Origin of the sequence: Tangfeifania diversioriginum, assembly GCF_900141875.1 — a bacterium.
GTDB classification, from domain to species: domain Bacteria; phylum Bacteroidota; class Bacteroidia; order Bacteroidales; family Prolixibacteraceae; genus Tangfeifania; species Tangfeifania diversioriginum.
Window position 1 is genome coordinate 57,672 of the sequence record NZ_FQZE01000013.1, and the last position, 57,671, is coordinate 115,342.

Annotated in this window: 44 protein-coding genes and 3 tRNA genes (2 of these 47 cut by a window edge); 22 read left to right on the forward strand and 25 right to left on the reverse strand. The window is 42.7% G+C overall.

The window, feature by feature from the left end; all coding sequences use genetic code 11:
- Nucleotides 1-129 carry the 3' portion of a hypothetical protein gene (locus BUC07_RS09860; protein WP_073168921.1) on the forward strand. 54 nt of this gene lie to the left of the window's left edge, so only the last 129 of its 183 coding nucleotides appear in the window; its start codon lies beyond the left edge, outside the window; it ends in the stop codon at nt 127-129.
- A gap of 197 nt (nt 130-326) precedes the next feature.
- Here the strand turns inward: BUC07_RS09860 and BUC07_RS09865 are convergent, their stop codons facing one another.
- Genes BUC07_RS09865 through BUC07_RS09875 form a run of 3 tightly spaced genes read right to left on the reverse strand, consistent with a single transcriptional unit; the run spans nt 327 to nt 4,083 of the window.
- Nucleotides 327-1,244 carry a TIM barrel protein gene (locus BUC07_RS09865; protein ID WP_073168922.1) on the reverse strand — a complete coding sequence of 306 codons (918 nt, stop codon included), beginning with the start codon at nt 1,242-1,244 and terminating at the stop codon, nt 327-329.
- Nucleotides 1,245-1,281: 37 nt separating this feature from the next.
- On the reverse strand, nt 1,282-2,406 hold the full coding sequence (locus BUC07_RS09870) for an acyltransferase family protein (RefSeq protein WP_073168924.1): 1,125 nt from the start codon (nt 2,404-2,406) through the stop codon (nt 1,282-1,284).
- A 33-nt stretch (nt 2,407-2,439) separates the two neighbouring features.
- Nucleotides 2,440-4,083, reverse strand: a complete 1,644-nt coding sequence (locus BUC07_RS09875; RefSeq protein ID WP_245792687.1) for an AMP-binding protein — start codon at nt 4,081-4,083, stop codon at nt 2,440-2,442.
- 282 nt (nt 4,084-4,365) lie between these two features.
- Here BUC07_RS09875 and BUC07_RS09880 point away from each other — a divergent pair, with 282 nt between their 5' ends.
- Both BUC07_RS09880 and BUC07_RS09885 read left to right on the forward strand, forming a co-directional pair.
- Nucleotides 4,366-4,950 (forward strand): hypothetical protein, encoded by a 585-nt coding sequence (locus BUC07_RS09880; protein WP_139279533.1) that lies wholly within the window; start codon nt 4,366-4,368, stop codon nt 4,948-4,950.
- A 174-nt stretch (nt 4,951-5,124) separates the two neighbouring features.
- On the forward strand, nt 5,125-5,442 hold the full coding sequence (locus BUC07_RS09885; RefSeq protein WP_073168929.1) for a hypothetical protein: 318 nt from the start codon (nt 5,125-5,127) through the stop codon (nt 5,440-5,442).
- Between the two features lie 71 nt (nt 5,443-5,513).
- On the opposite strand, the gene BUC07_RS09890 is transcribed toward BUC07_RS09885, so the two are convergent.
- The 3 genes from BUC07_RS09890 to BUC07_RS09900 all read right to left on the reverse strand — a co-directional run bounded on the left by BUC07_RS09890 (nt 5,514) and on the right by BUC07_RS09900 (nt 7,289).
- Nucleotides 5,514-5,586: transfer RNA gene (locus BUC07_RS09890), tRNA-Met, on the reverse strand.
- Nucleotides 5,587-5,793: 207 nt separating this feature from the next.
- Nucleotides 5,794-6,552, reverse strand: coding sequence for an ABC transporter ATP-binding protein (locus BUC07_RS09895; protein ID WP_073168931.1), 759 nt, complete (start codon nt 6,550-6,552; stop codon nt 5,794-5,796).
- The gene (locus BUC07_RS09900) at nt 6,549-7,289 is read right to left on the reverse strand and encodes an MlaE family ABC transporter permease (RefSeq protein ID WP_073168933.1); all 741 of its coding nucleotides are present in this window, start codon (nt 7,287-7,289) and stop codon (nt 6,549-6,551) included. Before BUC07_RS09900 ends, BUC07_RS09895 begins: the two co-directional genes overlap by 4 nt.
- Nucleotides 7,290-7,469: 180 nt before the next feature.
- Between BUC07_RS09900 and BUC07_RS09905 the strand changes: the two genes are divergently transcribed.
- Nucleotides 7,470-8,558, forward strand: coding sequence for a mannose-1-phosphate guanylyltransferase (locus BUC07_RS09905; protein ID WP_073168934.1), 1,089 nt, complete (start codon nt 7,470-7,472; stop codon nt 8,556-8,558).
- Between the two features lie 41 nt (nt 8,559-8,599).
- Here BUC07_RS09905 and BUC07_RS09910 read toward each other — a convergent pair whose 3' ends face one another.
- Nucleotides 8,600-9,265, reverse strand: coding sequence for a 2-C-methyl-D-erythritol 4-phosphate cytidylyltransferase (locus BUC07_RS09910; RefSeq protein ID WP_073168993.1), 666 nt, complete (start codon nt 9,263-9,265; stop codon nt 8,600-8,602).
- A gap of 63 nt (nt 9,266-9,328) precedes the next feature.
- Here BUC07_RS09910 and BUC07_RS09915 point away from each other — a divergent pair, with 63 nt between their 5' ends.
- From BUC07_RS09915 to BUC07_RS09925, 3 genes are all read left to right on the forward strand, one after another.
- Nucleotides 9,329-9,991 carry a DUF2461 domain-containing protein gene (locus tag BUC07_RS09915; RefSeq protein WP_073168935.1) on the forward strand — a complete coding sequence of 221 codons (663 nt, stop codon included), beginning with the start codon at nt 9,329-9,331 and terminating at the stop codon, nt 9,989-9,991.
- 270 nt (nt 9,992-10,261) lie between these two features.
- Nucleotides 10,262-10,621, forward strand: a complete 360-nt coding sequence (locus tag BUC07_RS09920; protein WP_073168937.1) for a BlaI/MecI/CopY family transcriptional regulator — start codon at nt 10,262-10,264, stop codon at nt 10,619-10,621.
- Entirely contained in the window at nt 10,621-13,104 is a 2,484-nt protein-coding gene (locus tag BUC07_RS09925) for a M56 family metallopeptidase (RefSeq protein ID WP_073168939.1), read from the forward strand. The genes BUC07_RS09920 and BUC07_RS09925 overlap by 1 nt, the downstream gene beginning before the upstream one ends.
- A gap of 104 nt (nt 13,105-13,208) precedes the next feature.
- Here the strand turns inward: BUC07_RS09925 and BUC07_RS09930 are convergent, their stop codons facing one another.
- The 7 genes from BUC07_RS09930 to BUC07_RS09960 form a co-directional block, all read right to left on the reverse strand.
- Nucleotides 13,209-14,156 carry a pyridoxal-phosphate dependent enzyme gene (locus BUC07_RS09930; protein ID WP_073168941.1) on the reverse strand — a complete coding sequence of 316 codons (948 nt, stop codon included), beginning with the start codon at nt 14,154-14,156 and terminating at the stop codon, nt 13,209-13,211.
- Nucleotides 14,157-14,161: 5 nt separating this feature from the next.
- Nucleotides 14,162-14,494, reverse strand: a complete 333-nt coding sequence (locus BUC07_RS09935; RefSeq protein ID WP_073168942.1) for a HepT-like ribonuclease domain-containing protein — start codon at nt 14,492-14,494, stop codon at nt 14,162-14,164.
- Complete coding sequence (locus tag BUC07_RS09940) at nt 14,478-14,795, reverse strand: nucleotidyltransferase family protein (protein WP_073168944.1); 318 nt, start codon at nt 14,793-14,795, stop codon at nt 14,478-14,480. Before BUC07_RS09940 ends, BUC07_RS09935 begins: the two co-directional genes overlap by 17 nt.
- A gap of 120 nt (nt 14,796-14,915) precedes the next feature.
- Nucleotides 14,916-15,860 (reverse strand): SMP-30/gluconolactonase/LRE family protein, encoded by a 945-nt coding sequence (locus BUC07_RS09945; protein WP_083578195.1) that lies wholly within the window; start codon nt 15,858-15,860, stop codon nt 14,916-14,918.
- 93 nt (nt 15,861-15,953) lie between these two features.
- A complete protein-coding gene (locus BUC07_RS09950) occupies nt 15,954-16,766 on the reverse strand; it encodes a purine-nucleoside phosphorylase (protein ID WP_073168946.1) in 813 nt (270 codons plus the stop codon).
- The gene (gene lpxK, locus BUC07_RS09955; RefSeq protein WP_073168948.1) at nt 16,705-17,811 is read right to left on the reverse strand and encodes a tetraacyldisaccharide 4'-kinase; all 1,107 of its coding nucleotides are present in this window, start codon (nt 17,809-17,811) and stop codon (nt 16,705-16,707) included. Before lpxK ends, BUC07_RS09950 begins: the two co-directional genes overlap by 62 nt.
- 72 nt (nt 17,812-17,883) lie before the next feature.
- Nucleotides 17,884-19,350 carry a M48 family metalloprotease gene (locus BUC07_RS09960; RefSeq protein ID WP_073168950.1) on the reverse strand — a complete coding sequence of 489 codons (1,467 nt, stop codon included), beginning with the start codon at nt 19,348-19,350 and terminating at the stop codon, nt 17,884-17,886.
- Between the two features lie 121 nt (nt 19,351-19,471).
- On the opposite strand from BUC07_RS09960, the gene BUC07_RS09965 reads away from it, so the two are divergent.
- The 4 genes from BUC07_RS09965 to BUC07_RS09980 all read left to right on the forward strand — a co-directional run bounded on the left by BUC07_RS09965 (nt 19,472) and on the right by BUC07_RS09980 (nt 24,418).
- Nucleotides 19,472-20,530 carry a M20/M25/M40 family metallo-hydrolase gene (locus BUC07_RS09965; protein ID WP_073168951.1) on the forward strand — a complete coding sequence of 353 codons (1,059 nt, stop codon included), beginning with the start codon at nt 19,472-19,474 and terminating at the stop codon, nt 20,528-20,530.
- A gap of 155 nt (nt 20,531-20,685) precedes the next feature.
- On the forward strand, nt 20,686-21,786 hold the full coding sequence (locus BUC07_RS09970; RefSeq protein WP_073168952.1) for an AccI family restriction endonuclease: 1,101 nt from the start codon (nt 20,686-20,688) through the stop codon (nt 21,784-21,786).
- Complete coding sequence (locus BUC07_RS09975) at nt 21,786-23,405, forward strand: HsdM family class I SAM-dependent methyltransferase (protein ID WP_073168953.1); 1,620 nt, start codon at nt 21,786-21,788, stop codon at nt 23,403-23,405. Before BUC07_RS09970 ends, BUC07_RS09975 begins: the two co-directional genes overlap by 1 nt.
- A gap of 62 nt (nt 23,406-23,467) precedes the next feature.
- A complete protein-coding gene (locus tag BUC07_RS09980) occupies nt 23,468-24,418 on the forward strand; it encodes a D-2-hydroxyacid dehydrogenase (protein ID WP_073168954.1) in 951 nt (316 codons plus the stop codon).
- Nucleotides 24,419-24,519: 101 nt separating this feature from the next.
- Here BUC07_RS09980 and BUC07_RS09985 read toward each other — a convergent pair whose 3' ends face one another.
- Nucleotides 24,520-24,930: an NUDIX domain-containing protein gene (locus tag BUC07_RS09985; protein WP_073168956.1), complete on the reverse strand. Its 411-nt coding sequence runs from the start codon at nt 24,928-24,930 to the stop codon at nt 24,520-24,522.
- A 50-nt stretch (nt 24,931-24,980) separates the two neighbouring features.
- Between BUC07_RS09985 and BUC07_RS09990 the strand changes: the two genes are divergently transcribed.
- Entirely contained in the window at nt 24,981-25,511 is a 531-nt protein-coding gene (locus BUC07_RS09990; protein ID WP_073168958.1) for a hypothetical protein, read from the forward strand.
- On the opposite strand, the gene BUC07_RS09995 is transcribed toward BUC07_RS09990, so the two are convergent.
- Nucleotides 25,506-28,574 carry a glycosyltransferase family 117 protein gene (locus BUC07_RS09995; RefSeq protein WP_073168960.1) on the reverse strand — a complete coding sequence of 1,023 codons (3,069 nt, stop codon included), beginning with the start codon at nt 28,572-28,574 and terminating at the stop codon, nt 25,506-25,508. The genes BUC07_RS09990 and BUC07_RS09995 overlap by 6 nt on opposite strands.
- Before the next feature lie 134 nt (nt 28,575-28,708).
- Here BUC07_RS09995 and BUC07_RS10000 point away from each other — a divergent pair.
- Nucleotides 28,709-28,784: transfer RNA gene (locus BUC07_RS10000), tRNA-Gln, on the forward strand.
- 852 nt (nt 28,785-29,636) lie between these two features.
- The gene (locus BUC07_RS10005) at nt 29,637-30,233 is read left to right on the forward strand and encodes a uracil-DNA glycosylase family protein (RefSeq protein ID WP_073168962.1); all 597 of its coding nucleotides are present in this window, start codon (nt 29,637-29,639) and stop codon (nt 30,231-30,233) included.
- 41 nt (nt 30,234-30,274) lie between these two features.
- Here the strand turns inward: BUC07_RS10005 and BUC07_RS10010 are convergent, their stop codons facing one another.
- Together BUC07_RS10010 and BUC07_RS10015 are read right to left on the reverse strand one after the other, a co-directional pair.
- Nucleotides 30,275-31,156 carry an endonuclease NucS domain-containing protein gene (locus BUC07_RS10010; protein WP_073168964.1) on the reverse strand — a complete coding sequence of 294 codons (882 nt, stop codon included), beginning with the start codon at nt 31,154-31,156 and terminating at the stop codon, nt 30,275-30,277.
- Nucleotides 31,157-31,329: 173 nt separating this feature from the next.
- On the reverse strand, nt 31,330-32,238 hold the full coding sequence (locus BUC07_RS10015) for a sugar phosphate isomerase/epimerase family protein (protein ID WP_073168966.1): 909 nt from the start codon (nt 32,236-32,238) through the stop codon (nt 31,330-31,332).
- 179 nt (nt 32,239-32,417) lie between these two features.
- On the opposite strand from BUC07_RS10015, the gene BUC07_RS10020 reads away from it, so the two are divergent.
- Nucleotides 32,418-32,490 (forward strand) — tRNA-Gln (locus tag BUC07_RS10020).
- 115 nt (nt 32,491-32,605) lie between these two features.
- Here BUC07_RS10020 and BUC07_RS21625 read toward each other — a convergent pair.
- The 6 genes from BUC07_RS21625 to BUC07_RS10050 form a co-directional block, all read right to left on the reverse strand.
- Complete coding sequence (locus BUC07_RS21625) at nt 32,606-32,815, reverse strand: type II toxin-antitoxin system YafQ family toxin (RefSeq protein WP_175552508.1); 210 nt, start codon at nt 32,813-32,815, stop codon at nt 32,606-32,608.
- Nucleotides 32,816-32,893: 78 nt separating this feature from the next.
- Nucleotides 32,894-33,097, reverse strand: coding sequence for a hypothetical protein (locus BUC07_RS10030; RefSeq protein WP_073168968.1), 204 nt, complete (start codon nt 33,095-33,097; stop codon nt 32,894-32,896).
- 71 nt (nt 33,098-33,168) lie between these two features.
- A complete protein-coding gene (locus BUC07_RS10035) occupies nt 33,169-34,953 on the reverse strand; it encodes an ABC transporter ATP-binding protein (protein WP_083578193.1) in 1,785 nt (594 codons plus the stop codon).
- Entirely contained in the window at nt 34,953-36,716 is a 1,764-nt protein-coding gene (locus BUC07_RS10040; RefSeq protein WP_073168970.1) for an ABC transporter ATP-binding protein, read from the reverse strand. The genes BUC07_RS10035 and BUC07_RS10040 overlap by 1 nt, the downstream gene beginning before the upstream one ends.
- 21 nt (nt 36,717-36,737) lie before the next feature.
- On the reverse strand, nt 36,738-38,114 hold the full coding sequence (locus BUC07_RS10045) for a glutamate--cysteine ligase (RefSeq protein WP_073168972.1): 1,377 nt from the start codon (nt 38,112-38,114) through the stop codon (nt 36,738-36,740).
- Between the two features lie 197 nt (nt 38,115-38,311).
- Complete coding sequence (locus BUC07_RS10050; protein ID WP_073168974.1) at nt 38,312-39,361, reverse strand: glutamate ligase; 1,050 nt, start codon at nt 39,359-39,361, stop codon at nt 38,312-38,314.
- Nucleotides 39,362-40,052: 691 nt separating this feature from the next.
- Here BUC07_RS10050 and BUC07_RS10055 point away from each other — a divergent pair.
- Both BUC07_RS10055 and BUC07_RS10060 read left to right on the forward strand, forming a co-directional pair.
- The gene (locus tag BUC07_RS10055; protein ID WP_073168975.1) at nt 40,053-40,997 is read left to right on the forward strand and encodes a PorP/SprF family type IX secretion system membrane protein; all 945 of its coding nucleotides are present in this window, start codon (nt 40,053-40,055) and stop codon (nt 40,995-40,997) included.
- 1,512 nt (nt 40,998-42,509) lie between these two features.
- Entirely contained in the window at nt 42,510-51,551 is a 9,042-nt protein-coding gene (locus BUC07_RS10060; protein WP_083578194.1) for an HYR domain-containing protein, read from the forward strand.
- A 478-nt stretch (nt 51,552-52,029) separates the two neighbouring features.
- Here BUC07_RS10060 and BUC07_RS20915 read toward each other — a convergent pair whose 3' ends face one another.
- Nucleotides 52,030-52,197, reverse strand: a complete 168-nt coding sequence (locus BUC07_RS20915) for a hypothetical protein (protein WP_175552509.1) — start codon at nt 52,195-52,197, stop codon at nt 52,030-52,032.
- 925 nt (nt 52,198-53,122) lie between these two features.
- Here BUC07_RS20915 and BUC07_RS10070 point away from each other — a divergent pair.
- The 5 genes from BUC07_RS10070 to BUC07_RS10090 form a co-directional block, all read left to right on the forward strand.
- Nucleotides 53,123-54,406: a hypothetical protein gene (locus BUC07_RS10070; protein ID WP_073168978.1), complete on the forward strand. Its 1,284-nt coding sequence runs from the start codon at nt 53,123-53,125 to the stop codon at nt 54,404-54,406.
- A gap of 610 nt (nt 54,407-55,016) precedes the next feature.
- Complete coding sequence (locus tag BUC07_RS10075; RefSeq protein WP_073168979.1) at nt 55,017-56,369, forward strand: hypothetical protein; 1,353 nt, start codon at nt 55,017-55,019, stop codon at nt 56,367-56,369.
- A 75-nt stretch (nt 56,370-56,444) separates the two neighbouring features.
- Complete coding sequence (locus BUC07_RS10080; RefSeq protein ID WP_073168981.1) at nt 56,445-57,161, forward strand: hypothetical protein; 717 nt, start codon at nt 56,445-56,447, stop codon at nt 57,159-57,161.
- 66 nt (nt 57,162-57,227) lie between these two features.
- On the forward strand, nt 57,228-57,449 hold the full coding sequence (locus tag BUC07_RS10085; protein WP_073168983.1) for a hypothetical protein: 222 nt from the start codon (nt 57,228-57,230) through the stop codon (nt 57,447-57,449).
- 50 nt (nt 57,450-57,499) lie between these two features.
- A protein-coding gene (locus BUC07_RS10090; RefSeq protein ID WP_073168986.1) for an Ig-like domain-containing protein crosses the window boundary here: on the forward strand, nt 57,500-57,671 show its beginning. The gene runs 7,832 nt beyond the window's last position; only the first 172 of its 8,004 coding nucleotides appear in the window; the start codon lies at nt 57,500-57,502; its stop codon lies off the right edge, out of view.

A 57,671-nucleotide genomic window follows, 5' to 3' on the forward strand; every position in this document is an offset into this window, starting at 1 on the left:
AAACAACTAATAACCATGTTTGCTGGCTTTGATCCACTTACAACCAATCAAAACCCGGTAAGTCCACTTAAAAGCAATTCGGACAAAGCCACGATTTTATTACGAACCAACCTCTCCATTGTTTCATAAAGAATGGTTTTTAACATATTTTAACCTGCTGGTTATCAGAAAAAATAATCTAAAGCGTCATTCTGAATTCATGTCACAGTTTTAACTTTCTGAAGAAGAAACCCTTAAATGCTTTTCTGCGGCAGGCAGAAATTCAGGTTGACGCTCTTTCCGCAGATTAGAAACATTTTGGACACCCTCATCAAATGCTGATACTCCTATGCAAGAGAGTCAAACACTTTTTCAAGCAGACGTTTTGTAGCAAGAATACCCTCTTTTTCTGAGAGCTCGCTTCCTTCATATTCAATTCCAACCCAACCTTTATAACCGGCGTCTTTCACAATTTTCATTATGCGGTAATAATCGGAATGGATTTCATTTCCATCTTCATCGAATTCGTGCGACTTGGCACTTACTCCCTTTGCATAAGGCATAAGCAGTTCAATTCCCTTGTAGCGATCAAACTCCTCACCGGTTTGCCTGTCAATTATAAAATTACCAAAATCGGGAAGGGTGCCAACGCGTTTATGATCGACCAGTTCCATAACACCGGCCAGCCAGTTGCCGTTACTCGACAGGCCGCCATGGTTTTCGACCAAAACATTAATCTTTTGTGTGTCGCCATATTCACACAACATGCGCAATCCATCAGCTGCCAGTTTTTGCTGTTCTTCGTAAGAACCCTGACTTCCTGCATTTACACGAATAGAATGGCACCCAAGGAATTTTGCCGCATCAATCCATTTTTTGTGGTTTTCCAGCGTTTTAACACGTTCCGACTTGCTGGGATGCCCCACCATGCCTTCGCCATCGCACATTATCAGCACACTATCCACACCTTCGTTTTTGCAAATCTTTTTCAGTTCGCCAAGGTAATTTTCATCTTTGGCTTTGTCTTTAAAAAACTGATTTACATACTCGAGCCCTTTAATGCCATGCTCACTGGCAAACTTCGGAAAGTCCAGATTAGTCATTTCATTGGCAAATAACGCTTTGTGCAACGACCATTCGGCCAGTGAAATTTTAAACGGTGATTTTTTTGCAGCATAGCCGGCAAGTGCCGGGGACACCAGCAGTGAGCCTGCCGTTGCTGCCATTGCTGTCCTCAAAAAATTTCTACGTGAAGTATTTTTCATTTTTAACAGGTTTTAATTTAAAGTGAAATTACTGATTTTATATTTTAAAGAAAATTCTTTTCAGGTATAAATAGTAACACAAAAGCCATTCGAGCGCCAAAATGGTTAACGAATTTACCAGTGCCATAACAAATTCAGGGGTGTTGAACCACGCTAAAAAGCCATGGGTGAAAATGGCCACGAACCCATTCAGCCACTGGCCGCCCACTGTATTAAAAAACAAGTAAATGAAAATCGGGTTCATCCCCACAATTACAAACGGGAATATCCAGCCACTGATTTTTTTGACATCGATAAACCAGTAGCTGAAAGACAGCACTAAAAGGGCCCAGCCTCCTGAGGCCAGTACAAATGAGGATGTGCTGATTCTTTTTATGATGGGTGTAACGGAAGTCCAGTCGAGCAGGTACCCCACCGCCAGAATGGCGAGGCCGGAAAAGGCAATGACTTTTATTTTTTTGGTGGCTGTTTTTCCCGACATCAAAATCTGCCCGGCTACCACTCCCCAGATGGTATGGGCTGCAGTAGGGATAAAATTAATGGCTACCCAACCGCCACCGGGATTAATTTTACCCATTAAAATAAGGTCCATCCACGTTCCGAAATTGTGATCTTTCACAAAAGGCTGGTTGAAACCTTCGAGCGGAAAAGTGCGGTATAAAATTTCGGTGAGCAGCAGCAACCCCAACGCGGCTATTATTTGCACGGCATATTTGTAGTGCATTAAAAAATAGGCAATTAATATGGTTGCCGAAAGCTGGGAAAGCACATTCCACAGTTCCCACACCAGTTCGCGGCGATAGCCGCAATGCAGGCCAACACCAAAAGCAAGTAAAAGAATACACCGCTGAATGATGTGCCGTGTAATTTTCTGTTTCGTGTCGCCGCGTTTTCTTCGTTTTGCATACGAAAAAGGCATGGCCACCCCCACAATAAACATAAAAAAAGGCTGCACCAAATCCCAGAACCGCAGTCCGTTCCACGGATGGTGATGAAATTGCTGAAAAAACGGTTCGAGGAAGGTACCGGCAACGGGTTCACGTACCAAAACACTCCACAGTGCTGTACCTTCTGCTACCAAAAGGAACATGGTTATTCCGCGAAAAAAATCGAGCGATAATAATCTTGTCCCTGAAGGATCCAGGTTACTGGTTTTGTTCATATCAAGTTTAGTTGAAAATTATTTTATTAGCGGCTATACATATTTAAACCGTTTGATATTCTTTTTAGGTGTTTTTTCAAATTCTTCGTCAACCATCTCAAATGCGGTAACCTGTTCATAACGCGGCAAATCGGCATTCAGTTTTTTACGGTTTTCTTCCATTATGTCGGCAAAACGTTCCATCTCAATGTGGTGTTCTTTCATGGCTTCGTGGTCAGGATAAACTTTGGCCACAAGTTTTCCATCACGTTCAACAACAACACATTCCGAAATATAATGGAGGTTCATAATTTTTGCTTCAATTTCTTCCGGATAAATATTCTGACCGGAAGGCCCCAGAATCATATTCTTCGTACGTCCTTTAATAAATATGAAATTGTTTTCGTCAATTATCCCCAGGTCGCCTGTTTTCAGCCAGCCATCGTCGCTAAAAACAGTTTTTGTAAACTCTTCGTTTTTATAATAACCGGTCATTACATTTTCTCCGCGCACCTGAATTTCTCCAACCGTATTGTATGGATCGTCTGAGTCGATACGCACTTCCATGCGGTCAACAAGGCGACCTGCCGAACCGGGCACCGTTTTATCCCAGGCTTCGTAACTAATTAGCGGGCCGCACTCTGTCATTCCGTAGCCAACGGTAATCGGGAAATTTAACTTGCTGAAAAATTTCTCAACGTCAGTACTTAACGGAGCCCCGCCAATAACAATTTCGAAAAACCGGCCGCCAAATGTTTCAATAAGTTTTTCCTTGATTTTTTTCAGAATGATATTCGAGATAAAGGGGAGTTTCAATAAAACGCGCATCAGTGGTTTTTCTATATTAGGCAAAATGCGTTTTTTATAAATTTTTTCGATAACCAGTGGCACTGATAAAATGAGGTGCGGTTTTACTGCACCAAACACCTTGGTAATTATTGCCGGCGATGGGATTTTACTGAGGAAAGTAATGTGGCAACCCCGAGTTACCGGGAATAAAAATTCGAACAGCAGGCCATAAACATGGGCCATGGGCAAAAATGAAACGATTTTGTGCCCCGGTTGCAACGGCATGTGCTCCCGGGCAAAAACAATGTTCGACGCAAGGCTTCTTTCAGGTATCATCACCCCTTTTGTAAAACCTGTGGTTCCTGATGTATAAGAAATTATACAGGTTTCTTCCCGGTCCCATTTTTCAAACTGAAACTGATTTTTTTCAAGCTTGTTTTTCTTGTAGTACTGAAACGCATCATCCAGCTTGTATTTAAGGTTTTTATCTTTTGCCGCATGCAGTGAAAAATCTTCCAGCACGATAATCGCATTCAGTTTTTCGGCATTATCGAAATCAATTTTCTCGAGCAATGATTGGGCACCGATTACCAACTTCGATTCCGAATGGTTGATAATATGATTGGTATTGCTCTCATTAAAATCAGGCAGAATGGGAACAATTATTATCCCGGCCGAAAGCGCTGAAAGAAATACAGCTCCCCAGTGCGCAGAGTTCCGGCCCAGAACAGCAATACGGTCGCCCCGCTGAACACCGGTTAGCTGATAAAACAAATGGAGCGACTTAATTATTTTGGCCACATCGCTGTAACTGTAATCATCTCCTTCGTAATTAGAAAAGGCCAATTGATCCCAACTGGCATGAAACGACTTTGTATAAAGTTCTGATAATGTATTATTTGTCATCATTTTTTAATTTTACTTAAAGCTCAAAATTAGAAAAAATCGGGCTCATTCTCTTCTGTTTTACCAATAACACCCGGCAAAAGTTATAATGATGTTCGAATAATATTTATTTTAACATTCATTAACATAAGCACTAAATTACTGTTTACCAATTTTTTATGATGTTAATTCTTGTTAAAGTTTATTCTGTGCAATAAAAAGGTAAACAAATCTTCTATTTATTCCTTTTAGGGAGTAAGAAAGTTTGAAAACAGTAAAAACAAAAGATTAAAAGTTATGAAAACAATGAAAACAACATTATTAGTTACAATTTTTGCATTTATAGCAAGTGCAGTGTTTGCCTCCGGAAATTTAAAAGTAAACATTGAGCAATCATCCCCGGAAGAAGCCATTGTTGAGGCAAGCAACGTTGAAGCAAAATTTTTTGAGGTTGAAATCATGGATGAATACGGCGACCGTTTTTACAGCAAAAAAACAGACGACAAATCGTTTACTTATAAAAGGAAGTATGACCTTTCAACCCTTGAAGACGGCACTTATTTCATGACTGTAGAGCACGGTGATGAAAAATACCTGAAGGAGTTTACAGTGCATTCAGGAGACATTCAGGTTGTAAATCAACGGAAAGTAGTTGACCCACATTTTAAAGTTGAGGGTGACATGGTTAAATTGTCATATCTGAATTTTCCGAACGACAACATGAGCATTGCCGTTTACGATGAAGGCAAACTGTTGCACGAAGAAGAAATTGAAACCCAATTTACCGTGCACAAGGCCCTGGACCTTTCCGAATTAAGACCCGGCAACTACAAAGTTGTTTTTGCTTCAGGGTTCGACATTTTTGAATACGACGTAGCATTGAAACAATAACAGATCAGTTATAAACTGAACAAGAATTCTTTAAGCGTGGAAATCCGGAGCTAAAACCTCCGGATTTTTTATTTCTGCATTTCACTCATTTTTTCAAATTGTTTCCCGATCTGCTTTCTGCTATGTGACCTTTTTTTCTTATTTTTATTTACTTATAAACTTTAACGTAGCTCAATGGGCACTTCATCGCAGAAAAACAAAAAAGAAAAACTCTTCGACGAACTCATTTCCGTGAAAATCCTCCTCCGGAAAAAGGAAAAAGAGTTGAAACAGTCAGGAGCTGATGCTCCGGGTTTTGAAACCCTGAAAAAAGAATTGTCAGACCTAAAGAAGAAAATCGCTGCCATTGAAAAAGCCATTTCAAAATACGGCGAGAGCTTTCTTGACGTTTACGATTCGGAACTGATAAATCCACTCACCGAATCGGACATTATTGTATTACGCGACGAAATCACCGAAATCAGAAATTCACTGGAGGCGTTCAGCAGGTAAGGAGAGTGGCTAAAAATTATTTTTTTTATACTAAAAAAGGAGGGCTGATTTCTCAACTCTCCTTTGCCTTGTAGCGGGGGCAGGACTTGAACCTACGACCTTTGGGTTATGAGCCCAACGAGCTACCAACTGCTCCACCCCGCAATATATTTTTAATATTTTTATTTTAAAAGAACTTTGTAGCGGAAGCAGCACTTGAACCTTCGTCCGGCAGCTGCCGGATATGAGCCCAACGAGCTACTCCCGAGTACTCGGGACTCCACCCCGCAATATATTTTTAATATTTTTTTCTAAGAACCTCCGTTTGTAACGGGCTGCAAATATAGTTACTTTTATTAAAAAAACAAAAAATCAGTTTTTTTCTTCGCGCAATTGTGCATATAACTTATTGGCAAAAATAAAATCGTTCAACTTTTTGTTCCTGGTTTCCAGTATTTCTTTGTTCGAGCCTGTCCAGGCCACCTCGCCTTTGGCAATAAAAAGAACCGACTCGCCAATTTCAATAACCGAATTCATATCGTGTGTATTGATAATGGTTGTCATTTCAAATTCACGGGTAAGGTGTTGTATCAGTTGGTCAATAATGGTTGCGGTTTCCGGGTCGAGGCCTGAGTTGGGCTCATCGCAAAACAGGTATTTCGGATTAAGCGCAATGGCACGTGCAATGGCCACGCGTTTTTGCATTCCGCCGCTTATTTCGCTGGGAAAGAGCTTAAACGCACTTTTTTCAATATTCACATGTTCGAGGCAGAATTCAACCCGTTTCTTTTTTTCTACCGGCGATTGGTGGGTAAACATATCGAGCGGAAACCTGATATTGGCTTCAACCGAAAGGCTGTCGAAAAGTGCACCTCCCTGAAAAACCATCCCGATTTCGCGACGCAATTTTTTACGTTCCTTGTGGTGCATTTTCACAAATTCTCTGTTGTCGTACCATATTTCACCCTGATCAATATCGTACAATCCCAGAATTGACTTCAGCAAAACCGTTTTTCCTGAACCACTTCGCCCGATTATCAGGTTTGTTTTTCCCTGCTCAAAACGGTTCGAAATATCTTTCAGTACATTAGCTCCGTCAAATGATTTATAAATATTTTTAACTTCAATCATGTCAGTAAAAGCCGCGTTAAAATTAAATCGAAAAACAGAATCAGAATATTCGTATTAACTACCGCAGTAGTACTTGCTTTGCCCACTTCCAGTGAACCGCCTTTCACGTAATAGCCAAAATACGCAGGCACCGAAGCTACCAGAAAACCGAAAACAACTGATTTAATAAGCGAAAAAGTAATGTAGTACGGGTAAAAAAGCCATTGAATACCTTCAATATAATCAGGAATAGAAATTACACCCGCAATGGGCCCGGTAACCAGTCCGCCGAGTAAACCAAAAAAAACACTGATGATAAACAGAAATGGGAAAATAAACACCACAGCCACTATCTTGGGCAGAATCAAATAGCTGGCCGAGTTCACTCCCATTATTTCGAGGGAATCAATTTGTTCGGTCACCCGCATGGTTCCAATCTCGGAAGTAATATTCGACCCTATTTTCCCGGCCATTATAAGTGCAAGCATGGTGGAAGAAAATTCCAGGATAAGCGTATCACGTGTCCCCAGCCCAACAAGGGTTGTCGGGTAAATGGGATTCGACATGCTGTAAGCAAACTGGATGGTCATAATCCCACCGATAAAGATTGAAATAATAATTACAATCCACACCGAATTTACCCCGAGCGTGTCAATTTCATGAAAAAGCTGCCGGACATACAACCTCAGTTTTTCGGGACGGCCGAAAACTTTTTTCAGAAGTGTAAAATACTGTCCGACATGAAAAAAAAACTTCATTTGCATAAAAATTTCAAGCTAGCTGAATCCGTTTCAGATTGCGGATAAAATTACAATATTAATGGCTGAATCAAAATAACAAGAACCAAAATAGTTGGGTAACTTCTTTTAAAATCCACCGTATTTCTTAAAGATTCTTTTTAAATTCATATTTTTACGCACAAAAGAATAAAATAATTGATGGAAAATAATTTTTGTATAATAATGGCTGGCGGTGTTGGTAGCCGGTTCTGGCCTCTTAGCAGAAGTTCTAGACCAAAACAGTTTTTAGATATTTTAGGAACCGGACGAACACTTATCCAGCAAACCTATGATCGCTATTCTTCGATTATCCCGCCCGAAAATTTCCTGGTTGTGACCAGCGTAAGCTACAAAGATTTGGTTTTGGAACAGCTCCCCGAGCTGAATGAGAAACAGGTTTTGCTTGAACCCCTGCGCAGGAATACAGCGCCATGCGTTGCCTACGCTGCCTATAAAGTAAAAACCAGCAACCCACAGGCCAATTTAATAGTTGCCCCGTCGGACCACCTGATATTGAAAGAAGAAGAATTTATCAGGCAGGTGCAGAACGGGCTGGAATTTGTAAAAGATCGTGACGCGTTGGTTACTCTTGGCATAAAACCGAGCAGGCCCGAAACCGGATACGGTTACATCCAGGTAAAAAAGAAAGTGAAATTCAATAACCTGGATAACCTCCACAAGGTGAAAACATTTACTGAAAAACCTGACAGTGAAATGGCCCGTATTTTTCTGGAAAGTGGCGAATTTTTCTGGAATTCAGGTATTTTTATTTGGTCGCTGCCCTCTATACTGGCTGCCTTCGACACTTATCTGTCCGATATTTCCAAACTTTTTGCCAAAGGACTGAAACTTTACAACACCGAAGACGAAGTGCATTTTATCAATAAAACCTACTCGGAATGCCAGGGCATTTCCATCGACTACGGAATTATGGAAAAAGCCGCCAACGTTTTTGTGCTTACGGCCGACTTCGGATGGAGCGACCTGGGGACCTGGAGCTCGCTCTACGATAATAAGGAAAAGGACAAAGAGAAAAATGTGATTAACGGAGAAAACATTTTAACATACGACACCAGCAATTGCATTATTAATCTGAGCGACGAAAAGGTAGCTGTTTTACAGGGATTGGACGGGTACATTGTTGCCGAATCGAACGACACGCTGATGATTTGCAGAAAAGAAGACGAGCAGCAAATTAAACAGTTTGTTACCGATGTGCGCATACAAAAAGGCGATTCGCTGGTTTAACCAATTTTTCAATGCCGGGGAAACACGCAGCTGGTAAACGCTCATGAATTCATCAATGCACGGGCAATTTTTAAATCTGCCGGCCAGGTAATTTTTATGTTTTCACGGTTTCCCTCCACCAGGTTAATCGCCTCGCCGCTGCTTTCCAAAACTGAGGCATCGTCGGTAAATTTCTCAGAATAGTTCTGATTATAGGCATTTTTTATGGCCGAAACCCTGAAGGTTTGCGGCGTTTGCACCATAAAAAAATTATTGCGGTTCACGGCCCGGGTTCCCCCGTTCAAAACTTCCCTCACCGACTCGGAAACCGGAATAACCGGAAGTGCATTCCCTTTTTCAGCGGTCATCTTAAAACAATTCTCAATGGTTTGCACCGATACAAAAGGGCGCACTCCGTCGTGGATAAAAACTATTCCCTCGTCCCCGATCGCGGCCAGCCCGTTTTTTACCGAATGAAACCTTGTTTCACCGCCTGCCACCAGGGAGTGTTGCAGGTTAAAATCGTGTTTCTTGCACAATTTTTTCCACACCGGGATCTCAGTTTCAGGTAAAACAAGAAAAAAGTCCATCTCCTCACCATACTTGAGAAAAGCTTCGAAAGTGTGCATCAAAATGGGCTTGCCTTCAATTTCGGCAAACTGTTTGGGTACAGCCTGTTTCATCCGGCTTCCCCGCCCCCCGGCAACAATAAGGACAAACTTTTTCATCTGCAACACTGTTTCTTTAAAATTGGTTACTTTGCCATAAAAGTAATTTAAATAAGAAAAAGTATGGAACAAGTACTGCAATTTCTTCAGGAGCTTGCTGAGAACAATAACCGCGATTGGTTTGAAGCCAACCGCACCCGATATACCGAAAGCCGCGAAAAAATGCTCTTTTTAACTGATGTACTGATAAATGAAATCAGAAAGTTTGATCCGGAAATTACGCCCATGAATCCGAAAGACTGCCTGTTCCGGATTTTCCGCGATGTCCGGTTTTCAAAAGACAAGCGGCCTTATAAAACCAATTTTGGCAGTTTTATAGCCCCGGGAGGCCGAAAAAGTGGTCATGCTGGCTACTATTTTCATGTTGAACCTTCAGTAAGTTTTGTGGGAGGTGGAATTTACATGCCACCTGCCGGGCCTTTAAAAGCCATCCGGAAACACATTGAACGCCACCCGGAGGAATTTTTGGGAACAATAAACCACCCGGATTTTAAAGCCATTTTCCCAGGAATGATGGACCACCAACTGAAAACAGCCCCGAAAGGTTTTGCCAAAGATCACCCGCTTATTCATCTGCTGCGCTATAAATCATTTGCCTTTTCAGCCCGTTTAAACAATGAAATTTTAATCAACGGTGACTTTATTGGTGAAGCAGTAAAAGCTTATCGCGAACTGCATAAAGCAAATTCCTTTTTAAACGAGGCTATCGATTCAGAAAAAAATTAATGCTACCAACCTGCACATAATTAACACTTTGATCGCAATCAACTGAAAAACCAGTTTACAAACTGGAAAAATAGTTGCAAAACTGAAAAATCAGTTGTATGTTTGTTGTGTCATTTTAGAAACTGTCATTTCCCGCGAAGCGATCCCTTCGGGAGACGAGTTTGCGAGGAGAAATCTGCTTATATTGATGAGATTCCTCCTCATTCTTCATCGGAATGACAAACTAACGAGTCTTAATATTTGTGTCTAAAAGTCTAAATATCTGAAAGAATGAAAAAACTAACACGAAAAGAAGAAGAGGTTATGAAAATCCTCTGGCGACTGAAAAAAGCGTTCGTAAAAGACATTATTGAAGAATACGACGATCCGAAACCGCATTACAATACTATCTCGTCGCTGGTGCGGTTGTTGCAGGACAAAGGAATTGTGGGTTACAACCAATACGGAAATACCTACCAGTACTACCCGCTGCTTTCGAAAGAAGAGTACCGGCGTTCGTTTATGAACCAGGTGGTGAGCGATTATTTCGACAATTCATATAAAAATGCCGTGGCGTTTTTTGTGAAAGAAAAAGGCCTTTCGGACGAAGAGCTCGAAGAACTGGTAAAAATGATTAAAGACGAAAAATAATGGAAAATTACCTCATCTATATCGGGAAAGCGGCCCTGGCAGCCGGGGCGTTTTACCTTGCCTACCTGGTGCTGTTTCAAAACCGGAAACAGTTTGTGTTCAACCGCATTTACCTGCCGGTTTCGCTGGCGCTGAGTTTTATCATTCCGCTCATCACGTTTACTACCGTAAAATACATCGAAGCTCCGGCAACCGATACAAACAGTTTTGCCTTTCTGAGTCAGGCTGCTGTTGCAACCGAAACGTATTCTGAATCACCTTCGTTGTGGCCACACTATTTGTTCGGAATGTATTTGCTGGGAATCTTCGGCTTCCTGTTTCACTTGCTGGCCGGGCATTTCAATGCCATCCGAATGGTGCAAAAAAGCCGTGCAAAAAATCTTTTTGGCCACCATGTGCACATCACAAAAAAAGACGTTCATCCATTTTCTTTTTTCAGCAAAATTGTGCTTTCAGAGAAAACATTGAACAGCCCCAACCTTGAAATGATTGTGGCCCACGAAAACATTCATGTGAAAGAAAAACACACGCTGGATATTCTGATTGCCGAAATTCTTTTCCTGCTGCAATGGTTCAATCCGTTTGCCTGGCTGCTGAAAGACGCCGTAAAAAACAACCTGGAATACAAAACCGATGATGAAATTGTAAAAACCAACGATCCGCAAACCTATCAACTGGCGATGGTGGCTTTGGCCGACAAAAGAGGCGTGGCACCGTTTTTAACCGCGTTAAACGGATCGCAACTAAAAAACCGTATAATCATGATGAAAAAGAAAACCGAAAACAAATTTGCCCCGCTAAAACAATTGATTATTCTTCCTTTGCTGGCTGTGCTCGTTATGGGACTTTCGAACCGCGAGGTTAAAACCGAAATCGTTCAGCACCAGGCTACAGATTCTGAAAACATTTTGCCTGAAAATAATCTGATGGATCCTGTTCCTTCTTCAACAAAAAACCAAACTGGTTCTGATACTGAAAAAGAAATTAAAAAGTTCCTGCTGTCAATAGAATTCAAGGATAACCAGTTTATTCTTCACGGGTTGAAAGGATGCGCTTTTACAGAACTGACATTCTCTGCCAACACCAAAATGCCGGTGGCAATTAACGAGTTTGGAATGACTTCCGCAGAAACCGGCAATTCGGCTGATGACTCCAGGTTTTTATTTGAAATTGAAAAAGTGGATGACCTGATTAAACTGACGGGGAAATCCGGCACGGCATGGAAAGAACTGACTTTCAGCCCTGCCAGTAAAAAACACTTGGTAAGTGAAGCCGGAGTTTCGATGGCAAATAAACCCCAGGCAGCTAAAAATGAAACAAAAACAGACTCCCACGGAAGAAGAACAGGACTTCCTCCCAGCTCAACTCTCATCGATACCTCCACCGAACCACTTTATATAATTGACGGAAAACCTACTGAAAACATCAGCCAGCTCCCACCCGACGACATTGAAAGCATTAGCGTGCTGAAAAATGCTTCGTCCACTGCGCTTTATGGGAGCAAAGGCAAAAACGGGGTGATTTTGATTACTACAAAATCAAAATCTTACGATTATTTGAATGACAACGCCCAAAATGTCCGGCCTATACCAGGGGAAGAGCTCAAAAATCCCGATGAGATGCCTCAATTTCCGGGAGGGGAAATCGGTTTGAAAGAATTCATCGACAACAGCATTGTTTATCCTGAAAGAGCACGCAAAAATGGGATTAACGGGACGGTTTATGTAGATTTTGTTATTTCAAAATCGGGAAAAGTTACCGATGCCAGAATTTCCCGCGGTGTTGATCCTGATTTAGACAAAGAAGCTCTGCGGATAGTAAATACACTGCCTCCCTGGAGGCCCGGAAGAAAAGACGGAAAGCTTGTGGATGTGTCTTACACGGTTCCGGTTGATTTTGTTTTGAAAGATGCCCCTGCAAAAGCGAGCCTGGCAACTTCGACTATTCTATCTACAAAACCACTTTATATTCTCGACGGAAAAGAAACAGAATCAATAGATGATATTTTGCCGAAGGACATTGAAAGTATTGATGTACTGAAAGGTGAATCAGCCACCAACCTCTATGGCGAAAAAGGCAAAGACGGGGTGATTATTATAACATCCAAAAAATACGCAGAGCAAAATAAAATCACGACCGAAATGGAACTCCGAAAATTTATTGCAGAAAAAATCAAATACCCGGTTGTTGCGCGCAATGCCAATAAAGAAGGCACTGTTCAGTTTTTTATAGAATTAAGCAACAGCGGTCGGGTGATGAAAATTTCGGAAAAAACCTCCGGAGACGAACAGTTTCTGGACGAAGTAGTGGTAGTAGGTTACAAAAATAAAGATGACGTTATTATCAAGAATGATTTTATCGATACAGAAAATTCTGTATTGAAAAATGAAGTTAAACGAACCATTCGTCAGCTTCCGAAAATTGAAATGCCTGAATACGAAGGAAAAACCGTTGGTATTACCGTAAAATTTATGCTGCAATAATTGTTTGGCTCAACTGAAGTATTTCCCGCTGATTTCGCTGATTTTCGCAGATAATTTTTTTAAAAATCAGCGTTTATCTGCGCAATCTGCGGGAACTATCTTTCTCAAAACGGCAACTTTCCCAAATCCAAATTTCCACCCGAGAGAATGATTCCCACCTTTTTATTTTGCACATTGATTTTGTTTTCGAGGATGGCGGCCAGCGGCACGGCCGAAGAAGGTTCGATGATGATTTTCATCCGCTCCCAAATCAGGCGCATGGCTTCCACAATTTTTTCTTCGGAAACGGTCACGATATCATCCACTTTTTCAGAAATGATAGCAAAATTACGCTCGCCCAATGAAGTGAGCAGTCCGTCGGCAATGGTTTTGGGATTGACCGAAGGAATCAGTTTCCCGGCCCGGAACGACCGGAATGCATCGTCGGCACCTGCCGGTTCAGCCGCAATTACTTTGCATTCGGGCAGTAGTTTTTTAGTAGAGATGGCAGTTCCGCTGAGCAAACCACCGCCGCCCACCGGGGCAATAATTATGTCGAATTTCCTTTTTCCTTCAATCAATTCTTTGGCGGCGGTACCCTGTCCGGCAATCACGTGAAAATTGTTGTACGGATGAATTTCGGTGGCCCTGGTTTCTTCCACCACTTTTGCCAGCGTGGATTCGCGGGCTTCGAGGGTCGGTTCGCAAAAAGTGATGTGTGCGCCGTAACCGGCCACTGCTTTCTTTTTAATCTCGGGCGAAGTGCGCGGCATCACAATGTGTGCGGCAATTCCGCGCATTTTTGCGGCCAGTGCCAGCGCCGCCGCATGGTTTCCGGAAGAATGCGTGGCCACACCTTTTTTAGCGTCTTCTTCGGAAAGTGAAAAAACGGCATTGCATGCACCCCGGAATTTAAAAGCGCCCACTTTCTGAAAATTTTCGCATTTAAAAAACAGGCTGTTCCCCACAATTTTGTTGATGCTTGTCGAAGTCAAAACCGGGGTTCGGTGCGCATATTTTTGAATGGTTTGGTGGGCCGTATAAATATCGTTGTAAACTGGTAGAAAAGACATTAATTCTATTTTAATAAACTCTGCACTTCATTTTTCAAAAGAGGGAGATCTTTTTTGATGATGGCCCATATAGCATTATCATCAATACTATCGTATGCATGAATAAGTCGGTTGCGTAATGCAATAATTTGACTTTTATTATTCAGCGACCCTTTTATTGATAACTTTTCGTAATAATTAACTGCTTCACCAATAATAGCCAGTTGGCGCTCAACAGCGCTACTTGTTTTTCTATCTTTAAGATAATCAGAAAAAGAATAATCGGATGGAATGAAATCTTCAATAAATTCTATTGCCATTAATATATCCAGTAAATATTTATCAGCCTTCTTGTTCATAGATTAATACCTTTGTAGAATCAATACTTTCCCTTAAAATTTTATTTCGGATCGATAAATTTGTCAGCAAATCAACTTTTCTATTAAAAAAATCCTCCAACTTATCCCATAATGAAAGTAGTTTTTCTCCTTTTGAAATGGGATCCGGTTCATCGATTTCAACCAGCAAGTCGATATCGCTTTTTTCGGGATCAAACTCATCAGAGACAGAAGAACCAAAAGCATAAATTTGCTTCACCTGATGATTTTTACACAAGGTTATAAAATCATCTTTGTTTCCTATCAAATCATTTATGACCATGAATCAAAGATAGTTCAAATTTTCGTTGCGTTCAATTTCAGCATTTATTTAATACTCACGCAAAGGCCCAAAAAGGTAAAAATAAATTCTCTTCGCGACTTTGCGTGCAATCCTCCTCTTTTAAAATTCTCCTTTAAAGAAAAATGCCTCCACACCTTTTACGCCAGGACGCGTTTTAAACAGGCCGCCGGCATGTGGAAATTTTTCCAGTTCCTCGTCGCTGGTTCCCTGCCGGGCAGTAGTAATGTAGAGCGTACCCAAATCCTCATCGCCGAAGGCGCAGGACGTTACATTTTTTGCCGGCACGTCGATGGTACGCAGTAGTTCTCCGGTTTCGGGATTCCAGCAGCCCACTGCCGAACCGCCCCACAATGCGACCCAGATATTCCCGTCGGCATCGATGGTCATTCCGTCGGGCGCGCCCATTTCAGAAGGCACTTCAACCGCAGTTTGCGGATTTGAAATTTCGCCGGTTGCATTGTCGTAATCCCACGCCATCACTTTTTGCGTTGGTGTGTCAATGTAGTACATTTTTGTGGCATCGGCTGACCACACAATTCCGTTGGAAATGCTGACATTTTCAATCATCGGGTGAATCGTGCTGTCCGGGTCGAGGCGATATAGCGTGCCGGCTTCTTTTTTCCCGTTCATATTCATGGTTCCTGCCCAGAAACGCCCGGCCGGGTCGCATTTGCCGTCGTTAAACCGGTTGCCTTCGATTCCTTCTTCCGGGTTGGCAATCAGGTTTTTGGATCCTGTTTCCGGGTCGAACTGGTAAAACCCGTTTTCCAGCGCCACCATTACCATGCCCGATTCGGCAGGAACAACCGTTCCAATCATTTGCCCGGTAAACATTTCCTTGTTGTTTTTCAATTCAGGATTATAAAAATTCAGGATTTTACCGGTGATATTCACCCAGAGCAGTTCTCCGGTTTTATGGTTCCAGATGGCTCCTTCGCCCAAATCCGATTGCGTATCGAGTAAAAGTTCCACTTCATTCTTTTTTTGAGTTGAACAGCCTGCCAGAAAAATAGCGGCAAAAAATATCAGTAACGTTTTTTTCATTTTCACTGCATTATTTTTAAAGATTCCGGCTTTCGCCGGAATGACAATTCCCATCATGAAAAGACGCTGCTTTCAGAAGTTAACTACTCACACTCAAATACTTTCAATCAACTCTTTCATGATTCGGGTCATTTTGGGTTCGGCTTTCATTGCTACCTGCTGTACTTCTTCGTGCGAAATTTCCACAATCTCGCCCGGCACACCACTGTCGGTAATAATGGAAATACCAAAAATACGGATTCCCATGTGGCGGGCCACAATTACCTCGGGCACTGTTGACATGCCAATTACATCGCCACCCAGCACGCGGAACATTTTATATTCGGCCGGCGTTTCGAATGTTGGCCCCTGCACACCAATATACACTCCTTCTTTCACCTGGATATTGTATTCCAGTGCAATCAGTTTGGCTTTATTGCGCAGCCGCTCGTCGTACACTTTACTCATGTCCGGGAAACGTGGCCCCAGTTCATTGTCATTTTTCCCGTGCAGCGGATGTTCCGGGAAAAAATTGATATGGTCATTAATCAGCACAATATCACCCACATGCCAGCCAGGATTAAGGCCTCCCGATGCGTTGGAGACAAACAGGTGAGACACACCAACAAATTTCATCACCCTTACCGGAAAAGTAACTTCCTGCATAGTGTACCCTTCGTAATAATGAAACCGGCCCTGCATGGCCAGCACTTCTTTGTTTCCCAGCTTGCCGTAAATTAACCTGCCGGCGTGACCATCTACTGTGGAAACGGGAAAATTGGGAATTTCGTCATAGGGAATGGAATCCAGTATTTCAATATCGTTTACCAAACCACCCAGGCCGGTCCCCAGAATAATGCCAACTTCAGGCCGGGCGTTTATTCTTTCTTTTATGTAGTTCGCGGTTGCTTTTATTTTCTCCAACATAATTTAAAATCTTTTTATTAAACATTTTACCTTCGTTTTCCAGGAATCTGACTTTCACCGGTAAATAGTAAAGCACTTCTTTTAACTGTTCATCCAGGTCAGTCATTCCGCTAAAACGCACGGCATCTTTTTCGGTTGTAATAATTATCTTTTTGTCTCCCGGCAGCGATTCAAATTTACGCATAATTGTATCAATGTCATTCTTCGAGTAATTATGATGATCGGGAAAAGAAATAATTTCGGTGGTATCAGAAAATTGTTTGAGGTATTCGGGAATTAACCTTGGAAAAGCAATTCCGGTAACAATAAGAATTGAGTAAGATTTTTGATCGTAAAAATCGGTTTTTAGTTCAGTTCCTGAAAATACCGGTTTGATTTTATCATACTCAAAAGTGGTAAAAAACAGTTCCTGATAAGGTTTCAACCCAATAGTTTTTGTAAGAATACGGCGCATAATAGGCGTGATTTCTCCGGGGCACTTGGTGAAAATAATAATGTTGGCCCGGCGCATTTGCCTGGCGCTTTCGCGCAACCGGCCGGCGGGTAAAAGCATATCTTCATTTATCTGCCGGTTATAATCGATGAGCAATATATTTAACCCGGGAGTTATGCGCCTGTGCTGATAGGCATCGTCGAGCAGAATGACATCGGGTGAGGTTTCATCGTCATCCTGAAGTAATTTTTCAACTCCTGCCACCCTGTTTTCGCATACCGAAACTGAAATGTCCGGAAACTTTTTCTTCACCTGCAAAGGTTCATCGCCAACATCAGAAAAAGGAGTTTCAGCCTCAACCTGCATAAACCCTTTGGTTTTCCGTTTGTATCCACGACTTAAAGTAGCTACTGTAAAGTTATCTTTTAACAGTCCAATCAAATATTCAACATGAGGTGTTTTGCCTGTTCCGCCAACGGTAATATTCCCGATTGAAATTACGGAAATATCAAATTCCTTCGATTTTAAAATATTCAAATCGTATAAACGGTTGCGGATGTAAACAGCAACTCCGTAGAGAAAAGAAAAAGGATATAGCAGTAGTTTAACCATCTGTTCAATTTTAAGAAAGCGAAGATAAAAATTTTAACCCCGGGAGAAAATCGCACCAGGCAACAACTACATTTATTCCACGATGGTTTTTAACAGTTTCCCGGCCTGTACGCGGTCTGTTAATTCCATATTATTAAGCAATGCCAGGTCATCCATTTGCGATTGTGGCACACCGAATGAATCCAGAGCCTGAGCCAGGGTGGAAGCACGCTGCACGCGCCTGACATCAATACGTTTAGGCTGCACGCTAAGTTTCGCAGGATCAGTGAGCCGGTTGAAATTCATCATCGTCGATTCGAAAGTGCGGAACCACGAGTTAAAATCAGGCCCGGTTGACACACCGTGGAACACGTAAATGGCATCGTTGTAATCGATGAAATACGACACCACCTTAATTGTTTGCTGCTCGCCGGTTTGCTGGCTTTGCGATGCCTGATCCGAAACAGCAGAAATAGCCGGCATCCCGTTCACCGTGGTTCTTTCTGAATCAAGAACATTCAACTCCAAATCGCTGAGAGTGGTTTCAGCAGCTTCGTCGAGATTATCTTGCCGGGCCATTGAAAAAATCATCATAGCGTTTCCCTCTTTCGGTGCCATCTGTACTTGAAGCGGGGAGTTTTCGAGCTGCCAGCCGGCAGGAACCGGGAATTGAAACTTCATTTCGGGATGGTAAAATGCATTTCCGTCAACATATCCCTGTCGCGGGTCTTCGCCATATACCATCCCGTCAATCATTTGCAGATAGTTGTCTTCATTAACCTGCCAGTCATTGTATCCGAGGCTGTCTTTCCATTGCCCGGCCAGTTGCGTTACTGTGGTGTAACGATCGCCCGGATCGGGGTGAGTCGATAAAAAAGTAGGAATTCCTCCCTGACTGCTTTCCATCTGCATTTTGTTCAACACATTAAAAAAGTCGGCCATTTTCTGCCCGTCGTAACTGATGCGCGATGTATATTCAACCCCCAGACGGTCGGCTTCCCGTTCATTGTCGCGGCTGAATTTCAGGAACAACAGTTGCATGCCCTGCATGGCATACCCTGCAAACTCACGAAAATCCTCGGAAGCAATCATTCCGCCGATTAAAAGCAGCTGCCCCAACTGCTGCTTGCTTTGCTGACTAACAGTGTGCCGGGCGGTAATGTGCCCCATTTCGTGCCCCAAAACGCCCATCAGTTCTGCTTCGTTGTTAAACTGCGCCAGAATTCCCCGTGTAAAATAGATGTATCCGCCGGGAACTGCAAAAGCATTGACCACAGGAGTATCCAAAATTCGGAAGTGGTATTGCAGGTTGGGCCGGTGCGAAATTTTACCCATTTCGTCGCCTTTGGCCTGAATCAGCCTCATGAGCTGCTCGTCTTCATACTGACCAAAAGTGGAAATTACCTGCGGATCGTATTGTTCTCCCATTGCAATCTCCTGGGCCTCCGACATGAGCATCAGCTGCCTTTTCCCGGTTACCGGGTTAACGGCACACGACGGTACCATCAGCAAAATTGAAATGATTAGCGTTAACCTGGTCAAAATATTTATTTTCTTCATATTCAGTTTTTTTCAAGTAAAAACACCGTTAAAATTCCATATGTCTTTTCGATGATTCCACTTAATTGCTATTTTTACTTTTTGGTATCATAAATATCGCAATTTATTTTTCGGAAACAGAATGATTTTAAATAAATATATACTCCTGATTTTCCTGATACCCGCTCTTGCTGCCTTTTCAACAGCCCAGGAAAAAGCGCTGGAAACCATAACCGAAAACGTTTTAAAGCGCCACATTATTTTTTTGGCATCCGACAGTTTGCAGGGGCGCGCACTAAATACGAAAAATAACGGGCTTGAAACTGCTGCCAATTACCTGCGGGAAAATGCAAAAAATATAGGATTAAAACCCTTTGAAAATGACTACTTTCAAGCTTTTGAAGTACAGGCATCAAAACTGGACTGCAAAGGTACCTCACGGGAAAAATCAAGAATTACCTATTCTGTTCATTCTAAAAACCAATCGCCACATGAAAAAACAGCTCAAAATACGGAACTAATTTCAACCCAAAATGTGGTGGGAATACTGGAAGGAAGCGATACTCGCCTGAAGGACGAATGCATTGTCTTTATGGCGCATTATGATCACCTGGGAACAGATGAAGAAGGAAATATTTTCAATGGGGCTGACGACAATGCCACGGGATGCGCTATACTCCTTGAGCTGGCAGAAGCATTTTCGCAACTCACAATGATGCCGCGCCGCAGCATACTGTTTTTATGGACAACCGCCGAGGAGACAGGAATGCTGGGGTCGCAGCACTATGCCCAAAACCCGGTTTTCCCACTGGAAAAAACCAAAGCGGTTATTAATATCGACATGGCCGGCCGGGTGTATGAACCGCGAGATTCGGTTTGGAAAAAATCGCCCAAACTGGTTAAGGATTTCAACGGCATTTACACGCTGATAAGCGATTTCAGCCCGGAGCTGGACGAGATTACGGATTCTGCCTGCAACCAACTGGATCTGGTACCCGACAAATCGTTGCCGGAATCCTTTTTCAGAAGCAGTGACCACCACCACTTTCACAGCCGGGAAATACCTGTTTTGAATTTGTCAACTGGTTATCATGCCGATTACCACAAAGTTACCGATAAAATTTCACGCATCCGGTTCGATAAAGTAAAACGCGTGGCCGATTTGTGCATTTTGGTGGGGTTTGAAATGGCCAACCAATGAAAGCAAAAAAAAATTACTATCTTGAAATATTTTGCATTTTCATACAGCCGATATTAGCTGAGAATATTAATGATTTAGTTTTCAGACAAACGCCTTATTAGTCCTAAAATGGGTATTAATTGTAACTTTGTATTGTATTGTTAATTATTTTGTGTATGACCTATTTTAATGACTTAAGAAAAATTACAAAGGGTATTCCTGATACTATTGTTGATTTCAATATCCCAAGAGACAAGACAACACCACCAACTCAGGCTTCCAGCAACTTTATCACAAATAAAGAACAAGGTGATTGGGCTGAAGATTTAATTTTTAGAGCAATAAATGAAACTTCAAATAATTTCGTAGCAGTGAGATATGGAAAATCTGATGACTTAGTAGCTGGAGAAAAAGGTTTTGAAAAATTTTATAATGAATTTCAGGATGAATTAGATAATATCGGAAAAAGACCTGATTTGTTAATATTCAAAAAATCAGATTTTAACGAAGAACTTGGGTTAGATATTAGTGGCTTAAAGCATACGAAAATAACTGACTACGTAAAAAAAGCATTTGCCGGTTTAGAGATTAGATCAAGCGCATTTTTGATAGAAAAATATGAAAATGAAATGCAAAGCAGAACAAAATTTCATCTGAGTGAAACCCTAAGAATAAAAGACATAATATTAAATGAATATTCAGACTTTTTAAATCATCCAAAGAAAAAACCCTATTTAGATCTTTTAAAAACCATCAATAAGAATACAGTTTATGCCATAAGTTTTAGAAGACCAAGCTGGAACTCTACTGAAAAGTTGCAAGAGTTAACAGGCCTTTTTAAAGAACTAAAGAGTCATATCAATATCATTCAAAAAAGAGATTATTTAAGCATTACCCCCAAAGTAGAAGACATTAAAGTCGTGTATCGCTGGGCAGAAACATTTGATGTCCCTCACTATTATATTCAGGTATTTTTTGATAAATCATATGGTATTTCATTTAAGCAAATTCTTAAACTTTTAACTGATTCGGATAAAGAAGGTGAGTATTACGAAATCAGTAAGGACATTAAAAATCAAAATAAGACCACTATCAAAATCAATACACGAAAAACAAAACAGATTGCTTACAAAATAATAGAACCTGAACATAGCAGTGTTAAAAGAGAAATGGGAAGGGGAAGGTTGTTGTTTTATGTAACTTTTAAAGGTGGCACAGCATACCTTAATATAGATAATTTGAGAAACCTTCTGAATATAAGCGAAAAAGATTTCTAATGGAAGAAATGAAAGAAATATTAATGAAAGATAATTCTATTGAGAAAGACTATTCTAAATTAACGTCTTTAGAACATAGAAAAAAATTTGCTCAATACTTTACCCCATACCCTCTTGCTTCACTTATGGCAAGCTGGATTTTAAATAATTCAAACCTAAAAACGGTTCTTGAACCTGCAATTGGATTAGGAGTTTTTTCCAGAGCTTTGTTGGAAAGAAACGACATTAAAATTAAGGGATTTGAAATTGATAATACCATTCTTACTAAGTCAAAAGAAATTTTTGCAGATTACGATAATATTGATTTCATTCTAAAAGATTATATGTTTAATGATTGGGATAACAAATATGATGGAATCATTTGTAATCCCCCTTATTTTAAATTTCACAACTACGACAATAAAACTATTATTAAAGAAATTGGAACAAGATTAAGTATTAAACTAAATGGTTTTACAAACCTCTATTCATTATTCTTACTCAAATCAATTCACCAACTCAATAAAAATGGCAGGTTAGCTTATATTGTTCCCTCTGAATTTTTAAATTCCGACTATGGCAAGCTTGTCAAAACCGAATTAATTAAGAAAAAAATCCTTAGGCATTTAATTATTATAGATTTTAAGGAAAAGGTTTTTGATGATGCCTTGACCACGGCTTCTATTTTACTTTGTTCAAATGATACATACTCCAATCGTGTTAAATTTACTTACGTTAATAAGCTCACAGAACTAAATAAAGTTGAAGAATTAATAGCCAACTACCCAGTAATTAATGATGAAGCAAACACCTACTTTCTACATGAACTTTCTCCGGATGTTAAATGGAGAAAATATTATCAGAAACAAAAATCGACAGCCTTTAAAAACTTAATTCCTTTTGCCAGAGTGGGAAAAGTGGTCAGAGGAATAGCAACCGGCGCAAATGATTATTTTACTTTTTCTAAATCCAAGGCAGTGGAAAATGGAATCAATGACAAATATCTTCTACCCTGCATCTGCAAAGCTTTGGACGTAAAGAATAAATTTTTCACTAAAAATGACTTTGTTAAACTTGTAAATAATAATCGAAAGGTTTTTTTATTTGATGCCATTGGTTCTAATGAAGATAAAGTTAAAGACTACATCAAAAAAGGTGAAAAGTTAGGAATTCATCAAAAATACTTAACATCTTGCCGCACCCCTTGGTATTCAATAGAAAACAGACCACCAGCACCTATTTGGGTCTCTGTTTTTAACAGAACCGGACTCAAATTTATTAGAAATGAAGCCAATATTTCAAACCTGACCACTTTTCATTGCATTTATCCTGTGCAATCTAATCTTTTTGACAATATTAAAATTGACCTATTATTTGCCTATTTAATCACAGATGTAGCAAAAGAAATATTCGAAGATAATAGCAGAGAGTATGGCAACGGATTACAAAAATTTGAACCGAATGACTTAAATAAAGCTCAAATGCTTGATCTTACAATGTTAGATAAAAAAAATGAACAGGATATTTTGAACTTATATTATCAATACAGAGAAACTGTTCTCAACTCATCACCAGACGAAACGTTAGTAGAAAAAATAAATGAAATATTTATATCTATATATTCACATTCCAATTTATAGGATCTTACGCTAAATAAACAGATTTTCTTTTTTTTAATATTCAGAAACAAACAACCATAATAATGAAGATTGTAGTTCTCGACGGATACACACTGAACCCAGGCGACCTGAGCTGGGATGGAATAAAAGAACTTGGTGATTGCACCATTTACGACCGCACTCCACCCGAAAAAACTGTGGAGCGGGCAACCGGTGCCCGGGCCGTTTTCACCAACAAAGTGATGTTCGACAAAAACACCATCGGGCAACTCCCCGATCTTGAATTTATTGGCGTGCTGGCTACCGGCTACAACGTAGTTGATATTGAAGCAACCCGCGAAGCTGGAATAACAGTTTCCAACATACCCGCCTACAGCACAGCCTCGGTGGCGCAGATGGTTTTTTCGCACATCCTGCATTTTGCACAAAATATTTCTATCCATGCAGCATCCGTAAGAGCCGGTGAGTGGGCCGACAGTATTGACTTCAGCTACCACAAAACACCCCAAACCGAACTGGCCGGCAAAACGCTCGGAATTATCGGATTTGGCCAGATTGGCCAGGCAGTGACCCGGATAGGACTGGCGTTTGGCATGAAAATCATTTTTAACAACCGCAGCCCAAAAGAAACTGATTTGGATGCCCGTCAGGTTGATTTGGATACGCTGCTGACCCAAAGCGATTTCGTAAGTATTAATTGCCCGCTAACCGATGAAAATGAGGGATTTTTCAATAAAAGTATCATTGAAAAAATGAAACCCACTGCTTTTTTGGTGAACACCGGTCGCGGCCCGCTGATAAATGAAGATGACCTTGCTGAAGCTCTCATCAACGGCAGAATTGCCGGTGCCGGCCTCGATGTGTTATCAACCGAACCGCCGCGACCCGGCAATCCGCTTACCACAGCAACAAATTGTTCCATTACCCCGCACATTGCCTGGGCAACCACCGAAGCCCGGGAACGATTAATGCAAATTGCAAAGGAAAACCTGAAAGCGTTTCTGGAAGGAAAACCACAGAACAAAGTGAATTAAAGGCTGTTGCAAAAGCTTTTTTTGCAAGCAAAATTTTTCCTGTTTTTTTTGAAACAAAGGAGCCAGCCTTTCGTTTTAATGGTGGTTTTTGGGGGAATTATTCATCTTTCTCCCAGGTGTTTTTTGATTAGCCGCCAATTGGATTCATCTGCCAGCAAGAGCCTGTCGGCTTCCGAGATGTCCAGAGCACTCACCTTTCCCCAGTCCAACCAGTCGTAGGCGATGTGTTCAGTCAGTTTTAACTTCCCACCACGAATATAACAGAGAAACGGTATCAGTTGAATTTGTTTAAATCCGTAGTCGAAAACAGCTGGTTGCAGTTTTTCTCTAACTTCTACCTGGAGCTCGAGTTCTTCTTCAATCTCACGCTGAATGCACTGTTGTTCTGTTTCGCCCGGTTTTAATTTTCCGCCAGGAAATTCCCACTGGTAAGGGTGATGCGGATGTTTGCCGCGCTGGGCAAGCAGGATTTTTCCATTCTGAACAATTAAGGCACATGTAACTTTTATCATCTTTCAAAAATAATTAATCGGAAGCTGATATCTTTGTAAAAAAGGCATAAATGACCCGAAAAGAATTACTCGATTTAATTGTTTCGTGGGAAAACCTCCCGCTGTTAGTACAGGAGATTCAAACGAATCCTGAAAAATTGAAGCTTCTTTTTGAATTGACTTTTAAAAGCAACCACCCCAAAAGCTGGCGCGCTGCGTATATTGTCGATAAAATAAACGACAACCACCCGGAACTGATTGACCCGTTCATTCCACAAATAATTTTCAGTTTAAAAACAGAAACCAGCAGCAGCAAAAAACGGCATTACCTGAAACTTATCAGCCAACATAAATTTTCCCCGAAACACCACGCATTTTTAATGGATTATAGCCTGAACTGTTTTACTTCGGCCGGCGAACCGGTTGCCATCAGGGTGCATGCCTTGCAAATCCTTTTTAACATTTCAGAACAAGAGCCCGATTTAAAGCCAGAGCTGCTTTCGGTTATCGAGCATGAACTGGAACTGCATGCCACAGCCGGCATTACTTCAAGAGGGAAAAAACTGGCCCGCATGCTGGCAAAACAGATTGCCCGGTCATGAGCCAACCTCCTCCGACAAGCGGTTAATCAACTCCTCCAGCCGGTTGTCGATTTCCCCGGCAAGCTCAGTTTGGTTGTGCTGTCGTGCGAGCACCAGCAAGTTTCTGATATGCGAAATTTCGCGGTTTTGTTCGTTCTCCACCACTCTGGCAAAGCGTTCAGGAAGCGAAAAGTAATAGTTGAGCATGGCAAAGCTGTTGTCCACCATTTTTCGCACTTTGTCGTTTCCTTTTTCAATGGCCCCGGCCCGGTAATATTGTTCGGTGGCCGGAAAGGAGTCGAACGTAAGCGGAATTATTTCGTCGGGAAACAGCTCAAACATTTTATCGATCACCTGCTCGGCTTTTTCCAACTGTCCTTCATCTGTCAGCTCTTCTGCCAGACGGGCAAACATGTAGCGGGCCTGAATAATTTTGATCTCGCGTTTGTTGTATTCATCCAGAAAAATGTCCGGGTCATTCACGTTTCCCCACACAAATTTTTTCATCACATTTTCGTAAAGAATATCGGAATCCACATGCCCAAAACGCATCCCTTCTCCCGGGGTTTTCACGGGCACAAACCGGTAGGCCAGCCCTTCAAACTGCAGCCAGTCGGTAAAAAATATACTGCCCGTGTGCAGCAGGCTGTGATCGATGTAGATTGGTCGTTCCCATTCATTTGCAGCAATAATGTTCAACACGGCCCATTCGCTTTTCGAAAGATAGCTTGTTTCGATGCTGAACTCCACCCGATCGGCAATTAGAGCTGAATCTTCGGGCTGAACAGTGCCGTTTTCGAGCACTTTCTCTTTATCCACTTCAAGGTAAAAATCCCTCGACGGAAAATAATTCAACGAACTGCCACTTTCCATTTTTAGCTGAGTACGGGCATCGTCGCTGCCAATAAAATTTATGGCATCTTTCAAATGAATTGCGCCATCTATTCTTTCCTGAAACAAAACGGCATCGCGGTGGCCGGTGTAATATTTTTCTTTGTCGAAAGAAAACGGAATGGGATCAGCCTCGTATGAAGTCATCCGGTGCTGGTTGATGTACCACTCCATGCCAAGGTAACTCAGGTTAACAATTTTAATGTCGGGCCGCACACCTTCCACTTCCTGCACATACCACAGCGGGAATGTATCGTTGTCGCCATAAGTAAAAAGGATGGCATTTGGCGCGCACGATTCGAGGTAATTAATGGCATAATCGCGTGTCATGTAGCGGCCAGATCGGTCGTGGTCATCCCGGTTTTCCGAAGCCAGGATTCCCGGCACCAACACCAGGCTGACTGCCGTCACTGCAACAGCGCCCGGAATACCGCTCAGTATTTTTTTAATCCCGGAATAAAGCGCAGGAACCGCCAGGCCAATCCAAATGGCAAAAGCATAAAACGATCCTGCATAAGCGTAATCTCTTTCGCGAGGCTGCACCGGAGTCTGGTTCAGGTAAACGATAATGGCAATCCCGGTGAACACAAACAAAGCCAGTGTTACGGCAAAACCCTGCCGTCCCTTTTTCCCCTGGTTGTACTGATAAAAAAAGCCAATCAGCCCGAATAGCAAGGGTAAAAAATAGTAAGTATTGCGCGAAGGTTCATTTTTCATAAAATCGGGCATGGCATGGCGCGGCCCTGTTCTTTCTTTATCCAAAAAGTTGATTCCGCTAATCCAGTTCCCGTTTAAAAAACTGCCGTGCCCCTGAGCATCATTCTGACGGCCTGCAAAATTCCACATAAAATACCGGAAATACATGTGCCCTACCTGGTACGAAAAAAAGAAACGCAGGTTTTCAGCAAAAGTGGGCTTCATAACGGTTTTTGCTTCGCCCCGGTCGCGTATCCTCACCGGTCGTCCTTCCACATTTCCCCACTGTTTGTATTCTCTGATATGTGCTGGCCGGCTGCTGTACATGCGCGGAAAAACCGTTTCCAGCTTTGGTTCGTAACGGGTGTCTTTTGCAATGGTGCCTGTCACCACATATTTCCCGTCAACTTTATTGTATAACTTCTGCTCACCAACCGAAGCAATTGCCGGTGCGTTGTAGTAAGGTCCGTGCAAAAGCGGACGATCGCCATATTGCTCGCGGTTTAAATAACGTTGCAATGCAAATGCATTGTCGGGATGGTTTTGGTTCATGGGCGGGTTGGCGGCAGAACGTATTAAAATGACTCCGAAAGAGGAATAACCGATAAGAATTACAATGACCGCCGTAACCACGGTATTCCAAACCACCAGATTTTTTTGAAGCGTGTAACGCACCGCCCACACCGAAGCGGCAACGATAAGTGCAATCATGAAAAGGATTCCGGAATTGAACGGAAGACCAAATGTATTCACAAACAATTTATCGAAAAGGAATGCAATTTTGGGGATTCCGGGAATTATAACATATTGTATGCCGCCCAGAATAGCTACTGAAACAGCAAAAGCTGCCAGGGCACCTTTCCACGAAAATTCATACTTCCGGAAATAATATACCAGAACTATCGCCGGAATGGCCAGCAGATTGAGCAGGTGCACGCCGGTTGAAAGCCCAACGAGGTAGGCAATGAGTATCAGCCAGCGGTTGGCATATTTTTCGTCTGCCACATTTTCCCATTTCAATATGGCCCAAAACACGGCTGCTGTAAAAAACGATGAGAGCGCGTACACTTCGCCTTCCACCGCCGAAAACCAAAATGAATCGGTAAATGTAAATGCAAGCGCCCCCACCAGGCCGCTGCCCAAAACAACCCACTGTTCTGCTTGTTTCAGTTCTCCTTCGGGAAATAATTTTTTGGCCAGGTGAACTATACTCCAGTAGAGCAGCATCACCGTTCCGGCACTGGCCAGCGCCGAAAGCATATTCACCATGTATGCCGCTTGTGAAACATCCGGAACCAGCAGTGTGAATACCCGGCCCAGAATCATGTGAAGGGGAGCTCCCGGCGGATGCCCCACCTCGAGTTTATAAGCACTGATTATAAATTCGCTGCAATCCCACCAGCTGGCAGTGGGCTCGAGTGTGAGAATATAAGTAATGGCAGCAACCGCGAATACTACCCAGCCCAGAAATTGGTTGATGGTTTTGAAGCGAAACATGGCGTATTTTTAAGATTCTGACAAATATAATGTTTTATGAGAAATGACTGGCGGCAAAAAAACGGGGCAAAATGCTTGTGAAAAGAAAAAATTTATACTTTTGCAGCGTCTTTAGAAAAAAGGCAGTAAGGTACTGACCCGTGGTGTAATTGGCAACACATCTGATTTTGGTTCAGAAGAGTCCAGGTTCGAGCCCTGGCGGGTCAACCAGCAAACAATTAAAGGAGTACAATTCATTTTGTGCTCCTTTTTTGTTTACAGCACTTCACCGTCAGGGCGAGAAGTTTATCCCGTGAGTGAAACGAACCGGGAAGCCCTGGCGGGTCAACCAAAGATGAAAAGGAGTACAAATTTATTTTTGTACTCCTTTTTCTTATTAAACACTTTTTCGACAGGGCGAGAAGTTGGGACACTTTAAAAAGTAGGTGGAGTAAAAAAGAAATCACGAATTTTAATGATTAGTTTTTCCCTGCCGGGAGCCTTCATCTTTGCCTTGAAGCAAAGACGAAGCAGAAAATTCAAGGCTGATTTTCATCTTTAACCTCCATTTTCATAAAACCTAACTTCGGTCGGGTGATCTCCTCATAAATTCGGAGCTTCCCGGTCTCAGTAAGGTTTCATTTTAATTCCGGTTTCGATGAAAATAGGCCGCAGGAGTGCAAGTCCAAAGCCATCAAAAATCCTGATGAAATCAGGATAAGCGCGTGGAAGCTTATTTTTTTGATTCTTTTTGCCGTAGGCATCCCAACGGGGGATACTTTTCTCATCCAGGGAGAAAAGTTTAAAACAGAATTAATACAAAATGACTAATCCTCGATTAAGCAGATAACTGCAATCAAAATGTGTTTGAATTATTTTAAAGTCCACTGGATTTTCAATATGACCCAGAAGTTTATCCCGTGAGTGAAACGAACCGAGGGCGGGTAAACCAAAAATAAAGAGTTACAACTTCAGTATTTTTAGCTCTCTCTATTATCCCAATAACTTAAATTTATGATTTCAACTTGTTAATAATTACTTTTGTTCATATTGCTGGAGGTCATAAAATATTAATAAAGTTTTATGAGAAAATCAGAGTATGCATTATATGATAATCTGTTTCCTGATATTCAAAATTCCATTTCATTTGGAAATACTTGCTCGTTATGTTCTGAAAAACTTAGTTTTACCGGGGAAGATATTATTTGGGGAAATGGCCCCAAAGATGCAACGATTATGGTTATAGGGAAAGATTCAGCAGGAGGAAATATTAATGAAAGTTTATGGAAGGGTTCAAGAATTACAAGAATCCCTTTGACCAATAAAAAATCCGGTGCAAAAATCCGAATAATGTTTCATAAACTGGGAGTAAATCCTCATCGTATTTATTTCACAAATACAGTTAAATGTAATACAGGATATTTAAATGAAAACAATTTTTCTTATAATACATTAGTTAACAATTGCATTCAACACCTTTCTAGAGAAATAAAAATCATAAAACCCAGAATGATAATTTGCCTTGGAAGGTCTGTTCATCGTCTTGTTTATAAGCACATTGAAAGCTGTTTCAATAATTATGAATTAGACAAATGTAGATATTTAGAACATCCTTCCCGTGTAGAGGGCATTAAAAGGGAATCTGTATATATTCAAAAATTACATGATTTATTAATGTGATTAAAAACAATAACTTCAAGTTGGCCTTATAAAACAGAGATTCAATATTCATAGGCTTGCATGATAACTTTTTTAACGTATTTATCTACATCATCACAATAGTTTTCTGAACTAATGTTTAACACAGGATAACCACCCCAGCCATCTTGTTTTAATAAATGACGATATTTCTCGTATTCTCCTTTTCTCAAATATATTTTAAATCTACTTTTTGAAGATTCAATCCACACAAGTCCTTTGCCATTACTACGATATGAAATCATACTACTTTTTACTATTTCTTCAATTTCATCATCAATTTCTAATATCCATTCTCTTAAATTTTTTAAAATTTCATTTGTTTTTTCATCCCCCTTGTAAAGAACCTGTTCCAAACTAAATCCTTCACTATTAGTTGTTTTTCCGTCATCTTTTGAATGTAGAGTTAATGACACTTGCGGTTTTGCAAAATTCAGCTGTTCAAAAGAAATTAGGTCACCATAAAAAGAATATTTAATCAATTCAACATGTGCATTTATTTGGTTAATTGCTGAGGTTTCTTTTTGGTCAAAATTATCGGCAATTATCAGTAATCTTGGAATAGATTTCCAATCAACTGAAGAATTTTTACCCAGTTTTTCACGTACAATCATCTCAAATGTTTTTTTATTCATTCTCAACCAGTCTATGTAAAACAATCCTTGAATAATTGCACTCAAATCTTTATGCTTCTTGTATTCGATTATAACCGGGGTCTTGCTCTCATCAATGCATAAAGAATCTATTCTTCCATTGGGAATTGGATATTCAGTTTCAAGAAATTTCAATCCAAATATCTTTTCCATATTAAATTCAACTAATTCCTGTAATTCTTTTTCCCTATTGAATTGTAGTCTTTGAACATTCTCTACAATTTTCTTTGGTGAAATTCTATAAAGTGGCATTTTTTGTAATTTTTAATTTAACCCAATTGCCGACAATTCTACACCCTCTTAATATACTAAAATTCAATCAACTATACAACAAATCATTAACTTATTCAAATAGTTTTTCCCATAAAAAAAGGAACCCGAACGCCTCCGGATTCCTTTTTCCATATTCAAAGTATTGAATTAATCTACACCATGATATCGGTAGTGAGGTTTTCAATACTGGTTTCAATTCCTTCAAACGGTTTACCGTTGCCCTGGTTGTCGTCTTCCACAAACATGTATTTCATTCCTGCTGTTTCGCGGGCTTCATAAATCCGTTTAAAATCAATAAGTCCAGCTCCAACTGCAGTGATGTCATCTTTAACTACATCGAAAAACGGCTCTTCATGATCGAATCCCATATCTTTGAAATGCAGCAACTGGAATCGTCCCGGGTACTTGTTAAACATTTCCACCGGATCCTGGCCGGCTTTGGTAACCCAGTATAAATCCAGCTCCATGGTAATGAGGTCGGCATCCATTTCTTTCATAAAGAGATCGTAGTAAGGAATGATGCCATCCATGGGTTTGAACTCGAAATTGTGGTTGTGGTATCCAAACTGAATGCCCACATCTTTCATAACAAGGCCTACCTCATTCCAGGCAGCTATCATTTTTTTGTAGCTTTCAACGTTGCGGTCTTCTTCGTTTACCCAGGGTTGCACACAATATTTCACGCCCAGCTCGGCATGGTCGTCGGCCATTTTCTGGGCATTTTCGCGGGTAATTCCGGTAGCCTCAACGCCGGCATGGCTGCTGATTACTTCCATGCCCATGTCGTTCACAATTTTTTTGAACTCGGCAGGAGCGTAACCGTAAAATTTGCCATTGGCATAATCGGCCAGTTCCAGGTTTTTATAACCCATGTCGGAAACTTTCTGCAACGAGCCCACTACATCTTCGGCCATGGCATCGCGTATGGTATACAGCTGTATGCCAACTCCGTAACTTTTTCGGTTATTGCCTCCACCTGAACTGCAGGCAATGGGTCCCAAAGCAACGGCACCCAACATACCTGCTGCTGAAATTTTTAAGAAATCCCTTCTTTTTTGCATCGTATTTAATTTTTTATTGTTGATTTAAGTTAATAGTTCCTTTTTAAAACCGTAAAAATAATGCATTCCAATTATTTAAGAGTCAAAAAAATGAAATTATTGTACTTTTAACAAGCCGAAGATTTTTAAAAAAGGTTGTTTCGCTTTAATACAATTATATTATTTTTGCATTCTCAAAATGTCCCGTGGTGTAATTGGCAACACGTCTGACTCTGGATCAGAAGAGTCCAGGTTCGAGCCCTGGCGGGACAACAAGAAAATCAATCACTTACAAATTTATTTTGTAGGTGATTTTTTTATGCGCCTCTTGCATCTAATTAACAAGTACCAGGTAAAATTATTCGGTGTGAGAATAATTCCGGATCAATTAAAACAAATCGGAGTGGGTTACGGTGCGCACCAAAGTAATTTTCATGGCCTGGATGTCTTCCAACCAAATTAGAAGCAAATCCGGCAATACGAGGCATTCGCTGTGTCTGGCAAATTTTCCTTTTAATTTGTGTGGTTTGTGCTTTTTTATCGATTCCGGCAAAACCAGACTAAGAAAGGGGTTGAATAAAATTTCGTAGAATTTCAAAATCGTGGGGCGAACGTTTTTTTAATGTCTTTAAATCTTTTTTGAATCTTCCGGTAATATGAAGTTCATACATGGGTATTAAATTGAATCGAACAATTCATCAACGCTGTTTACTTTGGTTGTTTTTCCCTGCTCTGCCTCCTTCATTGCCTCAATGGTTTCATCATTCGGAGTGTGTTCAAATTCGATATCCCGGCCGGTTTTTGCCATTTCCTTCAGTAATCCGTAAAGGTATTTACCGCGTTTAGTGTTGGTTTTTATTTTCACCTGAACTGTTGCCATATCTTTTTTTACAAATATACGAATTGAGTTTCAATCTCATAACCGGCATCGATGTTTCCTTTTTTCGCTCTTTACCCCACCGGCTTATTCTCTTCTTCAAACTGATGAAGCAGTCCGGCATATTTGCCGCCGCTTTTTAGCAGCTCGTTGTGATTGCCGCGTTCGATAATCTGCCCTTCTTCCATCACTAGGATTATGTCGGAATTTTTAATGGTACTCAGGCGGTGGGCGACGGCAATTACCGTTTTTGCCGAAAAAATATTGACAATGGCCTGCTGGATGTATTGTTCGGTGAGCGAATCGACCGAGCTGGTGGCCTCGTCGAGCACAATCAGCTCGCTGTTGCTGCAAATGGCGCGTGCAAACGATATCAGCTGCGCCTGTCCTTTCGACAGGTTATCGCCGTTATCCTGCACCACAAACTTATATTTACGCGGAAGCTGTTCAATAAAATAATCGGCATAAACAAACGTGGCAGCTTGCTCCACATCGGCTTTGGAAACCGATTTGCGCCCCAGTGAAATATTAAATTCTACCGTATCGTTAAACATGAAAATATCCTGCTGCATCACCGAAATGGTTTCGCGGACGCGGGCAAGCGGAATGTCGTCAAGTTCCTCACCATTAATAGTAATCGACCCCTCGTAACCGGTGTACGTTTTGGCCAGCAACCGGATAATGGTGGATTTCCCCGAGCCGGTTGTTCCCACCAGTGCCAGGCGCTCGCCCTTGTTAAGTTTAAACGACACGTTTTTCAGCACATAAGGCGTATCATCTGAATAGCGGAAATTCACATTCTTAAATTCAATCTCCTGAACAGGCAGCGGTTCAATTTTTTCATTTTCAATGGTTGATTTGGGAGCTTCTTCTTTTTGCTCAAACAATTCATTAATGTGTTCGAGAGCTGAGAGGGCGCGTTGAATAGTTGATATCTGCTGGGTAAACTGTTTTACCGGCACAAACAACCGTTCCAGTGTTGTTATGAATACGATAAGCACTCCCATGGTGTAACCATAATCCCATATTTGAATGGCCCCGTACCAAATCACCAGCGCGGTGGCCACCGACGTAATTCCTTCCACCACCGAATAGAGCAGCGAATCATAAATATTCGATTTGTTCTGCGCATCGCTGTACTGTTTGTTCAGGTTGTCATACTTACTTAAAGCCTCATCTTCTGCCGAATAGAGCTGAATCGTTTTCATGCCGTTCAGCGACTCCTGCAGATAGGCAGCTGATTTGGCAAGGCTGCTGCGCGATTTATTAAACGCATTCCTGATTTTTTTCCGCAGATAGGCCACTGTTAAAACAATTAACGGCACAACCAACATCAGCACCAGCGTGAGGCGCCAGTTGAGGTAAAAAAGGTAACCCAGCAGCGCCAACGTTTTTATACTGTTGGCCAGCAGCCCGAGAATTCCGGCAGCAAACGATTCCGAAATGGATTCCATGTCGCTGGTGAGGCGCGAGAGCGTTACGCCGATGGGTTTTTTATCGAAATAACTCAACGGGAAACGCAGCGATTTCCCAAACAGGTATTTACGAAGATCGACAATGGCCCTGTTGCCCGCTATGGAGAAAGAGTAGCTGTAAAACCCGTCGAAAAGAATATTGGCAAGCAAGGCCAGCGACAAAAAGGTTATCTGTTTTATCAGGCCGTCCACATTGCCCGGCACAATATAATCATCAACAATGCCCTGCACGAGCCAAAGGAAGACAATGCCGGCCAGTGCCGTAACCGGAATGGAGGCAATGCTCAGGAAAAACCATTTTTTGTGCGGTTTAAAATACCGGGCAAACTTCAGCAGCAGCTGCCAGTCTTTGGTTTTTACTATTTTATTTGGCGCTTTTATCATTATCCTTTCGTCTTTTTGTGGCCCTCCTGTTGCAGGTTTAGAATATCGCTGTAAAATTTCGATTGTTTTAACAGGTCCCGGTGATTTCCTTTGGCTGCCAGCCGGCCATCTTCAAGTACAATGGTGAAATCGGTTTTTTCAAGCACGCTTATTCGGTTGCTTACCACCAGCACGCTTTTGGCCGCGTGGTTTTTAATTACATGCTGAATAAGAAACCGCTCCGTTTCGGTATCGACAGCAGAAAAAACATCGTCGAGAATGAGCAGATCGCAGGGCGTGTAAAGCGCCCGTGCCAGGCTGATGCGCTGTTTCTGACCGCCCGACAGCATGATGCCTTTCTCGCCCACCAGTGTTTTCTCTTTCATGGGCATGCGGGTCAACTCATCGGCAAAAGCACTTTTATAAACCACATCTTCAAAATCCGCTTTCACCGAAAATTTTTCAGCACCCAGGAAAATGTTGTTTTCAATTGTATCGGAAAAGAGAAAAACTTCCTGCGTTACTGTTCTCACTAAAGAACGAATATCTTCGCCTCTCAGGAAAGCGGCATCTTTTTCACCAAAATACACCATCCCTTTTTCCGGCCTCAAATAGCCGTTCAAACAATTTATGAGCGTAGTTTTTCCCGAACCCACTTTGCCGGTGAGGCCAATTACCTGTCCGGGTTCTATTGAAAATGAAATGTCTTTCAACTCTGGTCGCTCCCCGTTATGGTAAGTGTAACTGAGGTTTTTTACATGAATGCCATCTTTAAAGAGCTGTTCTTTTTCGTGGACAGGCAGCAACTTGCGTTCATCATCCACCCCGTTTCGGTTCATAATGGTTTGCAGGCTGGAGATGCCCACAAATCCCTGCTGCAACACCGTGAGCAGCCACCCGAGGCCCATTACCGGCTGGGCCAGCAGGGCAGAATAGGCAATATATTCAGTGAGTTCGCCAATGGTAAATTCGCCGTTTATCACGAACATTCCGCCCGCAAAAAGCACCACAATTTTTAAAATCTGCCCTAGGTTGCCAAGCAGTGGCAGAATAAAAGACCGAATCCAGGCAATATTCATGGTTTTGTCGAACAGCGAAAGGTTTTCCTTCTGCACCTCCTCTTCGGCATATGAGTAAATATTGTAGTTTTTTATGACGCTGTTACCCGACAGAAAGGAGATGGTTTTTCCTGAAAGCCGTTGCAGAATGTCCATGCGGAGGCGTGTATTTTTAACCATAATGGCCATGCCAATGCGCACCGCAATAAAAACTATCAACATGGGCACTATGACATACAGCGTGAGCGCCGGCGACATTTTCCACATTTTGTAAGGCGTAACCGATAGCGACAACAGCACATTGCCAATCTGCAAAATACCAAACCCGGTTATCATACGCACCCCGTTAATGTCGTTGTTAACGCGGGAAATGATATTCCCCGTGGGATTTTGGTCGTAATAATCTTTGCCGAAAGAGGCCAGTTTTTTAAACATTTCCCCTTTCAGCTGTTTTTCGATGAGCCGTGCCGGGAAAAATATCAGAATCCGGGAAAAAGTCCGCACCAGAATCAGCACCAGTGCCAGCGCAAAAATGAGCAGCACGTTATGGTAAAATTCTGTTCTGCCCTCATCCGGTCCGGTTCCAATCAGGTCAACGCTTTTCTGGATAAACTCAGGGATGGTAACCGACACCCATACCGTGAGGATCAGGAAGATGATTCCTCCTGTGTACCACCACCGGTACTGATGCGTATAGTTGAGCAGAAATTTTAATTTCGAAAACATGAACCTGAGTGCTGTTTAAATTTATCTGTTGTTGTTTGTTTTGTCGGTCAGCATTTGCAACTGGTACTTCTCCCAACCCGAAACGTCTAATCCGGCTGAAAGTTTCTTTTCATGAAGCTGAAGGAGCATTTCGGCCGGGGTAACTCCGGTTGTTGTAATTTTCCGGACAGGTTCCAAGAAGTGGCTTTCATCGCCAATACCCAATAATTCAGAACGCCTTTTCAACCCGTTTTCAGCGATACGGCAAATTTGTTTCGCGATTTTACCGGCATGCAAATTGCCACTCGCGGCATTCAGTCCGTCCTTCGGCACACGCGACCGCATTTCTTTTAACTCGTTTATATTCCAGGTTGAAATCAGTTCATACGATTCTTCCAGGCTTTCAGCGTCATACAACAAACCCGTCCACAACGCCGAAACCGCCGTAACGTGAGGTACAGAGCCCGCGTCGGCACCGCGCATTTCAATAAACTGCTTCAGCCGGATGTCGGGAAAAACGGTGGCAACGTGGGTATCCCAATCTTCCAAAGTGGGTTTCAGGGTGTACTTTCCCTGCAAAAAATCACGGAAAGTCATACCACTGGGCGAATGATAATTTTCCCCACGCTGAATAAAATACATGGGTACATCCAGCAGGTAATCCACCCAGTATTCAAACCCAAAACCTTCATCGAAAACGAAAGGCAGAAATCCGCACCTGTCAGGATCCGTATCGTCCCAAACATGCGCGCGATAGCTCAAAAAACCGTTGGGTTTGCCCTGCGAAAAAGGCGAGTTGGCAAAAATGGCTGTGGCCACCGGTTGCAGAGCCTGAGCAATCCGTATCTTTTTTATCATGTCCTGTTCTGAGCTGAAATCCAGGTTCACCTGCACCGATGCCGTGTTCTGCATCATTTCATGGCCCAGTTTCCCTTTTTGGGGCATGTATTCTTTCATGTAGCGGTAACGTGTTTTGGGAATCCAGGGGACATTGCTGCGTGCTGACAACGGATCGACTCCCAACGACAGGCTGAACAAATTCAACCGTTCGCAGATTTCCTCCAGCTCGTAATAATGTTGTTGGGTTTCCAGAAATGTCTCCTGCAGCGTTCTCAGCTTACTGCCCGAAAGCTCCACCTGTCCGCCGGGTTCCAGCGTTATGGAAGCTCCGTTTTTTTTGAGGCCCACTACATTTTTCTTTTCCGCAACCGGCTGCCAGGCATTTTGCTGCAAATGGTTAAAAATGGTGCGAATCCCATTTTCCTCAAAATAACCAACGCGTGCAGCTGTTTTTTTATGGAACAGAAATTTTTCGTGCTCGGTACCAATGCTCCATTCTCCGGGCGACTTGCATCCCAGCTCGAAATAGTCAATCAGTTGCGATTTTTGCGTTATTTCCGGTTTTTCTGTTTCAGGCATTCCAATATATTAGTGTAACAAAATAACAATTTCATTTTCATTTCGACTTAATTCATTTTGGATTAACGGAATAACTTAATGATAATTCTATTTTAACCCATTATTTCCAGGTTGAAAAATTCCCGATATCTGGTCGGGGTTTTCTTATTTCATCCGGCAACTGCCGGACCGGGGTAAAGAATAAGAAAAACCGATTTTCATTTTGAACTAAAAATTACATCGAGCACATATTTCTCCACGTGGCGGTTTTTGCCGATATACGGGAAATCGTGCATTGAAAGCATGGCAGGGGCATTCAACTCCACTACAATGTAATTGCCGGGAGCCGGTGCCGCGTCAATATCCTGAATGATAATGTCGATTCCGGCAATTTTCAGGCCTGCCGACTGCGCTGCTTTCACGGCCACATCTTTATAAAACGAGGGCATTTCATCGGTAATGTCGATGCTGTCGCCACCGGTGCTCAAATTTGAATTCTTTCGCAGATATACTTTTTCGCCATTTTTCAAAATTGAATTCAGATTTAATGAATTGGCTTTTAAGTGCCTCAACACCTCATCATCGAAAACAATTTTCAGCAGCGGATGCCTGTAATCCGTTCCGCGACCCACATTTTTCTGATCGATTAGTTGTTGAATGGTTTGTATTCCATCGCCTGTAACATTAGCTGGCTCGCGGAAAGCTACTGCCCGCACTTCGTAATCAACTACCAGAAAACGAAATTCCCTTCCGGGAAAGTATTCTTCCACAATCACTTTTTTGGAAAACTGAAATGCATTTTCAACCGCTTTCATCACCTCATCCCGGCTTTGCAGGTTCGTGCTTACGGCAATTCCGTGGTCGGTGTCAACGGGTTTTACCACTGCCGGAAGTTGAACCGCATTGAGTTGAGCGGGAAGAAAACCGCGCTCCAGCAAAATGCCGTTGGCATGACTGATACCGCTGCGCTGCAAAAATTGCCGGGTCATCCATTTGTCGTTCGAAATCCAGTAGGCAATCAGGCTGTTGGCATCCGAAATGGTGCCTTCGTGAATAATGTATTCTTTGTTTTGGTGCCTAACTGCAAGCAAATTGTTGTTGGCATCGATGATTTCAAAAGGCAGTTTTCGCCGCAGTATTTCAGCAATAATAATTTGAGTGGTGGCCTCAAAATGTTCATATCCGGACAATGGCGTAAAATTACTGCCGGGGCCCGGAGTTGTTTCATCGCTGGCGGATTTGTTTTTTTGCTGGTGTTGGTTTTCCATAAAAGTATTGTAAAAATTCAATTTATTCCTCTGTTGTTTATTGTATCACCCTGCAGGTTGTCATTTATACAGCTAACCCATACGGTTTGTTTACAAGTAGATTTGCAAAGATACAACTGCCAATCAAAAAGTGTGGACACATTGCCATTAGGTATGGAATAGGTTAAGATGCAACAATCATCAACCGCCGCGCTGAAAGGGCAGGTTAATTCAGTAGCCCGTAAAAAAGAATCAGTCTTGTGGTGTAACTGGCAATACGTCTGCCCTGATTCAAAACTCAACCGCACCGATCGAAATTTAGTATTATTTGTTTTTAAAAGACGATACACTCGGGCGGAGAAACCAAACTCGAGTACTGGCAAGACAATTAATAAACCAGGGAGCACCAATACTGGATGCACTCCCTTTCTTTATTTAAGCATCAGCCTTTAGTTTAGTATTCCACAGAAACAGGGTTAAAAACCCCTATCGGCATCTGCCTAATTCCCGAAAAAAAATATCGGCATTTTTGCCTTTATAATTCAAAAAAGACCATTTTATTTTATGTTTACTGATTTTTTTCCGCGAACAGGGACGCGAACTCCCCTCTATGACTGCAAGTATATGATTTACAGCGACAGGGGAATTAAAAAACGCTATTGTCCGAGCCATTTTAAATTTGTATGTTGCCGCGGTGATTTATTCCATAAACATGAAAAACTTGATAAGACAAACAAGTCTTGTGGGCGTACTGATTTTCATTTTCTTCATAAGAAGTTATGGGCAGGCTGAACCCATTCATACCCAATACATGTTTAACATGCAGCCCATTAATCCGGCCTACACGGGGATGTGGGAAAAAATCGGATTCTCCACGCTGGTGCGCAAGCAGTGGGCAGGCATCGACCGGTCGCCGCTCACGCAGGTATTTTCATTCCATTCCCCTACCAACAACAGGAATGTGGGTTTGGGACTTAACGTAGCCAACGACAGGTATGGACTGGAAAATAAACTGAGCATTTTTGGCGATTACGCCTACGAAATTGCGCTGACCCCGCAAACCCGCCTGCGCTTGGGGCTAAAAGCTGGTTTCATCAACTACAAAAATCCGCTTACCCAGTACGAATTATATCCCGATGGTGAATACGACCCCGCATTTGGCGCAGATGTGGATTTGAAATTTATGCCCAACTTTGGCCTTGGGGCGTTCCTCTACGAGGAAAATTATTATGTAAGCCTCTCCATTCCCAAACTGCTGAAAAATGATTACAGGGCCAACATCAACAATTACAATATTGAGACTGAAATCCAGACCATTTACCTCGCTGCCGGGTACGTTTTCAACTTTATCACGTTAAACTACATGGCTTTCAAACCCACCATGCTGGTTGCAGCCACCCGTGGACTGCCGCTTCAATACGACCTGGCAGCAAATGTTTTACTTAACGAAAAATTTTGGCTGGGACTGGTGCTCCGCTCCGGAAATGCACTCAGCTTTGTATCGCAATGGATTATGGACAACAACCTGCGACTGGGGTTTGCCATGGACTTAACCTACAACGAAATTTTTCCCTACCAGTATGGCACTTACGAGGTGACATTGGGATTCGATATCGATTTCTTCGGCAGAAGCTACATCCGGGAAAAGTATTTTTGATTTTGCGGACGAAAGGAAATAGTTCATATCACTATTCAAAAAATAATTAGGTAAAAAGAGGTTAATTATTAATTTGAGGAGCTGATAAAATCTTCCACGCAAAGACGCGCAAAAAGAGCGAAGTTTAAAAATTATTGACCACCCGGCAAGTGGTATCCTTTAACGTTTTGGAGTTAAATTTATTGAATTAGGCATTTTAACAATTCTTGTAAGTGTCAGACATTCATGATGATATATTTTTTGTGGAATGAAGCTGGTTAAATTTAAATTAGGTTCTTTTATATCAGAAACCAACAAGGGGTTGCAACCCCTTGTTTATCAAGTTTTTTCACAACTCGCGATTTATTACTTAAGTGCCTAATTCAATAAGGTTTTTTATTTTAGCACTCATCAAATTTAAACGCTGGTGAAATCATCTTTTAAGAACCTGTTTTTCAAACCTTACAACAGACAGCAAATTACGGAACTCAGAAAAAACCTTATTCTTTTAACAACCTTAGTAACAAGCCAAAAAATCCAGCAAATAACTACCTTATTACCTAATTGAAGATTTTGGGTCTTTGTGCCCTGGTGGCATAAAAGAACTGGCCAACCGCGAAGCGAACCCAATGGGAGAAAACACGAAGTCACGAAGATTCACAAAATTCATTATCGAATTAAATTTGCATTCATCTCTTATAACAATTTCATTTTATAAATCTTAGACACACAATAAGGTAATAAGAGGTTAATTATTAATTTGAGGAGCTGATAAAATCTTCCACGCAAAGACGCGCAAAAAGAGCGAAGTTTAAAAATTATTGACCACCCGGCAAGTGGTATCCTTTAACGTTTTGGAGTTAAATTTATTAGCAGTCCCGGTTTTATTTCAGATAAGTGAGCAACAAAGTAATATCATTCTCAGTCATTTGATTTTTCATTGCGATTTTTGCGTTTCTTTTATTTTGCGCCCCTATTTTTCGGGGTCTGCGTGGAATAAAATTAGCCAGAACTCATAGCACAAAATTTTAAGAATTTTAAGTATTCGGGAAAATTATATGAATTGTTTTGTGGTTCTGAAACCTGCACCTGGTGTTTGCCATGTATTTTAACCAAACCATAAAAACCTTATTTTTATGACATTATACACACTTCTGTAATCCAACATATACCGCATTGCAAAAGCAGGAACCCGGTATGGATTCGATTAGTGTAACGCAATCAGGAAAAAAGCATACAAAAACTCAGCAAGTGTTCGATTACCATCAGCATTTTTGAACAAGTGATCAGAATATAATCTTTTGATTTTAAATGATTTTATGCTGAAAAAAACATTCTCACCTGTTTACTATCATTTTGTTTTTTTTAACTTGCACCCACAAATCTTTAATAGTTATTAACAATTAACAAAAGCAAAACCGTTCATCATTCGGAAAAAAAGACAAAAAACCTTTTTAAAATTTCGGATAAACAACGTAGATTGCATTTAACAAATGTCCTGCGGCAAATTTTAGGACATTTATTTTATCGGTGATGGTAAAAAATAGGGGTCACATAACTCTTGTCAGGATTCTTATACTTGTAACTTTCCTACTAACCGCTGTTTTGGATGAAAAATCTGATGCAAGGGAGGTTTCACTTTATCATTTTTCAGGTTCAAGAACCCGCTTTACTACCTCATCTCTAACAGAATGCAACTGTGCATTACTGAATTTAAATACCGGGCCCACTGCCGACAAAACCTGTTTTTTCAAAACAGGATTTCCAATCCTTAATCAAAATGAGGCCGGATTTTCCATACCAAATGTCAATAGCACTAAATTATTCCTCGTTCCACTACTCGCTTCCGGCGCATTGAAAAAACAAGGCTACCATCCCATTAACGGGCCACCAGACCGGGCCATCCAAACAGAAGACCTATTCAACCAACCATTTAAATCAAAAGCCGTCATCCCATCGCCTGCAGGTTCCTGCATTCCGATTCCTGAAAATCTTTTGGCCAGTCTCAATCCCTTGCAGTTGACTCCAGGCAGTGAAGTGATGCATACAACAAACAAAAAATCAACCACATACGATAAGAAAACTCCGTCAACTTCTTTCCGCGCACAACAAAATCCGGAAATCACCTGCCCCGGTGATATTTCCACCTACACCGACATCAACACCTGCGAGAGCTTCATTTCGGGCAATCTCGACCCGGAGTTCGATGAAAATGAAGTGGCCTCGCTCACCTGGGAAATGACCGGCGCCACCGAAGATGCCTCTCCGCCGCAGGGCATCAACCGCATTGGCAGCCACACCTTTAACGAAGGGGCCACAATGGTCACTTACACTGCTACCGGGAATGACAGGAACACCACTTCCTGCTCGTTTACAGTTACCATCTCCGACAACCAGGTGCCGCGCCTGGAAAACATCCCGGGCGACATTACCGTGCAAGCCGCGCCAGGAGAGTGTTCCGCCACGGTTTTCTGGATTGAACCCACCGCCAGCGACAACTGCACGCCGAACCGGCTGATTATAAAGGAAAACAATTACGAGCCAGGCGACGAATTCCCTGTGGGCACCACCCGCGTGGAGTACATCGCATCCGACGCCATGGGCAACGAAAGCCAGCAGGCCACATTTACCATCACTGTGGAAGACACCGAGCCGCCGGTGCTCTCCATGCCTGCCGATACCACCATCCAGTGTGGCGACGAAATTCCAGCCTCGTGGCAAACCCTGCAACAACTCACCGCTGCAGGAGGCTCGGCCACCGACAACTGCAAAGTGGATGAAACCACCTTCCGCCTGCTTTCTGAAACCCAAAGCCGGGAAAACTGCCCGTATGCACTGACAAAAGTCTATGAGATTGCCGATGCCAGCGGGAATGTTGCCACTGCCGAACACCGGATTGTGGTGGAAGGGGAAGAAGAAGTTGCTGAAACGGATGAAGAGGTGGAGTTGAAAGGGGCGATGGCGGGAACCACTACAGCTATTGACGATGGGGATTGGGATGATCCTGCTACCTGGGATAATGGTGTTCCTGACGGATCAACCAATGTAGTTATTCCATCAGCCTATACAGTGACATTAACTGATGATGCAGTTTGTAATGATATTAATATAGAAGGAACATTAAATTATCTCGATAACGGTGCTTATAATTTACAGGTTTACGGAAATTGGACCAATAGCGGTTCATACAATGGCGGAACCAACGGAATTGTTGAGTTTGCCGGCAGCGTCGATGCTACAATCAGCGGAAATACAACGTTTGAAGATTTAATTATAAGTAAGGGAAGTCTTTCAACCACATTATCAATAATCGGAACAGCAGCTATTTCAGGTGGCGGAAGTTTAAAAATGAACAGTGGCCTGGTACAGGTTGGCTCCGGAAATAGTTTTAATATCAACTCAACTGGCGGTTTTACCATTGAAGAAACTGCTGGACTGGAGATAAATGGGGGTACGCTTACCACCGGGGCTTTTTCGATTGAAAATAAAGGTTTATTTAAAATTAACGACGGAACTGTAACGCTTGGCCAAACATCGGGAAACAGTTTAACCATCCGAAGTTCAGGAACACTCGAAGTAAATGATGGCACAGTTAATATTGCAGGCCGGCTCGTTGTTTCGGGAGGAACCGCAGACATTTTCGGTGGAACCATCAATTTAAACACCGAAGGGCACAGCAGTTCCTCTTTGGCAACTTTAGATTTAACTGCCACTTCTGATTTTAATATGACAGGAGGAACTATAAACTTTTTGAATCCAAACGGCTCAGGAAATCTCGATTTATCCATTTTAGACGGGGGAACCAAAAACTTTGGGGGTACATTAAATTTCGGAACAGGAACTTACAAAATATCCAGTGATACATCCTTCCCGAATTTTACTTCAACAGGAGACGCAGATATTATTTATAGAATACCAGTTACAGAAAATGGAACTTATAATTTTCCTCTAACAACTGCAGCCGGAGCTTCAATTCCCGCTTCCATAACAATTTCCGGCTCTGACTACACCAACGCTTACATTGAAATTGAAACTTTTGACGAAAAACATCCTGAAAATGCCAACACCACAAACTTCCTGAACCGCTACTGGACAATAGCTACCAGTGGAATCACCAATCTGGATTACGATGTAACCGTAGATTACCACAGCAATGATATCTCCGGCACTATTTCCGGATTTATTGTCGGAGATTATACCGGTTCAGTATGGAACGAAACAGGAAATGCAACCATTAGTGGAAATACCATATCCATCACTGAAATCACACAGCAAAATTTTGAGTTTACCGCGCTTAGTGAACCAACCGTTTCTGTTTCTGCATCGCCTGAAACTATTTGTTACGGCACTTCAACTACATTAACTGCCACGGCAACCGGCGACCAGATAGAAAGTTATTCATGGAATCCCGCTACCGATCTCGATTTAACTGATCCAGCAAACCCCATTGCCAGCCCATCAGTAACTACAACATACGAAGTTACCGTTACAGATGGAAATGGTTTTATAGCATCTGATGATATTGAGGTGATAGTTCATCCTCTTCCGACTGCCCAAATTACTTCTGCCGATTTAACAATTTGCGACGGGGGTTCGGTAAACATTTCCGGTAATGTTACTGCAAACGGGAACTGGACACTTACTTTAAGCGATGGAAGTACAGCAACCGGAACAGGGGACGGAACTTTTTCTGTAATTGTGAACCCAAATACAACCACAACTTATTCAATTAGTTCACTTTCAGATGAAAATTGCGACGCAGTAGAATCTGGATTAACAGGAACAACAACAGTTACAGTTGTTGAGCAGCCAGTAGCACCTGACTTGACCAAAAATCCCAATCTTAGCGATGTTTGCGAAGGACAAACATTAACTGTTTCTGTTACTGCCGGAACAGGTGGTGCCGGAAACATCGATGATGAATACCGCTACTCAACTGATAACGGGACAAACTGGTCTGCCTGGTCAACCACAGTGCCGACATTTAATGCAGTGGAGGGTATAAACCTTATTGAAAGCAGGAGAACAGCAGATGGAACCGGATGCACTGAATCTACACCAAATCGGGTTAGCTGGATAGTTATCGCTCAACCAGAAGGGCCAACATTGGCTTCAAAAACACCAGGTGATGATGGTGTTTGTGTTGGACAATCCGTTTCGGCAACTTTTAATTCCGGCAGCGGAGGAGTTGGTTGTTCAGATGAATTTCAATACAGTTTTGATGGAATAAACTGGGCAACATATTCTGGCGGAAATATAAATACCACCGGTCATGAAGGAAATACATTAATTATTCAGGGAAGACGTACAAACTGCGCTGTTAATACAGAATGCACAGGAACAAACTGGGCAACAATAGCCGAATGGGAAATTTACCCCCTCCCAATCCCCACCATAACCGGAAATTTTTTACCCTGTCAAACCACAACAGTAACATATACCACTGAATCCGGGATGAGTAGTTACGATTGGTCTGTTTCTGCTGGTGGTTCAGTCATTTCAGGCGGAGATGGTACGAACCAGATAGACGTCAGATGGAACAATTCCGGCAGCCAGGCCATTGAAGTCAATTACACAACGCCCGAAGGCTGTACGGCCAGTAATTCAACAGTTGAAACCGTTAATGTTTACCAAAAACCAACACTTGTAATTAACGACCCTGAAGGAGTTTGCGCACCGGGAACAGTGGATTTAACCGCCCCGGCAATAACAACAGGGTCAACTTCCGGTTTAACCTATGATTATTTTACCGACGCAACCGGCAATACTGCACTAACAGCCCCGGAAACAGTCACTACTTCAGGAACGTACTATATTCGAGGTGAATCATCCGATGGGTGCTTTACCGACATTAAACCCGTTGAGGTTACCATTTATGATGAAGTGGAAGTAGTTATTACCGACCCCGATCCTGTTTGCACACCCGCAACAGTAAACCTTACAAATGCTGCAATTACTTCAGGATCAACCACCGGCTTAAACTACACCTACTGGCTGGATGCCAACGCCACCAACTCTTTAACAAATTACACCACGGTTGCTACTACCGGCACTTACTACATTAAAGGTGAAACCACCAACGGTTGTTATGACATTCAGCCGGTGAATGTTACGGTGAATACCACGCCGGAAATGACAACTGACAATACAAAAACAATTTGTTCGGGAGAAAGCACGGATATTTTGCTTCAGGCAAATGTTGATGCTAATTTTTCATGGACCATTGGTGAAATAACAGGAAATATTTCAGGTGCAGAAGCAGGTTCAGGCAGTTTAATAGACCAAGAACTTGAAGCTACTGAAGCCACTGGCGGAACAGTTGAGTATTTGGTTACCGCAAAAGCTGATTATGATAATGATTTTAGCTGTGAAAGTTCCGTATTTCCAATTACAGTCACCGTTAATACACTTCCAACGGTTACACAACAACCGGAAACACCTTTACTGGTTTGTGGAAAATCAAATACTGCAATTTCTTCATACAGCACAGCTTCGCCGTCTGCCACAATTCAATGGGAATATAGTATGGATGGAACAACCGGATGGACTCCCGTGCCCGATGGTCTTGTTGGCTCCGGCGATTTGCGGGATTTTGAATTTGACGGAACAACTAAAAATCTATTAGAATTATTTGCACCTGATAGTGATGAAGAAGTTTTTTTTAGAGCTGCATTTACGAACTCTTGTGGCACAACACATTCAGATATTTCACATGTTGTGGTAGATAAACATGGTCCTTTTGTCAATACAGATATTGATCAGGAAGAGGTTGCATGTGTAGGAGGTGAAGTTACATTAACTGCCAAAATTACAGGTTCCGGTGCTGGTAATAATCCTGATAATATAAATGAAGCCTGGCTGCAGTATAATAACAATGGTGTTTGGGAAGAAGTGCCCGGTAGTTATCAGAAATCCAATAATAGCGGACAGATTACTTATAGTTATACCATTAACACAGGCGATTATCCTTATGAGCCTGAATTCAGAATTTATGTTACCGGAAAATGCGGAACTTCAAGTACATCTGTAAAAATACTTTACCTGCAATCTGTTGTTACTACTGTAAATTCCTGCATTGGTGGCGACAATGTTCAATTTTTACTCGACGATGAAATCACCAATGACAACAATCTTGATCAAGATGAGGGATGGACGGTAAACGGTGGCGGAGATATAAACCCGGTTACCGGTGAATTTGAGCCAACAACTCCCGGCTGTTATGAAGCTACCTATGCAAAAGGAAATTGCATAGATACCAAACCGTTTGTTGTTTTCCCGGAGGTACCCGCGTTTGAACTGACTGGAGGATGTGGAACCGAACTGGAAATCCCGGAAATTACTCCGGTTGCTGATTTTTCGCTGGAATTTGCTGTTCAACCGCCGGGTGGTACATTGAGTGAATACGGGACACGAACACAGGCTAACACTATTCTAAACAATACTTCCGGATGCTGGACCATTTTGGCCAGGTATGTACTAACATCCGATTGCAGCACTGAGTATGCCACTGTACCGGCAGGAACAATCAGCCCTTGCGGAGACTATACTGTCAACGCCCTCGTCCTTCCCGAACCACCTGTTTTAAACACGCCCAACAACACCTGCAACACAACATTCACACTTCCTTCAGTCCCGGCCATCAGTGGTTTTAGCGTTGAATGGAAAATTGATGGAAATGATTGGGCTGCAACACCAACCCTGCCCACCGACCCGGGATGCCACACCATCCAGGCGCGTTATGTACTGGAAAATGAATGCGGAACATTACCGGCTAGTGCAACGGGTGATGAAGACTGTGTGAGCAACATCGTAAGTGTGGTTATTTATCCGCCTGCACCGCCTGCACCCGAAGTTAGTGCCGGGTGCGGCCCGTTTGAGGTAACACCTCCGGCTGATATCGGAGGGTTCAATATTGAATACAGCTTTGATGACGGGGATACCTGGGGTAGCTCCAATCAATCACCTGCCGGCGACGACTGTTCAGGTTATGAAGTAAAAACCCGTTACGTGCTGGCCGATGATTGCGGAAACACAAATGCAGGAGATGCCAGTTCCAGTCTGGCTTGCAGCGAATCGGACGCAACACTCCGCATTATCGACACCACACCTCCCGATGTTACCTGCAACACCCCTGCGCCGGATCCGGTTTGTGTAAACACAGCGGCTCAAACTTATGTGCATACCGGAACAAGCTGGGATGCTACGGTAATTGAAAACTGCGAAACAACTTCTGTATTTGCCAGTTTATCCGGCGACACTGAAGCCGTTAATCTGACCACCCTGAATAATGTGGAATTCAATATTGGTATAACAACCGTTACCTGGGAAGCTTTTGATGGATGCAATTATAACACTTGCGAATTCACCGTAACAGTAAATCCCAAACCGGTTATAAATCCATACTCTGTTGAAATTTGCAGTGATGGTAGTTTCTCCTACACACCGGAGAATGAAACCGACGGTATTGTGCCAACCGGAACAACTTATTCCTGGTCGGCTCCTTCCGTAGCCGGAATTGAAGGAACAGTAGCCGGAACCGACGAAACAAACATCAGTGGAACCCTGACAAACACAACCGACCAACCCATCGATGTGGTTTATACCGTTACCCCAACAGCCGGTATTTGCGACGGCGAACCATTTACGGTAACCATAACTGTAAACCCGGTAATTACCTGCACTATTTCCGGGCCTGCTGAACCGCTTTGCCCGAATACGGAATACATTTTCACAGCTGAAACCGGCATGAGCAATTATTTTTGGAGTATTACGGGCGATGCAACCATTGTTGGAAATACAGATGGTGAAACCGTAACAATACGAACAGCAGATGTTTGCGACGGGGCCTTCACGTTAAACCTGAATTATAACGATGCCAGCGGCTGCGGTTCTACCTGCGAGCTTACTGTAACAATACTTGACGAAACTGCGCCGGTTATTACAACTCAGCCGGTAAATGATGAAGCTTTATGTGTTTCGGGCGGTGCCGGTTCCAATACAAACTATCAAACCTGGCTTGAAAATAACGGAGGTGCAACCGCCACCGATAATTGCAGCGACGTAACCTGGACCAATAACAGCACCACACAGGACTGGGTTATTGATTTGGTTGCCCATGCCAAAACCAAAACCGTTACCTTTACTGCAACCGATGAATGCGGGAATTCGACAGATACCGATCCGGCGATTTTTACCATCACAGATGATGAGCCGCCAACAATCACCTGCCCCGGCGATGGAAATCCAATTGTCTTGCAGGCCATCACCGGTGAATGTGAGGTAACAGAATACGAGGCAGACCTCGATCCAGTTTATAGTGACATATGTTCAGACCCTGAACTTTCATACATACTTAATCTACCAGACGGAACCACAGTAGAAGGTGATGGTTCTGTTGACGGCTACAACTTTCCGCTGGGTGAAACAACCGTTACCTATATTGCCACCGATGATGTGGGCAATGAGGCATCCTGCCAGTTTACAGTTTTTGTTGAATGGACAGAGTTTTACGAAACGATTGTAGATTGTCCTCCAGTCCCTGATCCGGTGTTTGTAGAAAATGGTGAAACTGAAGCCTGGGTAGAAGTATCCGCCCCTACTTATGATGATCCATGTGTGGCTGTAAAAACTGTCGAGCATGATTCAGAATTCAGCACCGAAACTGAAAATGCAAACGGAAACTATCCAATCGGAACAACTATCGTAACCTGGACAATTACAGACGTTTCCGGCAATACTTACGAATGTGAACAAGAAGTTGTAGTACTTGCCGCACCCGTTATCGAATGTCCCGATCCTGATACGCTGGATGCCGGTTCTGGTGTTTGTTCGGCACTGTTCGATCCTCTTGAAGCCGAACTGGTAAGCGGCGGACGTCCACTCGTTTGGACTTATACCATCTCCTGGCCCGACGGAAGACCAGATACATACGTAGAATTCGATGAAACAACCGAAGGTGTTGAAGGCCCGCCCGAAATCGGCGAGATGGAGTTCCCGGTAGGTACAACAACCATATACTGGACGGCAACCAACCCCTCCGGAACTGATGAGTGTTCCCATACCATTACAGTTATCGACAACGAACCTCCTTCCTTTACTCCGCCCGCTGCGTACGAAAACTGCGTCGATCCGCTCCACTGGGCAACCTACGATCCTGACAATGCAAATCCTGTGGTCAACCACATAGACCCGAATTTAAATAAATACCCGGTCGATTTCAGAACATTTGAATCAGAAAATACTGAACTCAATATTGAAAATATAAACGATAATTGCTGCGCTGATGATGATTTAATTATTCACTGGAAAATTGAATTTTCACCAACACCTGATCCGCAAAATGAAGACGAATGGATAACACACGACCCGATTGAATCAACCGGGCAGCCTTCAGAATATGGAAGCGACATCGAGCTTTGGGGCGACGGGGTTGAATTCAATACCATTACCCACACCATTACCTACTGGCTGGAAGACTGCAGCCTGGATGAAGAGGGGAACGGAAATATGAGCGAACCGATTTCTGTGGATATTGTGATAACACCACGGCCGCAAATAACAAAAGAGAACTATTGATTATGAAAGACAGGAAATACATAATGAAAAAAGCCCCTCTGTCCTGCGGACATCTCCCCATAGGGACAAGCCCCAAAGGGGAGAGAAGAGGAGGAGGATGGAAGACGGAAGTCAGAAGTCGGAAGTCGGAAGTCATAAGCGGGATGCCCCGGTGGCTTGGGGAAGTCCAAAGTCAGAAGACGGAAGAAACCGGTGATCGAGCATCGATTTCCGATCATTGGCTGGCAACCGCTACCCCTGACGGGGCTGCGAGCCCCGTCAGGGGTGACGCACTCCCCGGCAGATCGAAGTCCATAGTCAGCAGTCGGAAGTTGGCAGTCGGAGGCAAGAAACAAAAAGCGCGTAACCCGAGGCTCGCAGCTCACAACTTGAAGCTTGCAGCTTGCGAATTGCAACTCAAAAAACACAGCTCACAGCTTTTAAATAAAAATCAAAATATAACTACGATCTCTCTTACCCCTCTCCTTTGGATTTATTCCTACGGAAGAGGTCGGGAGAGGCTTCTCTTAAAATATAACCAGTGTTGCATCTTCCCTCCTCCCTCTCCTTTTGGAGAGGGCCGGGGAGAGGCTTCTTTTTCCCTGTTGCCGCGGGGAAGCGCTGGTTCCGGCGATTGTCCCGGGGCTGCTGCCATCACCACAATCATTTCGTTCTTGTTCAGCAGCTTACGGGGCGCGTCAAAAAATGCAGGTGCTAAGCGCTTAGCGCGTAAAAACAGCCTGCCAGTAATTAACCAGTCTCTGGAATCTTGTGCGGTGGGTTTGTCCCCCTTTGTCAAGGGGGACGAGTCCCGGTTTACCGGGACAGGGGGTAAAGGGAGTCAGTCTCCTGCAACCCCACCAATCCGCTCAAGAAAAAAAGACACAAACCAGAAAGGAGGCACGTGACAAACAGTAACTAACCCAATTAACCTGTCATTTCCCGCGAAGCGATCCCTATGGGAGAATCCCGGTATTCCGGGTGAGAAATCTGTTCACTAAAAACGAGAGATTTCTCCTAACGTCGAAATGACAATTCAGAGTTGGCGCTGTTCCCGATAATAATCGGGACTGACAGGCCGAAAGAAGAAACCAACGCCCAGGATAAACATTATCCTAAACCGGCAACAGAAAATAAAAGCTTGAAAGCTGATTAATTTATTGCCAGTTCATACGTAGCAGTTCCTCATCCCCCTCCTTTGGATTTATTCCTACGGAAGGGGTTAGGGGAGGTCCAAATCCCGGCCGACGCTCCGGGCAAAGCGAAAACCCCGTGGGGCTAAACCCACTAAACAACGAAAATGCGTTCTTTAACAAGCTGACAATGAAGTATTGAACTGACCCCTCCTAACCTCCCCAAAGGGGAGGAACCATCCCCCTTCGGGGGATTATAGGGGGTCACAGCTACTATGACAGTTCAGTACTCCACCTGTCAATTAAATGTTTAAACATTAATTTTTTAAAACAATTTGAAACAGATTTTTAATTATTAACACGGAAGATTCTACTTCCTCTCTTCTGTTCTCCTTGGGGCTTGTCCCTATGGGAGAATGCCCGAAGGGAAGGGGGCCGGTCTTCCAAAAATTTTACAAAATGAAAAAGCAAATTTTATTACTTACGTTTTTGAGCCTGGCATTTGTGTTTGCCGGGTTAAACAGTGCCTTTGGGCAACCTACAGGTGATGGAGTTCCAAATCCATACATTAAACAATTATCTACAGCATTGCAGAATTGCCTGCCACCAACTGTATTAGATGAAGATTGTGCAGGAGCGGTAGATGCTCTTCATCCTCAACCGGGTCAACCATATAATTACTATGTTGAAACAACTAATACTACAGATGATATTCACTGGTTTGTGGTTAATTATGCTGAAATGACTACTGCCGGAGATAGTCTTGTTGAAATATTAAACAATATGACTGATGCACGTACCTACATTGATGATGGAAGTGGTGATGATCCGTATATTTTGGATTCCGAAACTGGAGTTTATAATATTCTTCCAGCAGCTGGAACTGGTGGAAACAATCAGGCTTCAGTGGAAATTACCTGGAAATCTTTTAGTGGACTGAGGGCTGACGATGAAGTGATTTTACTTGTAGCCTATGTTATGGATGACGCTGGTTGTACTGATAATATTGAGGTATTTAGAATTGTACCGCAATTTAACTTCACACTGGATATGAATCCTCTTGCAGCTGATGGGTCCTTAATTGATACCTTAAATCAAAGAGCTTCAGATTGCGTTTCTCCAATTGAAAGTGCCGATTATGTTCCCATCAGCGATGTAGTGGGAGAAGGGACATTGACAGTTGATTACGGCGAAAACTGGGTTTATTTTGTAGTAACTGCTGCTAATTTTACCCATTCCTGGATGCCTGAGTTTCAATTAAACTATACTGGTACTGCGGAGGCTTTAGAAGTTTGGTGGACTTACCAATCAACCTCTAATTCAACTGATGACGATGATTGGGTTCAAATGTCTGAAGCATCTGGAATCTATACAAGTTCAACTCCTGTAATGCATACTAATACTGATTTAACTACAACTCCAAATGCTATTGGTGCTGATGATGGGACAGGGGAATGCATTGTTGTTAGGGTTCGTGTTGATCATGGAACTACAAATGAAAATGCAGATGCAACACAAACTGTTACACTTGCCGTTGACGGAGTTATGTTTGATTCTAATGCAGCAGATGCAGCAAGTGAATATACAAATCATGATTTTGATGATATTTCTCAAGAAGCATGTGTAGCTGAAGAATTTGATGATTATGGTGAATATGATCTTACTCCAAGACCTGAAATTTCAAATGATGCAACTAATGGCCCAGAACCTTTTGAAATTAAAACTGGTAACACTACACCTTAAAGGATGATTAATTTTGCTTTTTCATTCCTGACCGGATCCCGGTTGTTTGTTCCGTCAGTTGGCGGGCAGACGACCGGGCCCCGGAGCGGGGAGGAGGAAGTTGGCAGTGATCAGTCACAGTTGGCAGTGAAGAAGGAGGAAGTCGCAGTGATCAGTTTCCCCTGTGAAATCTGACGAAGGAAGGAATTTCATCAGGGGTTGCAGTTGGCAGTGAAGAGGAGAAGTTGCAGGTTGCACCTTTCAGGTTGCAAATCGACTTGAAGCTTGAAGCTTGAGACTTGAAGCTGAGGAAGAAGTCGCAGTGACTAATGACCATTGACCATCTCCGCAGAGAAAAAGGAATGAAAGAAGTGAATAATGAAATGTGAAACTAAAACACGATTGCACTGTTTCAGCAGCTTTTAACGAAGCCGCCGGAACATGAAGGAGAAAGCGAAAAAAGCATGATAAAAATATGTAGTAAATGAAAACCCATATAGCGTTATAACTCGCCCTCCTTATTACGAAGAACTTCGTTTGGAGGCCTCTTTTGGGATTGCCCGGAGAGGAGGAAACGGAGATCCTGATAGTAAACACATCCGAAAAAAGGATGGAAAACACAGGTTAAAATATGAAACAAAATCATCCAACACCAGGGTGGAAAGGGAAAGGTATTCCCGCACCCCGCGGTGGACCGGAGACGGGTCCAGCGCCTGCCTGCCGGACAGGCAGGAATTCCCTGCCCTACTGCGTCATTCAGGCGGGCGATTCGCTGATTGAAGAAACCCGAATCCGTGATGGAACGGGTGCGGTGAATTCCGATTCGCCGATTGAAGAAACCCGAATCCGCGATGGAACGGAAATCCACATCCCTGTCTGCCGGACAGGCAGGCGTGATGGAACGGAACTGCATATCCGCGACAGCTCAACAAACGCGGCCTTTCAAATCCCGGAGGGATTACATATGTATAGTCCAAACCTTCAAGGTTTGCGAAACCTTGAAGGTTTAAAGAGCCGCAGCAGAGCCCGTGAGCCGGCCGGTCATCCACCGGAAAAAGTGTGCCGCAGCCGCACCGGAATGGAACGTGCCCGGAACGGGACGCGAGTGTTTTCAACCGCGCATTCAAACCCGGCGGGTTTGCATGTTTATAGAAAAGGAAAGCATGTGTTAAATGCGATTCCTGGAGTCGAACAACAATCTGCACCACATTATTTCTATAAGCATTTGATGCCTGCCTGGTCGGCAGGCAGGCCGCTGGAATCAGGCCTGGCAGCATATATTGCCGTTGGCTTCCCCGAAGGGATGGCTATGCCAAACCAACGGAACATGCCTTGCTTTATGCCGGTATATATTGCCGTTGGCTTTAGCCAACGGAACAGGCATACCCATACCAGCCCGGGGCTTCAGCCCCATCAGGAAGAAATGTGGCTAAAGCCCAAAGAATTGGTCTGCTCATTTTTAATCCGTCAGCTGAAGCAGACGGCAATAGAAAAACAAATCCCGGCGGGTTTGCATGTTTATAGAAAAAGAAAGCATGGGTTAAATGCGGCTCCCGGAGTCGAACAACTATTTACACCATGGTATTTCTATAAATATTCGATGCCTGCCTGGTCGACAGACAGGCCGCCGGCATCGGCCCTGGCAGCAAATATTGCCGTTGGCTTTCCCGAAGGGATGGCTATGCCAAGCCAACGGAACAGACATACTCATATCTCCACGGGGCTTCAGCCCCATCAGGAAAAGATGTGGCTAAAGCCGGATTTGCCTCGCTTTATTTTGATCCGTCAGCTGAAGCAGACGGCAATACAGGGCACATCAAATGCGGTCCGGCAAATCCCGGAGGGATTGCATGTGTATAGCCAAACGGTGAGCAGGGAGAATACGAGAGGAGTCATACGGACTTGTCAGCGTGCGGAGCTCCTGTTTATCCCTTTGGGGACAACGTCAACAAAAACAAAAAGTAAAAAAATTGACAATGAATAATAATTAGCAAAAATACCATTCTCTTTTCCTTCCCCTTGGGTTTATTCCCACGGAAGGAGTTAGAGGGGGCTTAAAATGAAAAAACTGATTTACCATATCATGCGCCGTATTCCGGGAATCCTCCTGGTGCTTCTCGCTGTGGCTTCTGCCAGGGCCCAGAAACCGGTGCAGCATATTGTGGTAAGTCGGCACGATACTATTGAATTTAGCGTGGTGGACTGGGAGAACGGCGATCGCTACACCTGGGATATTTATGACGATCCGGGTGTGAACTTTGCCCTGGAAAATGACCGTTTGGATCCCGCCCTCTATTTTGTGGATGGTATGTATGAAGGTTCAACCGTCTATGTCACCAATCTGCCGCCGGGACAGTATTACGTTAGGGTAATGGTTTGGGACGAGGTCAACTGTACCAATAACCTGCTCTTGTATTCGCTTGAAATTGAAGATGTTCCCGAGGCCGATATTTACGGGGCCGAAGCCTGCTTTGGTGACATCACTTATCTACGGATTGTCTTTACGGGTGTGGGGCCGTGGGATATTATATATACCGATGGAATGGAAGACCATCATGTAAACGGCATTTCGGAGCAGGAATATTACCATGAAATTCCTACCAACACCATGGAACCCAATGATGAAGTGATTATAAAAGAATACTGGATCAACTACATCAATGATGTCAAAATCGAAAGTTCCGAACCAACGGATACAGCAAGAATAATCATATATCCAATACCTACCAATTCAGAAATATACATTAAAGAAGATGAGGAAGGAGATGGAGAATAAATTAAAGTATTTTTGAATATGGAAGCGGGAAGCACGAAGTTGAAAGAAGAAATTGAAAAGTAAAAAATGAAACGAAGCAGTACATATAATAATAGCATAACATGGAACCCCGATGGAATACCATGCTTCGCCGGATTCCACGGGGCAGGCCTGGAACTTGCAACCCCGGTGAAATATTCTCCTGGCGTCAAATTTCACGGGGTTCACCCCATGAAATCCCAACTGGGATCATTTCACGGGGTAAACCTGCAACTTGAAACCTGTAACCTGAAACCTGTTGGAGCGTAGCGGAAATCCCGACATTTCGTCGGGGTAACTTGTAACGTGTAACAATTATAATGAAACGACTGGCATACATAGTATTGATGACACTCCTTATTGCTGCAAATGCTGCGGCGGGAGAAAATTATGTCATCGATATTGTATGTCAGGGTGCAGAGCGGACTTACCGGATTAACGGAGAAGAAACATCCACCTGGGAATGGAAATTGCTCGATGCCGACAGCACGG

What these genes read in the sequence shown, in the direction of transcription:
- BUC07_RS09865 (WP_073168922.1), bottom strand. Translation starts at nt 1,244, where the DNA reads ATGAAAAATACTTCACGTAGAAATTTTTTGAGGACAGCAATGGCAGCA.
- BUC07_RS09870 (WP_073168924.1), bottom strand. Translation starts at nt 2,406, where the DNA reads ATGAACAAAACCAGTAACCTGGATCCTTCAGGGACAAGATTATTATCG.
- BUC07_RS09875 (WP_245792687.1), bottom strand. Translation starts at nt 4,083, where the DNA reads ATGATGACAAATAATACATTATCAGAACTTTATACAAAGTCGTTTCAT.
- BUC07_RS09880 (WP_139279533.1), top strand. Translation starts at nt 4,366, where the DNA reads ATGAAAACAACATTATTAGTTACAATTTTTGCATTTATAGCAAGTGCA.
- BUC07_RS09885 (WP_073168929.1), top strand. Translation starts at nt 5,125, where the DNA reads ATGGGCACTTCATCGCAGAAAAACAAAAAAGAAAAACTCTTCGACGAA.
- BUC07_RS09895 (WP_073168931.1), bottom strand. Translation starts at nt 6,552, where the DNA reads ATGATTGAAGTTAAAAATATTTATAAATCATTTGACGGAGCTAATGTA.
- BUC07_RS09900 (WP_073168933.1), bottom strand. Translation starts at nt 7,289, where the DNA reads ATGAAGTTTTTTTTTCATGTCGGACAGTATTTTACACTTCTGAAAAAA.
- BUC07_RS09905 (WP_073168934.1), top strand. Translation starts at nt 7,470, where the DNA reads ATGGAAAATAATTTTTGTATAATAATGGCTGGCGGTGTTGGTAGCCGG.
- BUC07_RS09910 (WP_073168993.1), bottom strand. Translation starts at nt 9,265, where the DNA reads ATGAAAAAGTTTGTCCTTATTGTTGCCGGGGGGCGGGGAAGCCGGATG.
- BUC07_RS09915 (WP_073168935.1), top strand. Translation starts at nt 9,329, where the DNA reads ATGGAACAAGTACTGCAATTTCTTCAGGAGCTTGCTGAGAACAATAAC.
- BUC07_RS09920 (WP_073168937.1), top strand. Translation starts at nt 10,262, where the DNA reads ATGAAAAAACTAACACGAAAAGAAGAAGAGGTTATGAAAATCCTCTGG.
- BUC07_RS09925 (WP_073168939.1), top strand. Translation starts at nt 10,621, where the DNA reads ATGGAAAATTACCTCATCTATATCGGGAAAGCGGCCCTGGCAGCCGGG.
- BUC07_RS09930 (WP_073168941.1), bottom strand. Translation starts at nt 14,156, where the DNA reads ATGTCTTTTCTACCAGTTTACAACGATATTTATACGGCCCACCAAACC.
- BUC07_RS09935 (WP_073168942.1), bottom strand. Translation starts at nt 14,494, where the DNA reads ATGAACAAGAAGGCTGATAAATATTTACTGGATATATTAATGGCAATA.
- BUC07_RS09940 (WP_073168944.1), bottom strand. Translation starts at nt 14,795, where the DNA reads ATGGTCATAAATGATTTGATAGGAAACAAAGATGATTTTATAACCTTG.
- BUC07_RS09945 (WP_083578195.1), bottom strand. Translation starts at nt 15,860, where the DNA reads ATGAAAAAAACGTTACTGATATTTTTTGCCGCTATTTTTCTGGCAGGC.
- BUC07_RS09950 (WP_073168946.1), bottom strand. Translation starts at nt 16,766, where the DNA reads ATGTTGGAGAAAATAAAAGCAACCGCGAACTACATAAAAGAAAGAATA.
- lpxK (WP_073168948.1), bottom strand. Translation starts at nt 17,811, where the DNA reads ATGGTTAAACTACTGCTATATCCTTTTTCTTTTCTCTACGGAGTTGCT.
- BUC07_RS09960 (WP_073168950.1), bottom strand. Translation starts at nt 19,350, where the DNA reads ATGAAGAAAATAAATATTTTGACCAGGTTAACGCTAATCATTTCAATT.
- BUC07_RS09965 (WP_073168951.1), top strand. Translation starts at nt 19,472, where the DNA reads ATGATTTTAAATAAATATATACTCCTGATTTTCCTGATACCCGCTCTT.
- BUC07_RS09970 (WP_073168952.1), top strand. Translation starts at nt 20,686, where the DNA reads ATGACCTATTTTAATGACTTAAGAAAAATTACAAAGGGTATTCCTGAT.
- BUC07_RS09975 (WP_073168953.1), top strand. Translation starts at nt 21,786, where the DNA reads ATGGAAGAAATGAAAGAAATATTAATGAAAGATAATTCTATTGAGAAA.
- BUC07_RS09980 (WP_073168954.1), top strand. Translation starts at nt 23,468, where the DNA reads ATGAAGATTGTAGTTCTCGACGGATACACACTGAACCCAGGCGACCTG.
- BUC07_RS09985 (WP_073168956.1), bottom strand. Translation starts at nt 24,930, where the DNA reads ATGATAAAAGTTACATGTGCCTTAATTGTTCAGAATGGAAAAATCCTG.
- BUC07_RS09990 (WP_073168958.1), top strand. Translation starts at nt 24,981, where the DNA reads ATGACCCGAAAAGAATTACTCGATTTAATTGTTTCGTGGGAAAACCTC.
- BUC07_RS09995 (WP_073168960.1), bottom strand. Translation starts at nt 28,574, where the DNA reads ATGTTTCGCTTCAAAACCATCAACCAATTTCTGGGCTGGGTAGTATTC.
- BUC07_RS10005 (WP_073168962.1), top strand. Translation starts at nt 29,637, where the DNA reads ATGAGAAAATCAGAGTATGCATTATATGATAATCTGTTTCCTGATATT.
- BUC07_RS10010 (WP_073168964.1), bottom strand. Translation starts at nt 31,156, where the DNA reads ATGCCACTTTATAGAATTTCACCAAAGAAAATTGTAGAGAATGTTCAA.
- BUC07_RS10015 (WP_073168966.1), bottom strand. Translation starts at nt 32,238, where the DNA reads ATGCAAAAAAGAAGGGATTTCTTAAAAATTTCAGCAGCAGGTATGTTG.
- BUC07_RS10030 (WP_073168968.1), bottom strand. Translation starts at nt 33,097, where the DNA reads ATGGCAACAGTTCAGGTGAAAATAAAAACCAACACTAAACGCGGTAAA.
- BUC07_RS10035 (WP_083578193.1), bottom strand. Translation starts at nt 34,953, where the DNA reads ATGATAAAAGCGCCAAATAAAATAGTAAAAACCAAAGACTGGCAGCTG.
- BUC07_RS10040 (WP_073168970.1), bottom strand. Translation starts at nt 36,716, where the DNA reads ATGTTTTCGAAATTAAAATTTCTGCTCAACTATACGCATCAGTACCGG.
- BUC07_RS10045 (WP_073168972.1), bottom strand. Translation starts at nt 38,114, where the DNA reads ATGCCTGAAACAGAAAAACCGGAAATAACGCAAAAATCGCAACTGATT.
- BUC07_RS10050 (WP_073168974.1), bottom strand. Translation starts at nt 39,361, where the DNA reads ATGGAAAACCAACACCAGCAAAAAAACAAATCCGCCAGCGATGAAACA.
- BUC07_RS10055 (WP_073168975.1), top strand. Translation starts at nt 40,053, where the DNA reads ATGAAAAACTTGATAAGACAAACAAGTCTTGTGGGCGTACTGATTTTC.
- BUC07_RS10060 (WP_083578194.1), top strand. Translation starts at nt 42,510, where the DNA reads ATGGTAAAAAATAGGGGTCACATAACTCTTGTCAGGATTCTTATACTT.
- BUC07_RS20915 (WP_175552509.1), bottom strand. Translation starts at nt 52,197, where the DNA reads ATGATTGTGGTGATGGCAGCAGCCCCGGGACAATCGCCGGAACCAGCG.
- BUC07_RS10070 (WP_073168978.1), top strand. Translation starts at nt 53,123, where the DNA reads ATGAAAAAGCAAATTTTATTACTTACGTTTTTGAGCCTGGCATTTGTG.
- BUC07_RS10075 (WP_073168979.1), top strand. Translation starts at nt 55,017, where the DNA reads ATGAAACAAAATCATCCAACACCAGGGTGGAAAGGGAAAGGTATTCCC.
- BUC07_RS10080 (WP_073168981.1), top strand. Translation starts at nt 56,445, where the DNA reads ATGAAAAAACTGATTTACCATATCATGCGCCGTATTCCGGGAATCCTC.
- BUC07_RS10085 (WP_073168983.1), top strand. Translation starts at nt 57,228, where the DNA reads ATGAAACGAAGCAGTACATATAATAATAGCATAACATGGAACCCCGAT.